Origin of the sequence: Rhodococcoides fascians NBRC 12155 = LMG 3623 (genome assembly GCF_001894785.1) — a bacterium.
Classification (GTDB): Bacteria; Actinomycetota; Actinomycetes; order Mycobacteriales; family Mycobacteriaceae; genus Rhodococcoides; species Rhodococcoides fascians.
Window position 1 is genome coordinate 115,343 of record NZ_BCWW01000010.1, and the last position, 57,671, is coordinate 173,013.

Here is a 57,671-nt window from a genome sequence, read left to right on the forward strand (position 1 = left end):
AAGGCCTTTGCCCGTGAGACCGTCGTCAGCGTCATCGAAATCGTCAAAGCGCCGACCAACCCGATCTTCGCGACGCAGAAGGCGGAGCTCGTGTACGCGATGAAGGCCGCGTCACTGGAGGGATTTCAGCTGGCGTCGTTCGTCACCGTCGGGGCCGCCATGGCCTGCGCGATCGCTGTGGCGCTCTTCCTGCCATGGCGGCGACCCGAAGGAGACGGGGTGCTGTTGGCGTGGCGGGCGTCGAAGTCCGAAGACTCCGAGATCAGTTGAACGGGGTGCCCCCGGTGACCGCAATGGTCTCGCCTGTGATGTAGCTGGACTCGTTCGAGGCCAGGAAGACGTAGGCCGGAGCCAACTCCGCGGGCTGGCCCGGGCGGCCCAACGGAACCGTCTCGCCGAACTCGCCGTACTTCTCGGCAGGCATGGTCGCGGGAATCAAGGGTGTCCAAATAGGTCCGGGCGCAACGGCGTTGACTCGAATGCCACGGCCGGCGAGGTGGCCGGCCAGGCCCTTGGTGAATGCGACGATGCCTGCCTTGGTGGTGGCGTAGTCCATCAACTCCGGTGACGGATTCGATGCCTGAATCGAGGTGGTGTTGATAATGGTGGAGCCCGCACCCATGACGGCGGCGGCGTGCTTCGAAATCCAGAACAAGGCATACAAGTTGGTCTTGAGCACACGGTCGAACTGGTCGGTGGTGATATCGGCGATGCCGCCCATCTGGGCCATCTGGAACGCGGCGTTGTTGACGACGATGTCGAGGCCTCCGAGAACCTCCACGGCAGTGTCGACCAACTTGGTGCACTGCGTTTCGTCGGTGAGGTCGCAGGCGATCGCTCGGCCCGACCGTCCAGCGGCTTCGATCAGGTCGACGGTCGCTTGGGCATCGGGGCCCTCGGATTCGAGATGAGCAATGACGACATCGGCACCTTCTCGCGCGAATGCCAGCGCCACAGCTCGGCCGATCCCGGAATCACCACCGGTGATCAACGCTTTTCGGCCGTGCAACCGATCCGAACCCCGGTACGACTTCTCGCCGTGATCCGGTGCGGTGACCATGTCGCGAGTCAATCCCGGATGCTCGAGCTCGGGCTGGTCGTCCCGATCGGGCATGGAGAAAGCAGTGGTGGGGTCGCTCTTGGTGAACTGGTCGGACATTGTCGATCCTTGCCTCGTGTGAAAAGGACCCATTGCGGCAGAACGAAAGCCGCCCCACTTCTCGAGACGAGTCACGGTCGTTACCGACTGGAGTCGCTGTCCAGACGAGGTTTGCCGGTTGAACCGGCACGCAAACCTTGCGAATCAGCGCGCGGAGGGATCTTCCCCGATGAAGCTCGCACCTACCGCATCGAGCACCCGGCGCGCCGGCCGGGTAGGAGCGAAGACCTCGACGCGTCCGTCGGAACGTTCGACAGCATCGACGATCACGCTCGCGGCACCCGAGTACATGAAGTCCACCGCCGACAAGTCCAGCAGCACAACTGCATTGTCCCGTAGGGCACCGTCGAGGGCGTTCACCAAATCTGCTCGTGCACTCATGTCCAGCTCGCCGACGGCGCGAACAACGGTCAGATCGGGGGAGTAGGACTCGATACCGATCGAGTGGCGTCGAGCGGGGGCGGTGGAGCGAACATCGGTGAAATCGGAAACAGTCACGGTGCGAACCTCTCAGTTCGGGTGGCCTATCGAACCGGCGTGCTCGGTGTGGAACCCGAGGGCTGCAGGTTCCGGTGCACGCTGTCCCGTAATCCTGACAGCGCAACATCACCGAACCGAGCCTGCAACATCACGGATTCGTCGCTACTTGGTAACGGCAAGGTAACGCAGTTCGATGCCCGGCATCAGGGCAGTGTGTGACCCGCTGCGCGGAACAGGCCGTACCATTCCGCCCTGGTCAGGCGGATGTCCGACCCCGTAGCGGCCTCTACTATCCGATCCGGCGTGGTGGTCCCCAGGACCACCTGAATGTCGGCCGGGTGGCGTGTTATCCACGCGACCGCTATCGCGGACGGTGTCGTGTCGTATCGGCCGGCAATGTCGTCGAGCGCATCGTTGAGGGCAGGGTAATTCTCGCGATCTCCGACGAACACACCCGACGAGGTCCCGCTCTGCAGTGGCGACCACGCTTGCACGGTGATGCCGCGTGCCCTCGCGTAGTCGAGCAACCCGTTGTCACGATCCACCGACTGGTCCAGCGCGCCGATGTTGGCGGTCAGGCCCGCAGCGATCAGCGGTGAATGGACGACGCTCAACTGCACTTGGTCGAACAGAAGTGGTTGTGTGACTGCTGTTTCGAGCAATTCGATCTGACCGGGAGTGTGATTGGAAACGCCGAAACCGAGCACTTTGCCCGACGTGTGCAGTGTGTCGAATGCCGCCGCGACCTCGTCGGGCTCGACCAGGCTGTCCGGTCGATGCAGCAGCAGGGTGTCGAGATGATCGACGCCGAGTGCCGAGAGCGAACCCTCGACGGCCGACACGATGTGGTCTTCCGAGAAGTCGAAATAGCCGTCGCGAATGCCGACCTTGCTCTGAATGCTGACGCGCTCACGCTGCGACGGAGTGAGTGTCACCGCTTGTCCGAAGCGCTCCTCGCACCCGTGGGGTCTGCCGCCGTAGATGTCGGCGTGATCGAAGACGGTCACACCCACGTCCAGGGCGGTGTCGACCAACCTGCGAATCCTGTCGTCGTCCAGGTCGAGGATGCGCATGAACCCGAGGACGATGCTCGACACGGTTGTGCCGGTCTGGGGGTGCGTAAAGGTGCGCAAGGTGAGTCTCCCTCTGTGCGGACGTGGTCGCAGTCGAGTGTGTCAAACCGCGGACCCGGTACGCCCGGGCCTCTGTTGCGCAAACCGTTGACAATATTGCGCAACTTCTGTCATCGTTGTGCTCGGCATCACAAAGAACTCAGGAGGTGAACCGTGGCACCCACGCTCACGCAGGTCGCACAACGAGCAGGTGTGTCGCTGTCGACGGCATCGCGCGCCTTCAGCAACCCGGATCGAATCGGGGCGGACACGTTGGCTCGGATCATCGCCGTCGCCGACCAGATCGGCTATGTCGCGGCTTCGGGGCGCTCCTCCGACACCCGCGTCTCGGCGACGACGGTCGCAGTCGTGGTACCCGACATCGGCCACACCGTCTTCGCCAGCTTCGTCAAGTCCGCGCAAGCACAGGGCTGGCATCGCAGACAGACCATCGTCCTCACCGACACCGACGGAAGCGCAGACCGTGAGCGTGAAGTGATCGGTGACCTGCAGGGCCGAGTCGACGCTCTGATCGTCTGTGCTCCACGACTACCGGCCGAGGACATCGTGCAGCTGGCGGGCGACACACCGCTGGTGCTGGTCAACCGATCCTCCAGCGAATGCGATTGTGTCGTGGCCGATTCCGAGGACGGTATCCGGCAGGCCGTCGATTACCTGGCAGCTCTCGGTCACACACATCTCGCGTACGTCCAGGGATCACCGCAATCGTGGTCCAACGAGCGACGCGTCGACGCCGTCGAACAGTTCTGTGCAGCACGAGGAATAGTGCTCGATGTACTGGGGTGGCAGCAGGAAACCTTGGCCGGCGGCCATGCTGCGGCTGCCAGCGTCGTCGCCACGGGTGCGACCGCCGTCATGACCCACAACGACCCCATGGCCATCGGCGTCATGAACGGGGTCCGGTCGATGGGCCTGGCAGTACCGGAAGACCTCAGCGTCATCGGCATCGACGATTCGCCCCTGGCCGAACTCGCGCATCCCGCTCTGACGAGTATCAACGTTCCGATGGGCCGTGCAGGTCTGGTGTCCTCCGATCTGGTGTTCCAGCGGGCAGCCGAACCGGAGTCGTCGGCCAGAACCATCCACCTCCCTACCCAACTCGTGGTCCGCGGCTCATCGGGCCCCGCTCGGATTCGCACTCTCGCACCAGGAAAGGACGACTCGAAATGAAGGTCGTCATCGCAGATTCCAACCTCCTACCGCATCGTGGCCGCTTCGAGAGCCGAGTCGCCTCCGATATCGAGCTGTCGTGGCACGAGAAGTTCGACGTCGATGCACTCGTCGCGGACATCGCCGATGCGACCGTGTATGTCGGCGGAAAGTTCCCGGCCGTTCTGGCGGAGGCGGCACCCGATCTGCAGCTGGTGCACGTTGCGGGGGCAGGCACGGACGGCGTTTCCTTCGACGACCTGAGCGCTCGGACATTGGTGGCCAACACTTTTCACCACGAACGCTCGATCGCCGAATACGTCGTAGCCACCGCCGTCGTGCTCCGGCGCGGGTTTCTCGGCCAGGACCGCCTCATGCGGGAGAATCGGTGGGCGTCACCGGTGTACGACCGCACGCTTCGGCAGTCGACTTCGCTGGGTTCGGCAACGGTGGGATTCGTGGGCTTCGGTCATATCGGTGCGCAGTCGTGGCAGTTGCTGCGGGCCTTCGGTTGCCGGGGCATCGCGGTCACAGGAAGCGGATCGGTGAACGCAGCCGAGAACGGATTGGCCTGGGCCGCATCGACCGATCGTCTGTCCGACCTGATGACCGAAGCAGACGTCGTCGTGGTGTCCGCACCACTGAACGAGCGCACCACCGGCATGATCGGCGACACCGAACTCGCAGCTCTCGGACCGGACGGCGTGCTGATCAACGTGGGGCGTGGCCCCCTGGTGCAGCAGGATGCACTGTTCGACGCGCTGTCCGCCGGATCGCTCGGGAGCGCCGCCATCGACGTCTGGTACGACTACCCGTCGGCCGACGGCATCGGTGCCCCCTCGCGTCATCCGTTCCACACGCTGCACAACGTCCTGATGACACCTCATTCTTCCGGCATCACACGCGAAACCTTCGAGGGCCGGGTCGACGACATCACCGCCAACATCGGTCGACTCGCCGCGCGCGAACCGTTGACCGATGTCGTTGCCGGAGAGAACTTCACGGAGAAAGCAGAGCGCTCGTGACCGACAAGATCGTCGCCGCGGACGTCATCGTCTGCAGCCCCACGCGTAATTACGTCACACTCAAAGTGACCACCGCAGACGGCGTCGTCGGCTACGGCGACGCGACCTTGAACGGCAGGGAACTCGCGGTGGCGTCGTACCTGCAAGATCATGTCGCGCCGCTTCTCATCGGCCGAGATCCCGCACGCATCGAGGACACCTGGCAATACCTCTACCGCGGTGTCTACTGGCGCCGTGGGCCGGTGACGATGGCCGCGATCGGTGCCGTCGACCTCGCCTTGTGGGACATCAAGGGCAAATCCCTCGGGCAACCCGTCTACCAGCTGCTCGGTGGAGCCGTCCGCGACCGCATTCTCTCGTACACCCACGCCACCGGCTGGGACACGTCGGAATTGATCGATTCCGTCGATCGACGTCGAGCACAGGGTTTTCGCGCCGTGCGGGCCCAATCGGGTGTTCCCGGCCTGGAGTCCGTGTACGGAGTGCACCGAGGCGCGCAGGGATACGAACCCGCAGGGCGTGGTGCCGTTCCCGTCGAGGAGGTCTGGGATGCCGATGCCTATCTCAATCACGTTCCCGGGGTGCTCGCAGAGGTGCGCGAACACGTGGGATCCGAGCTCAAGTTGCTGCACGACGCGCACCACCGACTGACACCGCAACAGGCAGCGCGACTGGGCAAGTCGCTCGAGGACGTCGATCTGTTCTGGCTCGAGGACGTCACCACCGCCGAGGATCAAAGCGCCCTGCGGCTGGTGCGTCACCACACCACGACCCCGCTCGCGATCGGTGAAGTGTTCAACACCATCTGGGACTGCCAGCAATTGATCTCCGAGAAGCTGATCGATTTCATTCGTGTGGCCATCGCCCATGCCGGCGGTATCAGTCATGTCCGAAAGATCTTCTCGCTGGCCGAGGTACACCAGGTTCGTTGCGGACCGCACGGGCCCTCCGACGTCTCGCCGATCACGCTCGCCGCGAGCGTGCACCTCGGAATGGCCACTCCGAACTTCGGCATTCAGGAATTCATGGGTTACGACCCACTGGTGGACGAGGTGTTCCCACACGCATGGTCGTTCGCCGACGGCTACCTGACCCCCGGTGACGCCCCCGGCCTCGGCGTCGACATGGACGAGTCGTTGTCGGCGCGGTACCCGTACGAGCCCGCGTATCTCCCGGTCGCTCGCCGCCTCGACGGCTCGATGACGGACTGGTGACGAGATGAGCGAATCCAGACTGACTCGTTCGGCACTCGCTCGCTCGGGCGTCGTCCCGGCACGACCGGACGGCACCGGGATCGTCCATCTGGGGCTGGGCAACTTCCATCGCGCGCATCAGGCCGTGTACACCGCTGCGGCACTGGCGCAGGACGGCGGTTCGTGGGGGATTCTGGGCGTAGCGAACAGATCTCGCACGATTGTCGACGCCATGCTCGCTCAGGAACTGCTCTACGGCGTCGTCGAGATCTCGCCGTCGGGATCGAAGGTGAGCGTCCCCGGAGCACACACGGGAGCCATGGTCGCCGCCGACGACCCCGCCGCCGTCGTACGGGCCATTGCGGACGAGGACGTCCGAATCGTGACGATCACCGTCACCGAGTTGGGCTACACGCTGTCGTCCCGGACGGGCTCTCTCGACCTCGAATCGACTGCAGTGCAACAGGACTTGCAGCGGCCGGAAACGCCGACGACCACAGTGGGGCAGCTCGCGAGGGCTCTGGCGATGCGGGCACGAACGCACGGGGCTCCCATCACCGTGGCCAGCTGTGACAACCTGCTGGGGAACGGTGATCGCACCGCTGCACTCGTGCGTCAGTTCTTGGACCGTTGCGGTGCGGACGATGTGCTCGAGTGGCTGGCCGCGGCAGTGACGTTCCCCAACTCCATGGTCGATCGCATCGTTCCGTCCAGCAGTGCGTTGTACGACGCCGAGTCCACCGCCGAGCTGGGCGCTGTGGACACCATTGCGGTGCCGGCGGAGCCGTTCACGATGTGGGTGATGGAGGACGAGTTCGCCGCAGGACGTCCCCGCTGGGAAGCCGGTGGTGCCGTGTTCACCGAGGATGTCGAACCGTACGAACTGATGAAGGTTCGACTGCTCAACGGAACCCACTCTCTCATTGCCTATCTCGGCGCACTCGACGGTCGCGCGACAATTCCGGACTCGATCGGTCGCCCGTTCGTGGAGGCTGCAGCTCGAGCGGTGTTGGTCGACGAATACCTCCCGACCGTGCCCGTTCCGGGCGGGGTGGATATCGACGACTACATCGCCCAGCTGTTCGTGCGGTGGTCCAACTCCGCTCTGGGGCACAAGACCGCGCAGGTCGGTTCGGACGGCTCGGCGAAGCTCGCGCAGAGGATCCCGGACCCAGCGCTCCACCACCTACGAAAAGGTGTTGTACCGCAACAGCTTTCCTTGACCATCGCCGCCTATCTCTGCTGCGTGTGCCCGCCCGACGGTTTCGACCCGGGCCCGCATGCGCATGCGATGGCCGACCCTGCACGTGCGCGTTTGGCAGGACTTGCCGCTTCGGCAGCGTCCAGTGAGGATTTCGTCCGCTCGGTTCTCGAACGCGGCGACATACTCCCCATCGAGTTGGCGCAGTTTCCTGAATTCATCACACGCACAGCGGAATTCATGGATACTGTTGTTCGTCACGGTCCGATGGCCGCAGCCGTCGAAGCGGCGAGTTCTTCGCTCCGCCCCGTCGTCACGGCATCTCCGACCGCACTCGACTGACCCATTCTCCTTCCTTCGTTCGGCCGAAGCCGAAACTCACCCGAGGACAACCATGGACACGACCACAGAACCGTCAGATTCTCCCAGAATCGCTCCGGCCCAACATGATCCTTCCGCCGTACGACGCGCAGCGTGGGCCGGCCTCATCGGAACCACACTCGAACAGTACGACTTCGTCATCTACGGCACAGCGTCCGCGCTGATCTTCAACAAGTTGTTCTTTCCCAACATCTCCCCGGCGGCCGGCATCATTGCCAGCTTCAGCGCGTACGCCGTCGGCTTCCTCGCCCGGCCACTGGGTGGACTGTTCTTCTCACGCTACGGTGACCGGCTCGGGCGCAAGTGGGTTCTGGTCGCCACGCTGATGCTGATGGGCGGCGCTACCATGGCGATCGGTCTGCTGCCGACGTTCGAGCAGGTGGGACTACTGGCCCCGGTCTTGCTGGTCCTGTGTCGATTCTTTCAGGGCTTCGGCGCTGGTGCCGAACAATCAGGTGGCGCAACGCTTCTGACGGAAACGGCCGCGATCGGAAAGCGTGGCAGATTGGCCGCTCTTGTGATGACCGGCGCGGCGCTCGGCACCGCTCTCGGAGCCATCGCCTGGATCCTCGCCCAGTTGCTCCCCGACGATCAGCTCATGTCCTGGGGCTGGCGGATGGTGTTTCTGAGCAGCATCCTGGTCACGGTGGCCGCGTTCATCATCAGGCGCAAGCTCAACGAGTCACCGGTGTTCCAGGAGCTGAAGGCGGCCCAGGAGCGACCCAAGGCACCGGTGAAGGAAGTGTTCACCAACGGCAAGCGACCGCTGTTCATCGTCATGTTCATGACCGTCGGCATCAGCGCTCAGTCCTACACGTACCAGGTGTTCATGGCCTCCTATATGAAGAACGACATCGGCGTCGATCCCACGTTCATACCCAAGGTTCTGCTCATCGGCGCAATCTGCGGCGGCATCGCGGCCTGGGGCTTCGGATGGCTATCGGACAAGGTGGGCCGTAAGCCCGTGTACATCGGTATCGTCAGCCTGCTCGTCGTTCTTCCGGTTCCCACGTTCATGGCTCTCAGCACCGGTTCGCACGTACTGATCACCCTGGTGATGATCATCGGATTCATCCTGGCGTGCCAGGGGGCCGTCGGTGTCACGATGAGTTACTTCCCGGAGATCTTCGGGGCTCGATACCGGTACGCCGGAGTCACTCTCGGCCGCGAGTTCGCGTCCGTCTTCGGCGGCGGAATCGCTCCTCTGCTGTGCGCGGCACTGATCACCGCGTTCTCCGGATCCTGGGTGCCGGTCGCGGTCTACATGATGATCATGGCCGTCTCGGTGCTCGTCGCCGCATCCTTCGCACCGGAAACTCGGGATCGCGATCTGACCGATCCGGCCAACGCAACCGATCCGGTGCTCGACCGGGTCTGACCTGCCCACCTCGAACGGAACGGACTACACGATGACCACCGAACCGAACCCTGTGCCCGACAGAACGGTCGCCCTGATCGCGTACGGCACCGATGACATCCGCGTCGAAACAGTGGCGGTGGCCGACCCCTCGCCGGACGAGGCCATCGTCGCAATTGCTTACGGCGGAATCTGCGGCTCCGACTTGCATTACTGGAAGCACGGGGCGGCAGGACAATCGGTACTGAAAGCGCCGATGCGATTGGGACACGAGGCTTCGGGCACCGTGGTTCGGCGCGCAGGAGACGGCAGTGGCCCCGGTGAAGGCACCCCGGTCACCGTCCATCCGGCGACTCCCGCCGCCACCGGCGCGAAGTATCCGGCCGATCGTCCGAACCTGTCTCCCGGATGCCGCTACATGGGAAGCGCCGCGCAGGTACCGCACGACGACGGTTTGTTCATCGGTCATGTCGCCGTCCCGACACGAATGCTCAGAGCGTTGCCGGACGGTCTGGATCTGAGAATTGCCGCGTTGGCCGAGCCGGCGAGTGTCGCGTGGCATGCCGTCGAGCGTGCCGGGGCGGTGTCCGACAAGACGGTTCTCGTCGTCGGGACCGGTCCGATCGGTGCCCTCATCGTGGCGGTCGCTCGCCGAGCCGGTGCAGCTCGAATCGTCGCGGTCGACCTCGAGGACTATGCGCTCGATGTGACGCGTCGACTCGGAGCACATCGAACAGTCGACGCCCGAGACGGGGCGGCAGTCGCGGCGGTCGAGGCCGATGTGACGTTCGAGTGCTCGGGCAACCACCGCGGTCTGGCGTCTGCAATCGACGGCACGGCTCGCGGCGGTCGTGTCGTCATGGTGGGGTTGCCTGCGGCCGGGCCTCAGCCGGTGCCGCTGTCATTGGCGATCACCCGGGAGATCGACCTGATCGGCTCGTTCCGGTTCAACACCGAGATGGACGACGTGATCCAAGCCCTGGCCGACGGTTCACTCGATGTGGCACCCGTCATCACCGCGGAGTATCCGGTGGCAGACGCCCTCGACGCGTTCGCGCTCGCCGCCGATGCATCCCGATCGAGCAAAGTCCTGTTGACGTTCTGACGGGCTACTACTCGAATTCGGTTCGTATCGACTGTGTCGTGAGCTGCAGCATCAGCACGAAGCCGGTCAGCGTCACGACGATCGGGGCCCACAGCACCACCGCCACGAATGTGTCCACATCGCGTTCCAGCACTATGTACACCGCGACGATCGATGTTCCCAACAGGCACAGGGCGATGTGCGCAGCGAGGCGCCATTTGTCGAAGAAGAACCCGGCCAACATTCCCATCGGGATGAGGAAGGTGCATTTGCCGAGGGTGACTTCCGGCGCGAAATTCGCGGTGATGGTGGCTCCGAAGATCGACAGATCGGCTATGACGACGAAGGCGAAGGCTTGCCCGAGCGTCGGCCACGGTCCGAACCACCAGAACGCGCCCATGATGTATGCGGCGATCATGCACGTCCATTGCACGATCGAGGGGATGGGGGTGGTCGCGCCGTACCCGAACGCCAGCTCGAGGGTGACCACGACGGCCATGGCCAGGGCGGCGGCGGACACGATCCGCTTGACGAGCGTCGTGACAGCGAGCGACGTCATCACGCCCATGCCCCATTGGTAATGCTCGTTGGACCTCGTCAGTGCGCGAGTCACAGTGCCCCCTCGTTCCAATCGGGAGTCGATTGAAACACAGTCGCACCGCTCGACGTTCGGCTTTCACCGTGTTCTGGCCGACGGTGCGGCACGATCAGCTGGTCAATTGGTGTAACAGCTCCGGCAGTGTCTCGCTGATGTCGTGCCGGCTGGCCACCCGATAGCGGGCGGCCTCACCGAGCAGCCGCCGTCGATCGGCGTCGTCGACCACCGCCGAGACGGCGGCAGCGAGAGCATCGGAGTTGCCGGGCTCGACCAGAATTCCAGCACCGTCGGCGAGGAATTCGTGCGTGCCACCGTGATCGGTTCCGATCACCGGCAATCCGTGCGACATCGCTTCCAAGACCGACAACGGACCTGCCTCGGGAGAAGTACTGGCCGACACAACGACATCCCACCTGCGAAGAGCGGACTCGGCATCGGTGTGTCCGAGGAACTCGACACGTCCGGCAAGATCCGGTTCCGCGGCGCGCGCGCGGAGTTCGTCGACGTATTCGCGATCACCGGGGAAGCTTCCCCCGGCCAATTCGACTCGGACGTCAGGGAGCATGGCGACGGCGTCGAGCAGCACGCGGTGCCCCTTCCATGGCGTCAACAACGCCAGCATCCCGACGACCGGCGGAGAGTGCAGCGCACCGCCGAACCGCGGAACCGGCCACGGCACGCCGTTGTGTGACACCACCACGGGGAGGCCGGCCTTTCGGAGCGGTTCTGCGGTGGCCTCGGACACCGATACCGCAACGCGAACGGCCGGCCGGGCGAACCGGACCACCACACGCTGCTTGAGAGAGGTCATCGTGTCGTGGACGAGCCACGACGCCCCGCGAGCGGGCCGCGCAAACCGCGCCACCGGAAGCGCGAACAGCGAGTTGACGACCGTGGCGGTGCCCGGTGCGCGGGCGATCGTGCGCACGGCGCGCGCCGCCCCCACCCATCGTGCGACCATCCTGATCGCCGCGATACCGCGCGCGGCACCACGTTGCCCACCCAGTCCGAGCTCGTCGATGCGGACGTGTCGCGTCGTGTCGGGCAGGCGATCTGCCAATGGGCCTGCAGGGCAGGCGATCACGGTGGCATGGCCGCGACGCGTGGCCTCGTCGATCAAATCCAGCAGCACCTTCTCGGCACCGGACACCTGGCCGGTGTGCGCGAGGAAGAGAACTGTCGATTCGTCGGTCATGTATCGGCCCGTCTGTGCGGCAAAGGTGGTTCTGGCGGATCAGTACGCATCGCGGAGCAGTGCCACTGGGTCTTCACACATTCTGCGTAGCGCTGCATCCATGACGGCCACATCGACCATCTTGCTGCAGAACGAGGCCGTATAGGTTCGCCCACCGGCGATTTCGGCGATGAGCATCGTGCAGCCGTCCGGACCGTCCGGTTCGAGCGACGCGGCCATCTGCGGGGGCCTGCCGTCGTCGGCCCAGTCGAGGTGGTCGAACACCCGCACTTTCCCGAGGTCGCTCACGGCCAGCCGCAAGGTCTCGGGTACCTCGACGACCGAATTCTTGTCCTGCGACGGTGCAGACGGCCGAATGCGTGACGCCACATCGCGAAGATGTGACATGCCCAGTACCGCGATGGGCCAGCCGGATTCGATCACCTCACGCATCGATGCGGTGATTCGGACGGGTGTCGTGTCGGCAGGAAGATGCAGTGGGATGCCGACGGCAAAGTTCCCGTGCGCGCCCTGCTGGGCCGGATCGAGATAGCGGCGGCTGTTGAACAACACCATGATGTGCTCGTCGATGTCGACGGATTCCGCTCGTAGCGCCGCGCTCCACAGGGCAATCGAGATCGACGCAGCGGTCGCTCCGGGCAGGTTCTCCGCAGTCCAGTTCTTCAGCTCGTCCACGTCGGCTTTGCTCATGTACCCGGCCCGGCTGACCTTTCCGGCTTCCCAGTTCTCGATCCGACGACGGGGACCGGACCCGCCGTCCGCTGCGCGCCGGTGTCGAGCACGCAGGGACCAGAAGTCCGCCAGCGTCTTCGGATGCCGAGAGTAGTGCCGCCACAGAGCTTTCCAGGTCGTGCTCGGTGGCAAGCCTGCGGCGAGGCCGGGAACCAGTGAGCCGTCGGCATCGTCGCAGAATGCCGCCAACATCAGGACGCCGATCTGGCCGTCCCCGATTCCGTGCGAATAGTCGATGGCGAGGTGATCGTCGAACACGACCACCTCGAGTGGACCGCGAGCACCTTGTCGCGACCGAATGTCGGTGAGCATCTGCCCCAGGTCTTCGGTGCCGCCACTGCTCGTGGTGACATTGTCGCCGGCGATGTTGCTGCGGTAGCGCCACCGTCGAGCATCGGAGCGTGGTTCCAGCGCGATGTGCGGCTCGGCGTCGACGTGTTCGGCGGCGGTGAGCGTTCGACGCGTCCGCTCGATGTCGAGACCGCGGACGGGCCCGACCGCGGTGACTATCCGGGTGTCGGCAAAGACGCGATCCAGTGCAGTCGAGCGATAACTACGCTCAGCGGACGGCATCGACGACCTCCTGCATTCGACTGCGGAAGTTGGCCCGTGAGAAGCCTTCCGCCCATCTACGAATGGCGGCGCGATCATAGTCGGCCGGGTCGAACGAGCGCATGGCCTCGGCGAACCCGGCGATGACGGCCTCGTCGGAGCCCGGCTGTACATGCAAGCCGGTCTCACCGGGAATCACCGAGTCCACGGCACCACCGTCTCCCAGTGCGATGACCGGTGTTCCGGTGGCCATGGACTCGACCGGGACTATGCCGAAATCCTCCACTCCGGGCATCAGCAGGGCGCGCGTCGTGCGGTGCAGTTCGAGAAGCTTCTCGTGCGAAACCCGTCCCAGGAAGATCGTTTTGGGTCCGGCCAGTTCCCGGCAGGCGTTCATTGCACGGCCGTCTCCCGCCACGACGAGGGGAACGTCGGCCTCGGCGGCCGCGCGCACCGCGATGTCAGGACGCTTGTAGGGGACCAGGCGGCCGGCAAGCAGGAAGAAGTCCTCACGCTCGATCGACGGATCCGGCGTGAAACCCTCGGTGTCGACCGGAGGGTGAACCACCACGGCGTCGTCTCGGCCCCACCAGTCATCGATGCGCCGAGCGACCGCTGTCGAATTGGCCACCACGGTCGTCAGTTTCGGTGCGGCGGCGATCTCGCATCGACGGGCAACGGCCGACAGTGCCGTCAGTATCGCAGCTCCGGCTCTGCCGCCGCCTTCACCTGCGCGAAGTTCGGGATCCCAGGCCCATCGTGCGGGACTGTGCACGTAGGCGATCACGGGGGAGTCGGTGGCGAACACGGCCTGAGTCGCGAAGGCATGATGGCTCACCACGACGGCGTCGTAACCGCGCAATGGCATCCGACGAAAGGCCAACGGCATCATCGGAAGAACGGGTGCGTACGACCGTTGGCCCAATGCGTTGTACACCCGATTGAGGGCGGACGTGTGCGGCGCGCGGCTGATTCCGGACGGAACCCCGGACGGGCGGGAGATCGGTGCGAACACTTCCGCAGCGGGCCAGTGCAAGGCCAGCTGTTCGATGACGTGCTCGGATCCTGCGATCTCCGTGAATCTTTCGTGTACGACGGCAATTCTGTCAGCTGGCATGGCGTTGGCCTTCCGGCGCGATCGTCTGCGCGGTCTGTTCTGCTCGTCGGGTCGAGTTCTTGTTCTGCAATACCAGGTGTACGGGAATGTCGAAGTCGTCGAGCCGTCGCAGCGCCGCAGTTGCTGCCTTCTTGTCCCGTCCACGCTTCGACACCAGCACGACGACGGTCTCGACGTCACCGACGTCGGTGTACTGCCACCACTGCTCTGACAGGCCGAATTCGGCGGTGGCTCGATGGTGGCCGGTGGTCGGTCCGTCGCCGTGCGTCGACTCGAAGACTGCACCGTCGCCGACCAGGACGAGAATCACGCTGTCGCCCTTCGGGGCTGCGTGTCGCGCACTTCTCGATGCCGGTCGGTCGCCACGCTCGAGGGCAGCGATCCGGGAAGCCACGACGGGCGGTACCGTGTCGCCGGTTGCCGGGTCGAAGTGTGCACCGTATTTTCGGGACACCCGACGAGCCCAGGAGCGAGAGGGCTTGCGGCCGAGCCTTCCTCGAAGCAACACGATCAGTTCGGCCGCGACGATGAGTGCAGCCAGAGCTGCGACAAGTGCCTCCGAGACCGGTTTCGGTGAGACCGGAGTTGTGCTCTGCTCTGGTTTCGACAACACGACCAGTCGATCTCCGCTGGCAGCTGCTTCGAGTTCGCTCTGCTGGGTGCGTAGTTGGGCCAGTTCGGACAGTGCCGCAGGCCGACTCGGATCGTCGGCAGGCAGGGCGTCCACCCGAGCCTGTTGCGCGTCGACGGTGGACTGTCCCTCGGCCGTTCGTTCCTGCGAGTCGCGGATCGCGTTGGCGGAGGACGTACTTGCCATCGTCGACACCATCGCCTCGGCCAGTTCCGCGGCGAGTTCGGGAGATCGGGTCGTCACGGTCACTGTCAGCAGCGCGGGTGAGGTGCCAGGAGACAGTTCGACGCTCGAGGCCAGTTGCGACGCGTCCATATCGGCGTCGACCTGTTCCAGGACCTGATCGAGAACGCCGCGATCGGTGGCCAATTCGATGAACGGTGCGCGCATCTGCTCGATGAACGCGTCACCGGGAACGAGCGTTTGGGCAGGTTCGATCTCCGCGACGATCGACGCGGCGTACTGCTTGTCGGTGAGTTCGCTCCTGAGGTAGAACATGCCTGCACCGACCAACACGGCAATGATCACGGCGGGCAGCAATGCCCGGCCGAGTTCGCGCATGTGTCCTGCGAGGTCGATCGGTGGGGGCACGTCGCCCCGGTGTACGGCATCGTGGACGGACATCAACCGCGTACCCTTCCGTCGTCGATGCGAGCGGATGGACCGCTTCGGTGGTTCGTGGAGCCGACAGGCTCGATGATAGCTGGGTGTGGATACAGTCCGCGTAGCCGTGCCGACTGCGAATGGATCTGCATCTCAACGACATTGGAATAGCAGGGGCGGTGGTCGGAAAAGATCGTGAAACCGAACTTCGGCTCCGAAGGCTGCCGCCGGAATCGGGTGATTCGTCTGTTGTGTGTCCGCTTCTCACTGCACGTGCGCACGGTGTCGTCCTTTCTCGGCTGATCCCGGCATCGGTGACTCGACGACTCCGATGGCAACGAACGCGGCGAGCGAGGTCGCGACCAGTAATGCCGCCCCGACGGATACGAGCAGCCACAGGCCGGGGTAGTGCTGTACCAGGAGCCAGCCGCCGACGGTGGCGGCCGCGGTGATCACGACGACGACCGAAAGGGACTGCACCGGAAGTAGTCTGGGGATGGGCATGCTTCGCGCTATCACGATCCACAGCAGGACGAGGGTGGTTCCGATCGTCGCGACCGTGGAGATGGCAGCTCCGTCGTACGACATCCGTGGGATCAGCACGAGGTTCAACCCGATGTTCAGGGCCAGGCCGACCAACGCAACCACGGGGTAGTGACGCTGCATCCCGGCCGAGGCCAGCAGAAAGATGCCCAGCATCACCAACGACATCAGTGCCGCGCCGATGACGAGCAGCCGGGCCGCGTGTGCTCCGTCCACGAATCTGTCGCCATACAAAAGGCCGATCAACGGCTCGGCCGACGGTACGAATGCTGCCACGGCCATTGCACCGAAGACTGCGAACAGCAGTGCGGCCGAACGGGTGCGCGCTCGAAATGCAGTGGTGTCGTGAGGCCACGACGCCACGAGCAGGGTGCTGATCGGTGCCACTGCCGCCAATACGAAGGTGTCGATCATGTCGGAAAATTTGTAGCCGATCGAGTACAGACCGACGGCCTCGAACGTGTCGAGGAGGCTGAGCATCAGCATGTCGATCTTGAGCATGGCAATGGTGAGGGCGAAGCCGATGGCGAGGGGCACGGCCTCCCTCAGGTACGGACCCCAGCGGCGCACCTCGATGTGCCTCGACGGTCGCAACCCCATGGAACGGTTGCCTATGCCGAACCCCTTGGTGATCAGTTTGAACACTTCGTTGACCACAGCCGGCAGCACGAAGATCAGCAGGGTGGGAGCGAGCACGGCCGCCAACACGGTCAAGGCCAACTGGATTGCCTGACCGGCACTTTCGGCCACCGCCACCAGGATCAGCCGGTGACGACTCTGGAAGAGGACGCTCAAGGCGTGGCCCGGTGTGGCGAACACGACCACCAGTCCACCCAGCACCGTCGCGAGGACCACCTCGCTCGGATACTGCAGCAGGAGAACGTATGCCACGGCGAGTACGTAACCCACGAGTCCGAGGGCAGTACGCAGGGCCAGAAACGACGACGCGGTTCGACCGATTTCCTCGGGATCGTCGTCCATCAATTTCGCCAGCACGACGCGTCCGACTCCCAGGTCGGTGACGACGGACATCAGGCCCAGCAGTGCGAAGACGAAGCTGAACTGGCCCCACTCGTCCGCGCCGAGGGACCTCGCGACGACGACACTGCCGACCCAGCCCAGCGCCGCGATGATCACTCTGCTGATCAGAACGGCGATTGTCGCCTTGGCTGCGGCCTTCGGATCCGCTGCGATCGCGCGGTAGTCCGGGGGCTGCTCGGTGCCGTCGAGCGCGAGCTCGTCCGACATCAGACCACGCCCGCGGCTCGATACGCGTCGGCAGTGAGCTCAGCCGTTCGACGCCAACTGATCTCGCGAGAGGCGTCGGCTGCCGCGCCGACGAGGGCTGCGCGTGCATCCGCGTCGAAAGCGATGGGTTTCATCGCGTGCACCCAGTCGTCCACGTTCTCCGATGCGACGAGCACGGCACCGTCGCCGACGACGTCGGGGAGGGCACCGACTGCACTGGCGACGACCGCGCCGCCCGAGGCCATGGCCTCGACGGGTGGGAGCCCGTAGCCCTCGTAGCGAGAGGCGTACGCGGTGACGGTCGCAGCTGCATAGAGGGCAGGCAGGTCCTCGACATCGACGTACCCGAGCCCGCGGGAATTGCGGGGAGCGTGGGGACCGGTCGAGCCGGCTCCGGCCAGCAAACACGGGATACCCAGACTCTCCGCTGCGTCGGCCACCAGCTGAACGTTCTTGCGAGGCTCCACCGTTCCGACCTGCATGACGAAACGGTCCGGTAGGTCGTACTTGGACCGAACAGCGTCCACTCGGCTGTCGGTGGGGACTTCTGCCCACGCTGCGGGGGCCAGGCCGACGACGGTGGCGTCGCGGCCGCTGACGGCCTTGATCCGGTCGGCGGTGAATTGCGAGACAGCGATGAGCAGATCGGCACGGCGCAGAGCTCGCCGCACCAGTCTCTGTTCACCGAGCGCGCGAAATCTACTGGAGGCCGACGGCATGTCGATGACCGAAAGATCGTGCACCGTGGCGACTGTGAAGGCCTTGGTGACAAACGGAAGGTCGACGTCCAGGCCGTGTACGACATCGCACCGGCCGACGGGGAGTGCGCCGAGCACCGCCCGAGCCGCACCGCTGGTGACAGGCCGTTCCATCGCCCGAACCGAGGGTGGCAGCTCGCCGACGGCGTCGCGCTGCACCACCGCGGTGAGATCGGCGTCGGGCAGACGATGCGGTAGCTCGTTCAGGAGCTCGCGAATGTAGGTCTGTACTCCACTTCCGCCGGGCCTGAGGGCGAGCGCCCCGAAGACGATTCGTGTTGCGCTGCTGCGCATCCCACCACTCCTAACAAGAGCCAGAAATAGACATCGATCGGAAAGATCTCGAAATACGTGGAGACCAGACTGGCGAACACGGCAGCGACGATCGATGCGCCGACGCCGAGAGCGAGCGACCCGTCGTCGCCCCGTAGTGCCCGGGACAGGCGTGTGCACCACAGCAACGACGTCACCAACAGTGCCACCACCGCCCAGAGGCCGATCGGCCCCAGTTCGAGCAGGGCCTTCACGTAGTAATTGTCGGGTTGGTAATTGGTCGAGAGTCCAGATTGAGTGAACGCTCGGCCCTCGGCGGTGGAAATGCGGTCTGCGGCAGACCCACTCGATCCCAGACCCGTGCCGAAGGGATGAATCAGGATGCTGGCGATGATATTGGCCCAACCGTCACCGCGTTGACCCAGACTGCTGGACGAGAAGAAGACCGACGTGATCTTGGGTACGAAGGGGACCGTGACGGCGACGGCCAGTGCTGCCAGAGCAAACGGCGCGGCAAGGTATCGAAAACGCACGGCGATCAAGTAGATGACCCCGACCGCGAGTCCGAGAATCGCTCCACGCACGATCGAACTGGACATCGCGACCACCATCATCGGAGACGCGCACAGAAACAACAGGTTTCGCCGACGGCGCGGATCGGCCAAAGCGACCGCACCACCGACGAGCAGCGCCAACATCACGTACAGCCCGAATGGGAACGGCAGGTTGAACGTGCTGAACGTGCGCAGTAGCCCGCCCGATGTTCGGACCTGCGTGCCGTATTCGTAACCCAGCGATACCAGTGCGGCGGGCCCGGCCACCAGTTGAGCGATGCCAACGACAGACGTGAACACACCCATGCCCATCAGAACCGAGACGAGGTGGTCACGGTCCCTGGCGTCGAACGGCGCGAGCCACATGACCACAACCAGCAGAACGTAGAAGAAGGTGACCTTGATACCGAACAGACCGACTATTCCGAACGTGGCGAATGCAGACAGGCTGCCGAACACGACGAACACCGCAGCGGCCGGCCACCACGGCACGAACACCCGAGCAGGCGAGCCGGGAACTTGTCGTGGTCGGCGTAGCCACGCACACAGAACGGTGAAGACGACAAGGCCTTCCTTCCAGCCCGACACGACCCCGGGAAGGGGAACGAGAACCAGAAGTCCGTGCAGTGGAACCAATCCCGCCAACAGCAACACTCCACGTTGTGGGCGGCGGTAGATCGCCGATGCCACCGCGCAGCCGAGCGCGAGGACCAGCGCTGCGCCGAAAGCAAGCGCAACGTACGTGGTCACGGGGTCACCCGAACGTGGCGGTGTTCGGCGTAGACCACGATCAGTCCTCGGCGCGTTTCAGAACGGCGAGCAAGGTGAGAAACAGGATCTTGACATCGAGCCAGATGGACCAGTTCTCGATGTAGTAGTTGTCCCACTCCGCGCGGTCGGCAATGGACGTCTGGCCCCGAAGGCCGTGCACCTGAGCCCATCCCGTCACACCGGCCTTGACCCGGTGCCGTTCACCGTACCGACGGATCTGCATCTCGAACAGGTCCACGTACTCGGGCCGCTCCGGCCGGGGGCCGACCAAGCTCATGTCGCCACGAAGGACATTGAGCAGCTGTGGCAGCTCGTCCAACGAGGTCTGTCGCATGATTTTGCCGATACGCGTTCTCCGGTCGACACCCTCGACGCCACCTGGTGCGTCCCCGGCCTTCCGCTCGAACGCCGCGTCGGATGCCCGTGGAGGCCGCATGGACCGAAACTTCAGGCAGTCGAACGGCAGCCCATCGCGGCCGATTCGTTCCTGCGCGAAAAAGATCGGGCCGGGGGAGCTCAGGCGCACGAGCAGCATCAGCGTCAGGAAGACGGGGGAGAGCAGCAGGAGTCCGATTGCCGTCAGAACTCGATCGAGTACACCCTTCAGGGCGAACTGCCAACCCTTGGGGTTCACGTGCGGCAGCACCATCAGCGGCAGGCCGCCGATGTGCTCGACACGAGTGTTGACGCCGACGGCGTCGTACAGCCTGGGTACCACCCACACTCGCATTCCGAGCCGGTGCGCAGTCCTGATCGCACCGACCAACACTTGGTCTTCGGTCGGAGCGAATGCCACTATCAGCTCCTCCGCACCGGTCCTGCGCGCAACTGCCTCCAAATCGCTGGGCAGTCCCAGGTGCGGCAGATCGGGCAGCTCGCCTCCCGATGAGACGTCGGCGACGGGGATTTCTCCTACGTAACCGACCGGAACAAGACCGTACTCAGGAAATTGTCTTGTGCGAGAGACGAGTTGATGCGCGATCGGGTCGTTGCCGAGCACGATGGTCGGTGCTGCCGATCCGAATTTGGTGCGAATCACGCGCTGGACGACGATGCGTACGAGCCGGACGATCGCAATCGTGAATGCGCTGAGCAGCCACAGTCGCAACACGACCGCGCTGGGCCGGTACTCGGTGTCGGCCAGGAACATCACGACCATCAACGCGAGCGCAGCGAATGCAACAGCCGTTTCGGCAGGCCCGATCTCGTCGAGAAAGTTGCGACGAAGGCTGCGCCTGTACATCGACTTGCCCGCCATGATTCCGATGAGCAGCGGGAGGAAGAGCCATGGCAGCCAGCCGGTGTCGACGAGACTGCCCGAATACCACAGCAGCGCTCCGGTAACTGCGACCGCGGCACCGAACACGTCGACCGCAACATTGACGGCGGTGTTCAGCGGATCGACCCGTAGTCGGTCCGCGAGTGTGCGACGGGCTACGACGACGTCGGGCTCGGCAGCCCGCGGGCGAGCGTGGGGTGATTCCAGTGTTTCGGGCACGGCTTCTTCCGGTGGTTAGTTTCGAATGAGGTCGGTCCTGAATATCCCAATTAATGTATACCGCCACGAAAGTGGACACCCGGTCGACTTCACGAAAAAAACTCAAAGTCGGTTGTAGGTCGAAAATGCTAATACTTGTCGGGGAAAGCGCCCCTTATTCGAAAACTCGCTCGCGAATAATCCAGGCCAAGTCCTGCAGTATCTGAACGTGGCCGGTGGTCCACTGCCGCGGCTGTCGATCCCACACGCACAGGGTTCCGACGGAATGGCCGTCATCGTCGGTGAGCGGAACTCCGAGGTAGGAAACAAACAGGTTGCTCTGGACCGACGGATGATCCTTGAGGGCGTCGTTGAGTCTCGCGTCTTCCACCACCAGCGGCTGGCCTAGATCGATCGCATAACGGCAGATGGACGCTTCGAGAGGAACCTCTTGCGCGCCACCGAGTTCCGACGGCAGTCCGAGTGCACTCTTGAAGTACTGACGCTTGTCGTCGAGAAGCGAGAATGCGGCAGACGGAGCGCTCAATGCATCGGCGACCATCGCGACGATCCGGTCGTAGCCGGAGTCGGATCCGGTGTCCATCAACCCTGTCCGAGTCACTGCTGCCAGCCTCTCGGGGTCGTCGATCGGCGTACCGAATGCCCGCGTCACCTCGGCCGGTTCGACGCCCTTCTCCGAAGCGGCCTGCAAAGCCCGCAGCAACGCACCCACGTCGGAATCCTGATCGTCGGACAGTTCGCGAACGAGGCGATCGACGACAGCTCGTCGAATGAATTCATCGGTCCCGAGGCCGGATTTCTCCGCCTGCCGGGCGAGTAACTCGTTGAGACGCTCGTCGAAACCGGGAAATCCTGTTGTCATTGGGCATATGGTAGTACAGGCAATGTCTTCCTACCGATGACTGCGGGGTCGAATTCTGCTCGATCGCGAATCGCTGCCGTAATTGCCACAAAGCGTATGACAATCCGTTTCGGCGAAGATCGCCTACCGGTGTTGCTATCATCCCGCGGATGAAAGCAAATGCTCCTCTGCGGGTGATGGCCGTTCTTGCGGCTCTGGTGTTGCCGTTCGCTGCGACGCCGGCAGTGGGTGCAGCTCCCGTCGTGCGGGCTCAGGCCGGTCCGGTGAACTGTGGCGGGCAGTCCGACGCCATCCGGATCGGAGTCTCGCCGGGCGCGTCGATAGGTAGCCTCTCCCCAGCAGATCTGGATCGCGAACTGACGCTTGCCAAAGCCGCGGGAGCCTTCGCGGTTCGTCTCGACATCGATTGGTCCGCAATCGAATCGACACGGGGCGCTTTCGATTGGAGTCGAACGGACCGAGTGATCGATGCCGTCGTGGCCCACGGGATGTGCCCGCACGGGATCATCGCCTACACCCCCAGATGGGCGCGAGTAGCTGCCGCGGTCAACGATTCTCACTCCCGTCCTGCAAACCCGTCCACTTACGCGGCTTTCGCCAAGACGGTGGTTCAGCGGTACCAGAACCGCATCAAGATCTGGGAAGTATGGAACGAGCCGAACATCGTGACGTTCTTCAAGCCCGTTCCCGACGTCACGGCGTACTCGGCGCTGCTTCGAGCGGCCTACACGGCGATCAAACAGGTGCAGCCCGGTTCGACCGTGCTCGTCGGTGGGATGGCACCGTCCGAGGACACGAACGGCAACATCGCGGGCACGTCGTTCCTGTCGAAGATGTACGCGCAAGGATCCAACAAGTACTTCGACGCCTTCAACGTGCATCCCTACACGTGGCCGTACCTACCCAACGACCCCAGCACAGCGTCATGGAACACCGCCATGAAGATGTGGTCGATGCGAGACACCATGGTTGCCGGCGGTGACAGTGGCAAACAGATCTGGATCACCGAATTCGGCGCACCGACCGGGACCAACCCCAACAGCGTCAGCGAGCAGGTGCAATCGGACAGCATCGGGATCGTTCTCGACGCCGTCCTCGGCAACGATTGGCTCGGACCGGCTTACGTCTACAGTCTCCGAGACGCCGGGTCCGACACGGCCGACACCGAACAGAACTTCGGCTTGGTTCGCAGAGACTGGACCCCCAAGAACGCCTACGGTCGCGTCGATGCCTACGCCGCGGAACATTCGGCACCGTAGAACGATCGATTCCGCTGCCGGTGTTCGTGGGCTATGGTTCGCCCATGAATTCGCAGCCGGGGGGCGCGGTCCCTGATCGTAAGGACATCACGTTCGACTCGAACGGCGTCGACTGTGCGGCGTGGCTGTACCTGCCCGACAGCACCGAGCCGGCCCCGGTGATCGTGGTGGCGCACGGTCTCGGCGGAACCCGGGGAATGCGACTCGACGCCTACGCAGAACGATTTCGCGCCGAGGGCTACGCGTGCCTGGTGTTCGACTATCGGTACTTCGGAGACAGTGGCGGGCGACCGCGACAATTGCTCGATATCGAGTCCCAGTTGCAGGACTGGGCGGCAGCGATCGCGTGCGCCCGGGGTCGGCAGGACGTGGACGGTTCGCGAATCGTGTTGTGGGGCTCGTCGTTCGGCGGTGGCCACGTCATCGTCGCGGCAGCACGGGATCAGCGTGTCGCCGCGGTGGTCGCGCAGTGTCCGTTCACCGACGGCATTGCCTCCGGGCTCGCTTCGAACACATGGACCTCGGTCAAACTGTCCGTGCGGGCTGTGTGCGATCTGCTGGGATCGGTGATCGGGCGGCCGCCGGTGATGGTGGCGACCGCCGGACGACCGGGGACTACCGCATTGATGACGTCACCCGACAGTTACGACGGGTACCTCGCGCTCGCTCCGGACTCCGACGAGTCGTTCCACAATCGGGTTGCCGCCCGCTTCGCGCTGCAGATCGTGCGCCATCGGCCCGGACGTCGAGCGAAGGACGTCCGCTGCCCGATACTCTTCGTCGTCTGCAACACGGATTCTGTGGCACCGGCGAAGGCCACCCTGCGATACGCCCGGACAGCCCCGCTCGGCGAGATCGAAACCTACGACGCAGGCCATTTCGACATCTATCTCGGTGCTGACTTCGAGCAGGTGGTCGCAGACCAAATCGCCTTCCTCCTGCGCACTGTCCCGCCGCTGGTGGCTGCGGATCAGTAGACGTCGCGCACGTACCGCTTCTCCGCAGCGAGAGCCTTGACGTACGCCTCGGCGCTGCTCGGGGCCAGTTTCCCGTGCTGTGCGACCACGCCTTTCAGGGCCGCATCCACGTCTTTGGCCATTCTCGACGCGTCGCCACAGACATAGAAGTGGGCACCTCGGTGAATCCAGTTCCACAGCTCGCTGCCGTGTTCACGCATGCGATCCTGCACGTAGACCTTGTCCTTCTGATCCCGGGAAAAGGCGACGTCGAGACGGTCGAGCGACCCGTCGCTCAGCATCGCGGTGAGTTCGTCGCGGTAGTAGAAGTCGGTGTCCGCGTGCTGTTCGCCGAAGAAGAGCCAGTTCGGGCCGGTGTGCCCGAGCGCGCGCCGCTCGTGCAGGAACGCCCGGAACGGTGCAATGCCGGTGCCGGGACCGACCATGATCATCGGCGTGGCGGGATCCTCGGGCGGTTTGAAATGGGTCGATTTCTGTACGAATATCCCGATGTCATGGTTGGCGGCATGGTCGGCCAGATACGTCGAGCACACCCCGCGTCGAGCGACACCGTGCACGTTGTATCGCACAGCCGAGACGGTCACCTGCACCTCCTCGGGATTCTCCTTCGGGCTCGACGAGATGGAATACAGACGCGGCTGCAACGGCTTGAGAACGCCGAGCCAATCGTCCACCGACGCGCGAACCGGATGTGCGGCAAGTACATCGATCGATTGCCGTCCCCACATCCAGTCGGCGAGCGTGTGTCTGTTGTCCGGATGCAACATGGCCTCGAGGTCGTCGTCCGCGGTACGCCGGTGTACGAACTTCAACAGATCCGGTGTGGCACGGGCGATCTCGAGGTGCCGACCCAACGCCGTACGGAGCGGCATTTCACCGTGCTCGGCCAGTTCGACGACGGCGTCACCGTCGAGTCCGGTGGCACTGAGCCACTCCTGCACGTACTGGTCACTGTTGCGAGGCCAGACCCCGAGTGCGTCACCCACCTCGTATTCGAGGGTGCCCGCGGGAAGGTGGAATCCGAGTTGACGGACGTCCTTGAGCGATCCGCGTGCGGTGAGCACTCGATTCCGAACGAGAGTGGTCACGAGGGGCGACTTCTTGCTGTACCGCGGTTCTACGTCAGCGGCCGCAGGCCGACGTGCGGGTGCCGCAGGCGCGGTCGCGGGGTCGGACGTTGGCGAGTCACCTGCCAGCAGCGCGCTCACCGAGTCGAGCCACTCGGCGGCCTCGTTCTCGTAGTCGGGCTCGAGGTCGACCCTGCCGAGTAGTCGCCGCGCACCGAGTTGCTCGAGGCGTTCGTCGATCTTGCGGCCGTGCCCGCAGAAGTCTGCGTAACTCGAGTCGCCGAACGCCAGCACGGCGTAACGGATTCCGTCCAGTGCAGGTACCGAATCGGTTGTCAGGCTCTCCCAGAAGGTTGCGCCGTTGTCGGGTGCTTCGCCGTCCCCGGTGGTACTGCTGACGATCAACACGTCGGCCTCGGCCGGTAGTCGGTCTGCGGTGAAGGAGTCCATGGAGTGTTCGGTGACGGCAGACCCAGCAGCTCGCAGATGAGAAACACTGGTCTGGGCGAACTCCTCGGCAGTTCCCGTCTGCGAGGCCCACAGCAGGAGCAGTGGTCTGCCCGCTGCCGACGAGGTGTCCCCGGCGGTTCCTTCGGTGCCCGGCGAGGGAGTGCGCGAGAACAGGCCTGCGAGAACACCGTCGAGCCACGCGTGCGTCTCGGGAGTCAGCGGGGTCCGTTCGGGCAACGTGGGGATTCCCGGCGCGGAGCGACCTGCGTCGGTCCGAAGCCCCTCAAGCAGGCCTGCCATGTAACTTTGCTCGATGACGGTGAAAGGTTCTGCGGGTCGGCTCGGGCGGCCGACCAACACGGCGAGAGCGTCGACCGGATCGTGCACGTCCTCGGACGTATCGGGCGAATCCAATTGAGCAGCAGATACTTTAGTCAGCGACACGGCGCAGGCCTTGAATTCGGGTTGCTGCGAGTAGGGATCGACGGCGTCATTGGTCACCGCGTTGATCGCCAGGGATTCACCGAACTCGTCGTTCCAGTGGAACGGTGCGAAGCAGCCGCCGGGCAAGACGCGATCGGTGACCACGGCGGGCAGTACCGCACGGCCTCGACGCGACGACAGTTCGACGGTATCGCCGTCGGACAGATCGAGCCGGCCCGCATCGTTCGGGTGTATTTCCACGAACGGGCCGGGGTTCAGTTTGTTCAGCTTCGCGACTTTGCCGGTCTTGGTCATGGTGTGCCACTGATGGGGGAGTCGCCCTGTGTTGAGCAGGAACGGATAGTCGTCGTCCGGCATTTCGGCCGGTGCCATGGCGGGTCGGGCGAGAAACTGCGCTCGACCGCTCGCGGTGGGGAACGACAGGGCAGGAATCGAGCCGTCCTCCGACACCCGCAGGGTTTGGCTCACTCCGTCGTTGAGGTACCGGATGGGGTGTCTGGTGGTAGTCGACCCGGGCGGGCACGGCCACTGCATCGAACCATCGCGGAGCCCGTCGTAGGTGACGCCGCGAATGTCGTAACCGGTGGCGGGGTTCGAGAACTGCTTGATCTCCTCGAAGATCTCTTCGGCACTGGAGTACGTGAACGACTCGGAATAGCCGAGAGCGCAGGCCATGTCGGCGATGATCTTCCAGTCGGGGAGTGCTCCGCCGGGTGCTTCGACAGCCGGCTGGAACAGCGTGAGGTTCCGCTCGGAGTTGACCATGACGCCATGGGCCTCGGTCCACAGCGCAGCGGGCAGCATGACATCGGCGTATCGGTTGGTCTCGGTGTCGGCGAAGGCGTCTTGGGTGATCACCAGTTCGGCACGTTCGAGACCGTCGATCACGGTTGTTCGATTGGCGACGGACGCAACAGGATTGGTGCAGATTATCCAGCAAGCTTTGATGTCGCCCGCAGCCAACTTCGAGAACATCTCGATGGTTCCACCGCCGACGTCGGTGCGCAGTGATCCGGGCGGGATTTTCCAGGCCTGCTCGACGAACGCGCGGTCGGTGTCGTTGGTGACCGCCCGTTGGCCCGGCAGTCCGGGGCCCATGTATCCCATTTCCCGGCCACCCATCGCGTTCGGCTGACCGGTCAACGAGAAGGGGCCGCTTCCGGTCCGGCAGATAGCACCCGTGGCCAGGTGGAGATTGCACAGTGCGTTGGTGTTCCAGGTGCCGTGGGTGGACTGATTGAGTCCCATCGTCCAACAGCTCATCCAGTTCTCTGCAGTCCCGATCATCTCCGCTGCGGCACGCAGATCTTCCTCGGCGAGACCAGTTGCAGCGCAGACCTTCTCGGGGGTGTAGTCGCGAAGAAACTCCGGCATCGCGTCCCAGCCGTCGGTGAACTGGGCGATGAAGTCAGGGTCTGTGTTTCCGCTGTCGACGATCAGAGCCAGCAGGCCGTTGAGCAGCGCCAGATCGGATCCCGGTTCGAGCATGAGGTGCAGGTGCGCCTTGTCGGCGGTGGCGGTGCGCCGCGGATCGACCACGATCAGTTTCGCACCGGCCTTGACCCGGTCCATCATTCGCAGAAACAGGATGGGGTGGCAGTCGGCCATATTGGAGCCGATGACGAGGAACACGTCGGCGTTGTCGAAGTCTTCGTACGACCCCGGCGGACCGTCGGCTCCGAGTGACTGCTTGTAGCCGGTCCCCGCGCTGGCCATGCACAATCGTGAGTTGGATTCGATCTGATTGGTACCGATGAACCCTTTGGCCAGTTTGTTCGACAGGTACTGAGCCTCGATCGACATCTGCCCTGATACGTACAGCGCAACGGAATCGGGTCCGTGTTCGTCGAGGATCGTGCGGAGCCTGCGGGCAGTATCGGTGATGGCCACCGAGGTGTCCGTACTCTCCGGCCGGTCACCGCGCCGGTGGCGAATCCGAGCCTTGTCGAGGCGGCCCGGCGCGGCAAGCATGTCTGCGGTGGTGCTTCCCTTGGTGCACAGTCGGCCGAAGTTCGCCGGGTGGGTCTTGTCGCCGACCGACTTGGTGACCGTGGGCCCGATCGGCAGCGTCGACCGGGAGCTCGACTGGGACTTCGCCGCCGACGGCCCACCGACCTCGAGCACCATGCCGCATCCCACGCCGCAGTATGCGCAGAGCGTCTTCACCGTGGTGACCATGGCTTCCACAGTGCCCGGTGCAGTGTGCGCGGCCATTACACATCGGTTAGCCGGATATGACGTTGTCCTCACCGGGCGTCGGACGAGGCGGTGATGTGCGTTCGCGGCACCGCTCTGTGTGGCAGGGAGGTAACACCAACTTTCTGCAGTGCGATTGGTACTCGAACGTTATTCGTCGAACGGGCTGTCGAGTGGAATGTGTGGATTCTGCGCTGGCAGAATCGTCCGGGTCGGGCTCGAAGTGGGAAGTGGTGTGTTCATGAGGGTGTCTCGAGGATTCGTTCTCGCCGCGGTGGGAGTTGTCGCTTCGGTGGCGGTGCTGTCCGGGTGCAGCTCGCAGACGGACATCTCCGAACCCTCCGTTCCGATCGATTCCAATCCGATGACCGAACTGATGAAACCGAAGCTGACCGCGAGCGTGCTCGACGGAGCAGTCGGATTCTCACCGGCGGACCCGGTGACCGTCTCGGTTGCCGACGGCAAGTTGTCCTCGGTCACCATGCTCAACCCCGATGGCGAGCCGGTATCGGGAGCCATTGCTCCGGACGGGCTGTCGTGGACCAACACCGAACCCCTCGGCTACAACCGCGAGTATCGAGTGCAGGCCGATGCGTACGGACTCGGAGGATCATCGAGCACGGTGTCGAGCTTCACCACCAGCCAGCCGGGCAATTTCACCAAGCCCTACGTTCTGCCGAACCCGGGCGACGTGGTGGGTATCGGGCAGCCCGTCGCGGTCCAGTTCGACGAGGCGATCACCGACAAGCTTGCTGCCCAGAATGCGATCACGGTCACCACGACGCCGGCCGTGGAAGGTGCGTTCTACTGGGTGAACAACAAAGAGGTTCGCTGGCGACCGCAGAACTACTGGGCACCGGGCACCAAGGTCGACGTGGCCGTCAACGTGTACGGGCGTGATCTCGGTGACGACATCTACGGCCAGGAGAATGCGACGACGTCGTTCACGATCGGCGACGCGGTCATTGCCACTGCGGACGACAACACCAAGCAGGTGACGTTCAACGTCAACGGCCAGGACGTCATCACGATGCCGACGTCGATGGGCAAGGACTCCACCCCGACGGACAACGGCGTCTACATCATCGGTGATCGATTCGAGCATCTCGTCATGGATTCGTCGACCTACGGTGTGCCGGTCAACTCGTCCACCGGGTACCGAACCCCGGTCGACTGGGCGACGCGTATGTCGTACAGCGGCATCTTCTTCCATTCCGCACCGTGGTCGGTTGGGCAGCAGGGCTACTCCAACGCCTCGCACGGGTGTCTGAACCTCAGTCCGACCAACGCCAAGTGGGTCTACGACAACACCAAGCGCGGTGACATCGTCGTGGTCAAGAACACCGTCGGTGGAACGTTGTCGGGCACCGATGGTCTCGGCGACTGGAACATTCCGTGGGACGAGTGGAAAGCGGGCAACGCCACCACTGTCTGATCGGTGTCGATCAGCTTCGATCGCGGGTTTGGTAGAGCGAAGGATCTATCCCGAGTGTCTTCAGGTACGCGACCGGTTCGATGCTCGAGCCGTTGTTGCGGACCTCGAAGTGCAGATGCGGTCCCGTCGAATTGCCGGTGCTGCCGACCGCCCCGAGGACATCTCCCGGTGCCACCTCGTCACCGACGGACACAGCGAGGCTGGACTGATGGCCGTAGTAGGTCTCGGTGTTTCCGCTCTTGACCCGAACGAGCTTGCCGTAGCCGTCGCCCGCGTCTCCGGCCTGAACTACGGTTCCGCCGGTCACCGCATGGATCGGGGTTCCGCTGTCGGCAGCCAGGTCCACACCCTGGTGGTACTGCGCGCCGTTGCCAGTCGGGTTGTTGCGTCCGCCGTAACCCGAAGTGATGCGATATTTGCCTGCGTCGATCGGGAGCACGGCACCGCCGAGCCCCACCGTGGGCGGCGCACTCGGAAGTTCGATCTCGGGTACATCCGCGGGAGTTGCGGTATCCGGCACCGACAGCACGTCGCCGTCGAGAACGATCGCCGCGACCTGGTTGATGAGCACACCGGTGGCGTCGAGCACCGCGGCGAGTATTGCGGCCCGCTGCTGCGCATCGGGCTGGGGGATCGGGATCTGAGGCAATTCGATCGTGGGTTGAGCGGTGGCCACCGCTGGGCTGAGCAAGCCGGTTGTGCCGATGCACAGTGCTGCCGACAAGATCGAACCCGCTATGACTCTGTGCATTCTGCGACCCACGAAAAAGCCTCCTCGTCTCTGCCCGCCGTGCACCCGTCGGATGGGTGCGAGCTGGGCGTCGAGCATGTTCGGTGACGCTTCGGGGCACGCTGAACTCACGTAGCAGAAAACACATGAATCACGTTGGTACTTTTCTTCCCCAAAAGTGCCATTGGTAACCGTACGTCACAGAAACCCCATAAGAAACTCGAAAAGTGAATTACAACAACGTAATTCGAGGTCAGGGTGGGTACGCACCGTCCGCTCGAACACCCTGGCGAAGGGTGGAGTGAATGCACGAAAAAGGCCGGTCTCGCGAGGAGACCGGCCTTCTTCGTTTGGGGTGAGCGACGGGACTCGAACCCGCGACATCCAGGATCACAACCTGGTGCTCTACCAGCTGAACTACGCCCACCATTGCACGCGTCCGCAGAACCGTTTCGGGCTCTCCATCAGCAGCGTCGACAATACTAGCGGGTTGAATCCGAGGTTGCTAATCCGCCCCCGATTGCGTGTCGAGTTCGGCAACAACTGCTGCGATGTCGCTGGTAGAGGGCCCCGGCGGAGCCACGAAGGCCGTCCGGCGGTAGTACTGCAACTCTTTGATCGACTCCTTGATGTCCGCGAGGGCGCGGTGCGCAAGGCCCTTGGCCGGCTGCCCGTAGTAGATCCGTGGGTACCACCGTCGAGAAAGTTCCTTGATCGAGCTGACGTCGATCATTCGGTAGTGGAGGTAGGTGTCGAGCGCGGTCATGTCGCGAGAGATGAATCCACGATCGGTCCCGATCGAGTTTCCCGCGAGCGGAACCGTTCCGGCCACCGGGACGTGCTCCTTGATGTACGCGAGCACGCGCTGCTCGGCTTCCTCCAGGCTCACCGTCGACGCGCGCACCTCGTCGGTCAAGCCCGACTTGGCATGCATGTCGGTGACGACGGCCGGCATGTTCGCCAACGCATCGTCGTCGGCGTGGATGACGATGTCGACACCCTCTCCGAGGATGTTGAGCTCACTGTCGGTCACCAACGCCGCGATTTCGATCAGCTTGTCCTTGCTCAGGTCCAAGCCGGTCATTTCACAGTCGATCCACACGAGTTTGTCCTGCACACGCTCCACCCTAGTGCGAGCTGTGATGCCACTAGGGTTTGCGGTGGCGATCGAGCCAATTCAGCATCAGCACAGTTCATGGAGGACGCGGACATGACAGTCGACCCGACGCAGCCGACGCCATCGCTCAGCCCGGCAGAGAAGGCGAAGGCTGCCAAGGCTGCCGCAGTGGAAGCCGCGCGGGTGGCTGCCGAATCCATGGCTGCAGCCGACGCGGCCGAAGCCGAGGCTCTCGCGGCGGAACGAGGGCAGGTATCGCCGGCGACCGGTAAGGCCGCGGAGATCGCTTCCGGATACACCTCTGCGGGTGCCGCTTTGGAGCTGGGAACCGTAGTACTCGACGGCGTCACCGAGCCTTCTGCCCGCATTCGAATCCCGTTGGCGACCTTGAACAGACACGGTCTCGTGGCCGGAGCCACCGGAACCGGTAAGACGAAGACGCTGCAGGGTATTGCCGAACAGCTTTCTGCAGCAGGCGTTCCCGTCGTCATGGCCGACGTCAAAGGCGACCTGTCGGGCCTGTCGAAGCCGGGCGAGGACAACGAGAAGATCCGCAGCCGAGCAACCGATACCGGGATTCCGGACTGGGCTCCGGCCGGACATCCGGTGGAGTTTCTCTCCCTCGGCACCGAGGGGATCGGGGTACCGGTCCGTGCCACCATCACTGCCTTCGGGCCGATTCTGCTCAGTAAAGTGTTGGGGCTGAACAATACTCAGGAATCCACCCTCGGCTTGATCTTTCACTGGGCCGACTCCCAGGGGCTCGCCCTGCTCGATCTCAAGGACCTGCGGTCGGTGATCATGCACCTGACGAGTGACGAGGGGAAGCCAGATCTCAAAGGCATCGGCGGGGTCTCGTCGGCGACCGCAGGGGTGATTCTGCGCGCACTGGTCAACCTCGAAGCAGACGGCGGCGACACCTTCTTCGGTGAGCCGGAACTCGAGACCGAGGACTTGCTGCGCGTCGGACCGGACGGCAGAGGGGTCATCACACTGTTCGAGCTCGGGGCGCAGGCGTCCCGCCCGGTGATGTTCTCCACCTTCCTGATGTGGGTGCTCGCGGACCTGTTCCAGACGCTTCCCGAAGTCGGTGATGTCGACAAGCCCAAACTGGTCTTCATCTTCGACGAGGCACACCTGCTGTTCGCCGATGCATCCAAGGCTTTTCTGCAGCAGGTGGAACAGACCGTCAAGCTCATTCGCTCGAAGGGCGTCGGCGTCTTCTTCTGCACGCAGCTGCCCACCGATGTTCCCAACGACGTGCTCTCACAGCTGGGTGCACGTATTCAGCATGCCCTGCGCGCCTTCACCCCCGACGACCAGAAGGCGTTGAACAAGACGGTGCGCACGTACCCCAAGACCGACGCGTACGACCTCGAAAAGGCGCTGACGTCGCTGGGGACCGGCGAAGCGATCGTGACGGTGCTCTCGGAGAAAGGTGCGCCGACACCTGTGGCGTGGACGAAGATTCGCCCGCCTCGCTCACTGATGGACACCATCGGCAACGACGCCATCGCGGCGGCCGCCTCGTCGAGCACTCTGTCTGCGAAGTACCGGGAGACCATCGACCGCGAGTCCGCCTACGAGCGGATGAACGCGCGGGTGGCGGATGTGCCCGCCCCGGCCGAGAAGTTCGACATCCCGCCCCTGCCTGCGGACCTGCCGGACCTACCTCCGAACGAGCCCGACGGGCCGTCCGCCGCGGAACGCATCATGGGCAACCCAGCGGTCAAGAGTTTCCTACGATCGGCTGCGTCAGCGGCCGGCCGCGAGATCTCGCGCAGCATCTTCGGAACCGGTCGACGTCGGCGGCGCTGAGCCTGCTCAGTCGGGAGTGGAGCCCGCAGAACGACCAGGATTCGGGTACTAGTTGCCCAGCTTCTTGTAGAAGCTGCCGATGATCGGTGCCGAAATGCTGCGCGGGCTGTACTGCCCGGCGACCGACATGCCCTTGCTCAGCAGACCCGGCACAACGCGCATCTTGTTCTTCGCCAGGCCGTCCAGTGACAGCTTCGCGGTGTAGGCGCTGTCGATCCACAGGAAGTCCGGGACCATCTTGTCGACGATCGACGCATCGGCCGGGTCGGGTGTCTCGGTGCGGACCGGGCCTGGAGCGAGCAGGGTGACGTTGACGCCGGTGCCCGCGAGCTCACCGCGCAGCGACTCCGAGAACGTGTTGACGAAGGCCTTCGTCGCGGCGTAGGTCGCGTTGTTGGGGATGGCCATGTTGCCCGCCGCAGAACCGGTGATGAGGATGCCGCCTGCTCCGCGACCGATCATGCCGGGCATGACCGCCAACGTGAGGTCGTGTACGGCAACGGCGTTGAGCTCCACCTGATCACGCTCGTACGCGGGATCGAGCCCGGCCACCGGTCCGAACGTCGCGATGCCTGCGTTGTTGCACAGGATCGAGATCTCACGCTCGGAGAGCTCGGTGACCAGCTCCTGGCGCTGCTCGCGGTTGGACAGATCCGACGCCCGCACCTCGACGGTGACGCCGTGCTCGGCGGTGAGCTTCGCGGCCAGCGCCTCGAGCAGTTCGCCGCGTCGGGCCACGACGATCAGCGAGTGACCACGGGTGGCGAGTTCGGTGGCCAGGGCTTCACCGATACCGGAGGAGGCTCCGGTGACGACGGCGCGGGCATCGGGGCTGGGCTTGGGCAGGCTCACGGTGAGACAGGCTAGCGGACAGATCAGATCGTGGCCGCGAGCCGGGTGCCCTGCTCTATCGCCCGTTTGGCGTCCAACTCTGCCGCCACGTCCGCACCGCCGATGATGTGCGTGGTGGTACCCGCTGCCTTCAGCTCGTCGACCAGATCCCGGACCGACTCCTGGCCCGCGCAGATCACGATGGTGTCGACCTCGAGCAAGCGTGGGCGTTCGTGCTTTTCGCCGAACGAGATGTGCAGGCCCGCATCGTCGATCTTCTCGTAGTTCACCCCCGAAAGCTGATGCACGCCTTTGGCTTTCAATGCTGCGCGGTGGACCCACCCGGTGGTCTTCGCGAGACCGGCCCCGATACGTCCCGGCTTGCGTTGCAGAAGGTAGACCTCCCGAGGAGATGCGGCCGGCACCGGGGTGGTCAACGCGCCCGGCGCGGCCTCGGGCTCGGTGACTCCCCACTCCTGCTTCCATTCCTTCAGGTCCAGCGTGGGGGAGGCGTCGGTGGTGAGGAACTCGGAGATGTCGATGCCGATACCGCCGGCACCGATGACCGCGACCCGATCGCCGACGGCCCTACCGTCGCGTACCAGTTCCGCGTACGAGAGCACGGACGGGTGATCGATACCTGGGATCTGCGGCATCCGGGGAGTGACACCGGTGGCCAGGACCACCTCGTCGAATTCGCCCGCGGCGAGTTCTGCGGCGATGACCCGAGTATCGAGGTGTACCGCAACATCCGCGTCGCGCAGAGCGGTGGAGAAGTAGCGAATGGTCTCGGCGAACTCTTCCTTGCCGGGAATCAGACGGGCGATACCGAATTGGCCGCCGATCTCGCTCCTGGCCTCGAACAGGCTGACGGCGTGTCCGCGTTGCGCAAGGGTGAGCGCCGCAGACAGTCCGGCGGGCCCGGCCCCGACGACTGCCACCTTCTTGGTCTTCTTCGTCGGCAACAACTGCAGGTCGATTTCACGGCCCGCACGGGGATTGACCAGGCACGAGACCTTCTTGTGTACGAAGGCGTGGTCGAGGCAGGCCTGGTTGCAGGCGATGCAGGTATTGATTCGATCCGCGGAATCGGTGGCAGCTTTCTCGACCCAGAACGGATCGGCGAGCATCGGCCTGGCCATGGCGATCAGCTGCGCGTCGCCGCGGGCGAGGATGTTCTCGGCGATCTCGGGCATGTTGATGCGGTTGGACGCGGCGACGGGGATGCTCACGTATTTTTCGAGCTTGCCGGTGATGTCGGCGAACGCCGCCCTGGGGACGGAGGTGACGATGGTCGGCACCCGCGATTCGTGCCAGCCGATGTCGGTGTTGATGATGTTCGCGCCTGCGGCCTCGACGTCCTCGGCGAGCGCGACGATGTCGTTCCAGCTCTGGCCCTCCTCGACGAGGTCGGCCATCGACAGCCGGAACACGATGAGAAAGTCGGATCCTACGGCGGCACGGATCTGCCGCACGATCTCGACTGCCATTCGGCGACGGTTCTCCGCGGAACCACCCCATTCGTCGCGTCGCTTGTTGGTGCGCTCGGAGAGGAACTGGTTGATGAAGTAGCCTTCGCCGCCCATGATTTCGACGCCGTCGTAGCCGGCGCTCTGTGCGAGTCGGGCGCACCGCACGAAGTTTCTGATCTGCCAGCGAACACCCCTCGAGGTCAATCGCCTGGGCCGAAAAGGATTGATGGGAGCCTTGATCGACGATGCCGACACACTCAGCGGCTGGTAGGAATAGCGTCCGGCATGGAGGATCTGGAGCGCGATCTTGCCGCCTTCGCGGTGCACGGCAGTGGTGATCCGGCGGTGCCGACGGGCCTCGATGCGGTTGGTCAGCTTGGCCCCGAACGGCAACAGCCACCCGGTGCGATTGGGGGCGTAACCCCCGGTGATGATGAGTGCGACTCCGCCGCGGGCCCGCTCGGCGAAGTAGGCCGCCAGGCGGCCGGTGTCGCGGGCGCGATCTTCGAGGCCGGTGTGAATCGATCCCATGATCACGCGGTTCTTCAGCGTGGTTGCGCCGACGTCCAACGGCGACAACAGAATCGGGTACGGACCAGTGGTCTGCTCGGTCTTCACAGCTTCTCCAATACCTCGGTGCACCATTCGGTGAATCCTTCTTCGACACGAATCCCGCCGCGGAGCACCAGGTATTGATGCAGCGCGGTACCGGTCAGGGCAGCGGGGGTCGGAAAGTCCTGCTTCTCGATCAGTCGATACACGTCGAGACGGGTGGCATGTACGTCGCGGTGGCGGGCGACTTCGACTTTCAACGCTTCGATGTCACCGTTGGCCGCTCCGCGAATCTTGACTGCGAGTTCTTCGCGAAGCTGCGAGGGATCGGTCGGCGCAGCAATCCACCGATCGAGTTCGGCTCGGCCCGCAGCGCTGACCGAATAGACCTTCTTGTCGGGTCGGCCGTCCTGCGCGACTGCCTCGCCGGTGATCCAGCCCGCTCCATCCATCCGCGTCAGAGTGCGGTAGATCTGCTGGTGAGTTGCACTCCAGAAGAAGCCGATGGACTTGTCGAACCGTCGGGCGAGCTCGTACCCCGAGCCGCTCAGCTCGGCGAGGGAGACCAGAATCGCGTGTTCCAAAGCCACATCCGAGAGTATATATGCAACGAGGTGACTATGCAACTAGGTGCACCCTAACGTGGGCCCGTCGCGGGCTAGTGTTGGCAACCATGGGAACCCAGCCGGAGGCCGCTGTCGTCGGAGTCGCAACCACGCGCAAGCAGGTCACCGCCTGGGGGTTCTGGGACTGGGGATCGGCCGCGTTCAATGCCGTCATTCTCACGTTCGTGTTCTCGGTGTATCTCACCGATGCCGTAGGTGACGACCTACCCGGATCCATCTCGGCGACCACGTGGTTCAGCTGGTCGATCGCCGCGTCCAGCGTCGTCATCGCACTGCTCGCGCCGGTGTGTGGACAGTACTTCGACGCCCGCGGCAAGAGAAAATGGCTGCTGGGGCTGTTGACCGCGTTGACGGTCGTGGCCATGGCCGGCTTGTTCTTCGTACAGGACGACTACCACTATCTGTGGCTCGGGCTGCTGCTGCTCGGTCTCGGATCCATCATGTTCGAGCTGGCCAGTATTCCGTACAACTCGATGCTGCGGCAGGTCTCCACCCCGGCCAATATCGGACGCGTGTCCGGATTCGGTTGGGCGATGGGCTATTTCGGTGGAATCGTCCTACTGCTTCTGTGCTACCTCGGTTTCATCGTCGGGGACGGCGACACTCGGGGCCTGCTGGGGCTGAGCACCGACGGAGGGCTCAACATCAGGCTCGTCGCCGTGCTGGCGGCCGTCTGGTTCGCGGTCTCGGCCATCCCGGTGATGTTCGCAGTTCCCGAAGTACCCAGGGCCATCGCCGATCCCGAGGCGGCACAGGCCGGCTTCGCGGAGTCCTATCGCGTTCTCTTTCGCGATGCGCGCGAGTTGTGGAGCGCAGACCGGCGTGCCGTCTACTACTTGATCGCCAGCGCACTGTTCCGGGACGGGCTGGCGGGCGTGTTCACTTTCGGAGCCGTTCTCGCCGTCAGCGTCTACGGCATCGGCGCGGCGGACGTACTTCTGTTCGGCGTCGCCGCCAATGTCATCGCGGGCCTCGGTGCCATCGTCGCCGGGCGGTTCGACGACAGAATCGGACCCAAGAAGGTCATCGTCTTCTCGCTCACGTCCATGATCGCGGCCGGAACTATTCTGCTGTTCGTGTCGGGACCGACGATGTTCTGGATCTTCGGGCTGATCCTGTGCCTGTTCGTGGGGCCCGCGCAATCGTCTGCGCGTACCTTCCTGGCCCGACTGGCACCGCCCGGGCGCGAGGGTCAGTTCTTCGGACTGTTCGCGACGACGGGTCGGGCCGCGTCGTTCCTCGCGCCCTCGCTGTTCGGGCTGTTCGTGTGGATGTTCGACGCCGACCGCGCGGGTATCGCCGGGCTGATCATCGTTCTCGCCGCCGGGCTGCTGGCACTGCTCAAAGTTCGCGCCCCGGAACAGGTTTAGGCCGACCCGATACGATCCAAGATCTCGGCTGCGAGTCTGTCGGGGGCTTCCTCGGGGATCCAATGGGAGATGCCGTCGAGTTCGACGAATCGGTACGGCGCATCGACGAACTCGCCACAGCGCTCCGCGCCGGCTCGACCGATGGCGGTGTCGCCGTTGCTCCACACGTAGGTGGTCGGCACCGTCACCGCAGGTAGGTTCGCGAACTCCCTCGTCATCGCGGCATACCAACTCGACGCAGCCGTCAGTGCTCCCGGCACCGTCAGATGGCGAACGTATTCGTCGTCGAGGCTCTCGGCTCCGAACATCGCGCGGAGCCGTTGCGCGTCGTTCTCGGTCAGTACTCGTTCGGCCTTCTCGGGTTCGCGAAGCAATCCGAAGTACTGCGACCGCTGTTGCTGGTCCGGGTCCTCGCGAATGGCCCAGTTGAACGCCGCGGAATGCGGAACGGATGCGGCAGTGAGGCTTCGGACGCGGTCGGGATGTTCGGCAGCGACATGCCAGGCAACCACAGCGCCCCAGTCGTGCCCCACCAGGTGCGCCGAGTTCAGGTCGAAGGCGTCGAGCAGACCGAGGACGTCCTCGGTGAGACGCTCGATGCGGTAGTGCTCGACGCCGATCGGGCGGGCACCGGGGGAGTAGCCCCGCTGGTTGGGGGCCAGGACGCGGCAGCCCGCGGCCGTCAATTCGGGGGTCACCCGCGACCACGACGCGTTGGTCTGTGGAAAGCCGTGCAGCGCAACGACGGGTACGCCGTTGACAGGGCCTGCCTGCGCCAGCTCGAACGTGTACTCGCCGATGTGTACCTCGGTGGTCATGATGCTCCTTCGCGGCTCGCGCTCGTGCCCGACGGTCAGGCCCGTCGCGGTTCCCATTTGCTCATCCCCAGCATGATCATCCGGATCTGCTTCTCGGTGCGTTCGATGAGGTCTTTCTCGTTCTGACTACCCGGCCGGTCGATCTCCAACAGACCGACCACCGCCGTCAGCATCGTCGAGACCAGGAGGTCGGCCGTCATCTCGAGATCGGAGACGTCCCATCGTTCGAGACCGGGCATGCGAGAGAGGTCGATGGTCAGCTCGCTGACGAACAGCCGGAGCTCGGTGGCGAACGCGCGACGTACCTCGGTGACTCCGCCGTAGCGCTCGCGACTGAGGAAGCGGAACTGATCCTCGTGGCTGCGGACCTGACGAACCAGGATGCCGAAGGATTCGGTGGCCGTCTTGGTACTCGGGTTGCGTCTGGCGTCGCGCAGCATCTGGCGCAGCATGCGCATGCTGTCCTCGACCAACGCGACCCCGAGGTCTTCCATGGACGCGAAGTGTCGATAGAACGCGGTGGGGACGATGCCGGCGGACCGCGCGACCTCACGCAGGCTCACGCTCGCGAACGACCGTTCGCGAAGCAGATCGAGTGTGCCGTCGATCAAGGCCTGCCGCGTGCGCTCCTTGCGCTCCGCGCGGGTACCCGGTTCTGTCACGGCGTCCAGTTTATGGGCGGGCACTCTGTGATCTCCCCTCCGGTTGCTTCCGCGGTCCCCGTGAACTTCACATGAGGTCTGTAATGGCGGTCACATAAACGTTGACAGGTACCGGTGTCGCTCTGTCACACTCATGTTAGTGCACAATCGTTCACTGAATGGGTCGTAGGGTTCGATCCGGTTAGGGAGGATGGAATGACGCTTCAAGAACGTCCGACGCGACCCACGGGTTCGCGCAAGTTCTCGCTTCTTTCCCTGTTCGAGGCCATGGCCACGCCCCACGCGCTCGATCGGTACCTGGAGCTGGTCGACCCCATGACGACCGTTCGTGATCTGCGCGGTGAAGTGACCGAGATACACCGGTCCACCGAAGATTCGCTGACGCTGACCATCCGCCCCACCCGACAGTGGAAAGGCTTTCAGGCCGGCCAGTTCGTTCAGGTCGGGGTGGTCATCGACGGCGTACGTCAGACTCGCTGCTACTCGCCGGCCTGTTCGCAGTACCGCAAGGACGGCCGAATCGAGCTGACGATCAAGGCGCACCCCGAGGGGCTGGTCTCGCAGTATCTGCACAAGAACGCACACGTCGGCCTCGTCGTCAGCCTGTCGCAGGCGGACGGCACGTTCAAGCTTCCCCAGCCACGCCCGGCGCGCACGCTGCTGATCAGCGGCGGCAGCGGCATCACGCCCGTGCTGTCCATGCTCAGGTCGCTGCTGGACGAGGGGTACAGCAGCGACCTGACCTTCCTGCACTACGCGTACACCGAGAACGACGTCGCGTACAAGCAGGAGCTCGAGAAGATCGCCGCCGAGCACGACAATGTGAACCTCGTCTTCGCATACACCGAGCAGACGACCGGCGGGGACCTGCACGGGTTCTTCGGCAAAGAGCATCTCGACGCCGTGGCGCCGTGGTTCGCAGACGCGGACACCTTCCTGTGCGGTCCACCCGGGCTGATGAAGGGCGTGACGTCGTTCTTCGACGACGCAGGGCTCGGCGACCGACTGCACCTCGAGGAATTCACACCGTCCTTCGCCACCGTGAGCGACGACGTCACGGGAACCACCACGTTCTCCGGAAGTGACGTCGCCGCCGAGAACGACGGTGCAACGTTGCTCGAACAAGCCGAGGGAGCCGGTCTGTCGCCGGCCAACGGGTGCCGAATGGGCATCTGCTTCACCTGCACCTCGGTGAAGAAGTCCGGCTGCACCAAGAACATCAAGACCGGTGAGACCGACACCGAATCCGACAAGAAGATCCAGCTCTGTGTGTCCGTTGCCGTCGGCGACGTCGACATCGACATCTAGTCCCGGAGCTCCCGCCCACCACCCGATCGAATTGGAGATCAGCAGATGCTCGGAACGATTTTCTCGATCCTGCCCACCGCCGTCATTCCCTTCCGACGCAACGAAACGCTGCCCGACGAGCCGACCGTACTGACGTACGAACAGGTCGAAGAGCTCGGCCGCGAACTCGACGACCTGCGGGCCCGCACCGTCGCCAAACTGGGCGACGAGGACCGCGAATACATCTACAAGATCATCAAGGCGCAGCGCGGGCTCGAGATCACCGGACGCGCACTGATGTACCTGCCTTTCGTCCCGCCGGCATGGCTCGCCGGTGTCGGCGCACTCGGCGTCGCGAAGATCCTCGACAACATGGAGATCGGCCACAACGTCATGCACGGCCAGTACGACTGGATGCGTGAGCCGGGTCTGAACTCCGAGGTGTTCGAGTGGGACACCGTCTGCCCGGCAGACCAGTGGAAGCACTCGCACAACTACATGCACCACACGTTCACCAACATCGTCGGCATGGACCGCGACATCGGGTACGGAATCCTGCGCATGGATCAGGACCAGAAGTGGAACCCGTACTACCTGGGCAACCCCGTCTACGCATTCCTGCTCATGACGTTCTTCGAGTGGGGCGTCATGCTGCACGACCTCGAGACCGAGAACATCGTCGCCGGCAAGAGGAAGTGGCACGACGTCAAGCCGTTGCTGCAGGGAATGTGGCGCAAGGCGGGCAAGCAGGCTCTCAAGGATTACGTCATCTTTCCCGCTCTGACCGGGCCGTTCTTCGCCTCGACCGTGGTCGGCAACGTTGCTGCGAACCTGATCCGCAACGTGTGGACGTACTCGATAATCTTCTGCGGCCACTTCCCGACGGGGGTGCAGACCTTCAGTCAGGAAGAGACCGCCGACGAGAGCCGGGGCGAATGGTACGTCCGTCAGATGCTCGGATCGGCCAACATCGAGGGTTCGCCGCTGTTCCACATCATGTCCGGCAACCTCTCGCACCAGATCGAGCACCACCTCTTCCCGGATCTTCCCGCGCACCGCTACCCGCAGATCGCACCCGAGGTCAAGGCTCTGTGCCAGAAGTACGACCTGCCGTACAACACCGGCGGCTTCTTCCACCAGATCGGCACCGTGTGGGGCAAGATCTTCAAGCTCGCTCTGCCCAACTCGCTCACCGGATCGGCTGCCCCGGCCAGTGTTATCGTCGAGCGTAAGAAGACCGACGCAGCGTGACGACTTCGAAGGGGGCGGTCCTGGTGGTGGGAAGGTTCGAGCGCAACAAGGACACCGTGCAGGATTTCACCGAGTCTGCGGCGACACACGTCGGCAGAATCGTGGTGATCATCGCCGGAGCGGTCCGTGACGTCACTCGCGAGATCGGTGATCTGATCACCGATGGAATCGAAATGCGTGAGGCCGCGAAGAAGGCCGAGCGTGATGCGCCGCTGGGCACCGTGATCAACGGGGAGTTCGAGACCCGCGACCGGCACTGACTCACCGCACGATCGACGAAGCCGCCCGAGCATTGCTCGGGCGGCTTTCTCGTGTCGGGCGTGGATGGCTAGCGGCGGCGCAGTCTCCACAGTGACGTGGTCTCGCGCGACCGAGCTTCGTGCAGAACATCGGAGGCGTCGGTCGCTCGAGAATGCGATGGCACGGTGTCCATCCGGTCGACGACGGTCAGGCCGGCCTTGTCGATCGACGCGAGAAGGTCTGTGCGCGTGACCAATCCGAGCAACTCGGCGAGGTCGGACAACACCAACCAGGCCTCGCCGTCGGGCGTCAGATGCCCGCCGAGGCGGCTGAGGAACGATTTGAGCATGCGAGAACCGGGATCGTAGACGGCATGCTCGATCCCCGACGTCGGCTTGGTGGGTATCCACGGCGGGTTGCAGACGATCAATCCCGCGCGGCCGCTCGGGAAGATGTCGGTCTGCACCACCTCGACCCGATCGCTGTACCCGAGTGCGTCGAGATTGGCGCGGGCGCACGCGACCGATCGGGGGTCCTTGTCGGTCGCCACCACTGCAGGTACGCCCCGGCGCGCGAGTACCGCAGCCAGCACACCCGAGCCCGTCCCGATGTCGAAAGCCCGGTCCGTGGCAGGTAGCGGTGCGTCGGCGACGAGCTGGATGTACTCACCGCGGACAGGCGAGAACACTCCGTAGTGGGGATGAACGGACGCGTCCAGCGCCGGCACGAACACTCCCTTGCGGCGCCACTCGTGTGCGCCGATGATCCCGAGCAGTTCCCGTAGTGACAGGACGCAGGCCGAGGCATCGGGACCCAGTGCTTCCGCTACGGCCGATCGCACCTCCGGCGCTCGGCCGAGATCGAGCCGTAGATCCGAATCGAGTTGCACCAGAAGCATTCCCAATACCCGTGCGCGCCGCGCCTGGTACTGACGATGCAGGTGGAACCGCTCGGCGGGCGACGCGTTCTCGGGCTGTGTGGCCGGTGGTACCCGCCGCGTCATGGCCGACAGGAGCTGGCGAGCGTTGTTGTAATCGCCACGCCACAGCAGAGACTCGCCGATCGTCGCCAGCTTGTAGGCCACGTCCGCCGTCGTCGCGTCGTCGACGATCCGCACCACCCGCGGTGGCGGCGCACCGTTCTCCGACTGCCATCGCGCGGATCGTTCGATGCCGTCCTCGACCCACGTGACGCTCATGCTGCAGTGTGCGGGTACTCCGCACTGCGATGTTGGAAGGCAAGGATATTGGGGTTCACGATGACGCCCTCCCTGATTTCGATGGAACGCTCGATGGTGGCGTCCTCACTCCACGCCGCGGGCCCGTCGAGAACCACGCGAAGGTAGGGCAGCAACGATTCGCTGATCTCCCACGTCGCCGAATTCCACAGATAGGACGGACTGTGGTCGACGGCGTAGTAGTGCACATTGTCACCGACGGTGAACATCGGGTCGGCGAACGACGTGGGCCGAGCCCATTCGAATCCCATTCCCTCGTCACACGAGACGTCCACGACCAGGGTGCCCGGAGTCAATGTGGGCAGGTCCTCGTTCGCCAAGAACGTCAGTGGTGAGTTCGTATCCTGCAGTACGCAATTGACGATCACATCGTGGTCGGACAGAAACTGCGAGAGTGGGATTCGACCGTCGGGAGTCAGAGCTCGGCTCTGGCGGGGATCGGCGTCGTCGAGATCGAAATTGACGATGTTGGCCGAGTGGATCGGCGAACCCACCGCCGTGACCCCACGCTGAGTGAGGACATCGACGTCGTGGATCCCGTGTGCACTGAGCGCGGTGACCGCGCCGCGCGCCGTGGCTCCGAAACCGATGACAGCGGCCCGCAACCTGCGGCCGTAGTCCCCGGTGGAACCGATCAGCTGCAATGCGTGCAGCACCGAGCAGTACCCGGCCAATTCGTTGTTCTTGTGGAACACATGAAGATTGAACCAGCCGTCCTGCGTCCAGTGGTTCATGGCCTCGAAGGCGATCAGCGTGAGCTTGCGATCGACGGCGATCTGGGTGAGCCTTTCGTCCTGCACACAGTGCGGCCAACCCCAGAGCGTCTGGCCGGGTCGAAGAGACTCGAGATCTTCGGCCTGAGGCTTCGGCAGCAGAATCACGTCGCACCGAGCAATGAGTTCGGCGCGGGTGCCGATACCCGCGACCTGCGTGGCCAGGTGCTCGTCGGAGATTCCGAACGGTTCGCCGTAGCCGGATTCGAGGAACATTCGGCTTCGAATGTCGGCGTCGATGCGATCGAAATGAAGAGGATGAATCGGTAGTCGACGCTCATCGGGCTTGCGCGAACGTGAGAGGACTCCGAGAGTGAGCTGATGCACGTGTAACCCTTCGTTACGCGAAGTCAACCACAGTAACGCGAGTCGGCCAGCGTTCGCGCTGGTCAGAGGGTGCCCCCGGCAGGATTCGAACCTGCGACCAAGGGATTAGAAGGCCCTTGCTCTATCCCCTGAGCTACGGAGGCTGGCACGCGCGGACAGGCCCGCTCGAGCACGGTTGACGAGTGTACCTTTCCGCCTACGGCGATCACACCGGCATGGGTTGAGGGAGCAGTGCAGGGGGAAGCCTGTGATGTCGTAGACGTTCCGGCCGGCACCCGAAGGAGGTTCGATGCACGACATTCTGGACGAGCTGCTGCACGCCTGGCAGACCGGCGACGCGGCCGCGGTGGCAACGGTTGTGCAGACATTCGACTCCGCGCCGCGTCCTGTGGGTGCGTCGATGATGGTCGGCCAGGACGGTGCGGTCGCCGGTTCGGTGTCCGGCGGCTGCGTCGAGGGTGCCGTGTACGAGTCGGCGCACGACGTGATGCAGTCCGGTACCCCGATACTCACTCGATACGGGGTGTCGGACGACGACGCATTCGCAGTCGGGCTCACGTGTGGGGGAACGCTGGATGTGTTCGTGCAGGCGGTGTCGAAGCACACCTTTCCCGAGTTCGGTGACGTCGTGGCGAACGTGCGCCGTAACGTCCCGGTTGCAGTGGCCACCGTGATCGCTCATGCCGACGCAACACGGGTCGGTCGGAGAGCAGTTCTGACGGAGTCGGGTATTCGCGGTTCCCTCGGCAGCTCGCGGGCGGACGCCGCCATTGCCGACGACGCGAAAGGGCTACTTGCAGCGGGACGTTCGACTGTTCTGACGTACGGAACCGACGGCCAGCGCCGCGGTCGGGGAATGCAGGTGTTCGTGTCCAGTCATGCGCCGTCGCCGAGAATGCTCGTGTTCGGTGCCATCGACTTCGCTGCGGCGGTTGCGCAGCAGGGTGCCTTTCTGGGCTACCGCGTCACCGTCTGCGACGCCCGATCCGTGTTTGCGACCCCGCAGCGCTTTCCCGCTGCCGAGCAGGTGGTGGTCGCGTGGCCGCACGACTACCTGAACCAACAGTGGGCGGCGGGGGAGTTGGACGAGAGGACCGTGGTCTGTGTGTTGACTCACGACCCGAAGTTCGATGTGCCACTGCTCGAAGTGGCGTTGCGGATTCCGGCCCTGGCGTTCGTCGGAGCGATGGGGTCGCGGCGAACCCATGACGACCGCATCGCCCGGTTACGGGCGGCAGGAGTGACCGAGACCGAACTCGCGCGATTGTCGAGCCCGATCGGACTCGACCTGGGTGCACGCACGCCGCAGGAGACCGCGGTGTCCATTGCGGCGGAGATCATCGCCCAGAGATGGGGCGGGAGCGGCACGCCTCTCCGGCAGCAGCACGGACGCATCCACCACGACTCGCTGGACGCCGAGGACGGGGCAAAGTACGACGCTGTGTAGGACTCTCGTTTCGAGTACTGCCGAACACCTCTTACTCTGGTGGTATGGCCACACCGGATCTCGACAAGACCGACCCGTCGCACGCCGGGGACTCCACCGGCGATGTGCGGTCGGACGAGGGTGCGGGCAGTGCAGATCCCCGCTCGACAACGACGTCGGTGTTCGTCACTGCCGGCGTCATCGCCGGTGTCGTCGCTGCCCTGATCGTCATGCTGTCCGCGTCGGACGCGTTGGTCCTGCTCGGTATCCCTGATCCCGGCCCGGCCACCACCTACGGACTGCCCGCCCTGCGTGCGATCGGTGAGATCGCAGCGGTCATCGCGGTCGGCTCGTTCCTGCTGGCGGCGTTCCTGGTTCCGCCGCAGAAGAACGGCGTGCTCGACGTGGACGGCTACCGGGCGGTTCGCACCGGCTCGGTCGCATCCATCGTCTGGGCCGTATGTGCGCTTCTCCTCGTGCCGTTGACGCTGTCCGACACCTCCGGCCAGCCGTTCGCCGAGGCCGTGAAGCCGGCGAATCTGTGGATCGCGCTGGATCAGGTGGAGATCGCCAGTGCATGGCGGTGGACGGCCATCATGGCCGTCGTGGTCGCCATTGCCTCGCGGACGGTACTGCGGTGGTCCTGGACGCCTGCGCTGCTCGGATTCTCGCTGGCCACCCTGCTGCCCATTGCGCTCAGTGGTCATTCCTCGGCGGGCGGATCGCACGACATCGCGACCAACTCGCTGATCCTGCACCTCGGTGCCGCGTCGTTGTGGGCGGGCGGGCTGTTCGCACTGCTTGCACATGTTCGCAGACGCGGCGCGCACACCGACGTCGCTGCTCGGCGGTTCTCCACGATCGCCGGCGTCTGCTTCGTCGTCATGGGCATCAGTGGAGTCATCAACGCCCTGGTTCGGGTGTCCCTCGCCGACCTGTTCACCACGACGTACGGCCTGCTGATCGTGGGCAAGATTCTCGCGTTGATCGTGCTCGGCGGATTCGGCTGGATGCAGCGGCGTCGCGCTCTGCCCGCACTGATCGCCGATCCCACCGCCCGTGGACCGCTGCTCCGGTTCGCCGGGGCCGAGGTGCTCGTTCTCGCCGCGACGGTCGGTCTGGCCGTCGGCCTCGGGCGAACACCTCCGCCCGCCGAGATCGACCCCAACCTGACGCCGACCGAGGCCGCGCTCGGATACGACCTCAGCGGCCCGCCGACGTTCGCCCGTATGGCTTTCGATTGGCGCTTCGACCTGATCTTCGGCACCGCCGCGATCGTGATGGCCGTGGTGTACCTGATCGGGGTCCGTAGGCTGCGACTGCGCGGCGACGCGTGGCCCGTCGGTCGCACCGTCGCCTGGGTCCTGGGCTGCCTCACACTGCTGATCAGTACGTCGTCGGGCATCGGACGGTATTCCACGGCAGTGTTCAGCGTGCACATGACCGGACACATGATGCTGTCGATGCTCGCGCCGGTTCTGCTCGCGCTCGGCGGTGCACTGACATTGGCGTTGCGTGTCCTGCCCGCAGCGGGCAAGGACGGCGTCCCGGGGATGCGCGAGTGGTTGCTGATGGGCCTGCACAGTCGACTGTCGCAGTTCGTCACCCACCCGCTCGTCGCGGCGCTGATCTTCGTGGGCGGCTTCTACGTGCTCTATCTCGGCGGAATCTTCGGGGCCGTACTGGACAGTCACGGAGCTCATCTGTTGATGAACCTGCACTTCGTGCTCAGCGGATACCTGTTCTACTGGACGGTCATCGGCGTCGATCCGTCTCCGCGCAAGATTGCTCCGGTGACCAAACTCGCCGTGGTGTTCGGCTCACTGCCGTTCCATGCGTTCTTCGGTGTGGCGCTGATGAGCATGAACACCGTCATGGGTGCCTGGTTCTACCGCACGCTCGGCCTCGACTGGAACTCCGACCTACTGGGGGACCAGAAGCTCGGTGGCGGCATCGCGTGGGCAACCGGCGAGGTGCCTCTCGTGCTGGTCATGCTCGCACTGCTGGTCCAGTGGTCCCGCAGCGACGATCGCGACGCCAGGCGCGGCGACAGAGCCGCCGAGCGTGACCACGACGCGGACTTGGCCGCGCACAACGCGATGTTCGCCGAGCTGGCCCGTCGTGATCGGGACGGCAGGCAGTAGCTTCTCGTCAGTCGCTGTCGGCGATCTTGTGCAGAAGACGGTCGAGTTCGGTGCGTTCGGCCGGCTCGAGGCCGTCGAACATGTCCGCGGACACCTGACGTCGTGCCTCGTCGACGCGGTCGAGCAGGGCGCGGCCGGCGTCGGTCAGCTCGACCAGAACAGCGCGTCGATCACTCGGGTCCGGCGCTCGCGTCACCAGTTCTGCCGCTTCGAGTGAGTCGACGATGTCGGTGGCCGATCGCGCGACGATGCGGAGGTGCTCGGCCAGATCACGCAATCGGACCGATTCTCGTTCGCGGGCCAAGACGTGCATGGCCCTGCTCTGCGACGGGTTGAGTCCGAACGGTTCCAGCGCAGTCATGTGGCTTCGCCGAATTCTTCGGGCAACGGCCATGAACGAATCGCTCAGGTTGGGCGAGTGTCCGGTGTCCATACGACGGATCATAGCGAGGCTTGCTCGCAACCTCATAGTGAGGTAACCTCTGCATATTACTTCAGCTACCACGGAGGTCTACTTGGAAAGCAGTCCCGAACGCGTACCACTCGCTTCCGATCCAGCGCCCGTCCGACGAGTCCTGGCTCTGTTCACGCCCTACCGGCGCAAGATCGCTGTCGTCAGCGCGATCATCGTGGCCAGCGCCATCATTGCGCTCGCCTCTCCTCTACTTCTTCGCGAACTCCTCGATCATGCAATTCCCGACCGCGACGTCACGCTCGTCAGCCTCATCGCGGTCGGCATGATCGCTGTTGCAGTCGCCACCAACACTCTCGGCGTGGTGCAGACCTGGATGTCCAACGGCGTCGGTCAGCAACTCATGCACGATCTGCGCGTGCAGGTCTATTCGCACCTGCAGAGACAGTCCCTCGGATTCTTCGCGCGAACGCGCACCGGTGAGGTGCAATCGCGTATCGCGAACGACATCGGCGGCATGCAATCCGTCGTCACCAACACCGCGACGTCCATCGCGCAGAACGCCACGACGGTCGCTGCGACCGTGGTCGCGCTCTTCCTGCTCGATTGGAAGCTCGCCACGTTCTCGCTGATCATCCTGCCGATCTTCGTGCGAGTCGCTCGACGTATCGGCGACGAGCGTCGCAGGATCTCGACCAAGCGGCAGAAATTGCTCAGCGATCTGTCCGTCCAGATCGAGGAATCACTGTCCGTCAGTGGAATTCTTCTGGGCAAGACCACCGGTTCCGCCCAGGCGTTGACCGACAAATTCGCCGACCGATCGCACGAGGTGGCCGGTGTCGAACTGGCCGCGATGATGGCGGGCAAGTGGCGGATGGCGACAATTCAGATCAGCTTCGCCGTGATGCCCGCTCTGGTGTACTGGTTCGCCGGCATCACCATCGGTCAGGGGAGCGCATTGACGATCGGCACCCTGGTCGCGTTCACCGCATTGCAGACCCAATTGTTCCGGCCCACCATGCAATTGCTCAACACCGGCGTCGAAGTACAGGCATCCTTGGCGTTGTTCGGCAGAGTCTTCGAGTATCTCGACCTGCCCATCGATGTCGCCGAACCCGAGCACCCGGTCACACTCTCGCGAGAGAGCGTGCGCGGCGATGTCGCTTTCCGCGGCGTCGACTTCACCTATGCCGCCGCGACTGTCCCGACGTTGTGCAACATCGATCTCGACGTACCGGCCGGGAGCACGCTCGCGCTCGTCGGCGCAACCGGATCGGGCAAGACCACGCTGGGATACCTCGTTGCCCGCCTGCATGATCCGACAGCCGGCTCGGTGACCATCGACGGTGTCGACTTGCGGCACCTGGCGTCGGAGAACATTGCCGACCTGGTGGGCGTCGTCTCTCAGGAGACCTACCTGTTCCACGCCACCATCAGGGAGAACCTGCGGTTCGCCAAACCCGACGCCACCGACGACGAGATCGTGGCTGCCGCTCGGACGGCCCAGATCCACGACTTCATCGACGGCCTCGACGACGGTTACGACACGATGGTCGGCGAGCGCGGCTACCGATTCTCCGGTGGTGAGAAGCAGCGCATCGCAATCGCCCGGACTGTCCTGCGCAACCCGCCGATTCTGGTGCTCGACGAGGCGACGAGCGCCCTGGACAATCGCACCGAACGTGCAGTGCAGACAGCGCTCGACGGTTTGATGCACGGCCGTACCACCATTCTGATCGCCCATCGCCTGTCCACCGTGCGAGCAGCAGACGCCATCGCGGTACTCGATCACGGCATCGTGCGCGAGGTCGGAAGCCACGAGGCGCTGCTCGCCGAAGACGGTATGTACGCCCAATTGGTCCGTGCCGCAGACGATGTCGTGGACAGCGTTGCTGCATGATCAGGGTTGCTGCATGAGCAGGGTTGTTGCATGAGCTGGGCTGCCGCGTGATGGAGCTTCGAACGATCGCCGGCCGGGTTGTGTGCGAGACCGAGGTCAAGAGATCGCGGTTCGTCACCGTGGTGGACAGGGCGAGCACCGAGGCCGACGCTCGCGCGGTCATCGCAGCGGCGCGGAAAGCGGATCCGACTGCCGGACATCACTGTTCGGCATTCATCGTCGAATCCTCGGCTGCAGGCATCGTTGTCGTCCACGAAGACTTGACCCACCGCATCGAGCGATCCAACGACGACGGCGAACCCAGCGGCACGGCAGGAACGCCGATGCTCGAGGTGTTGCGCGGTCATGGGCTGACCAACGTGGTCGCGGTGGTCGGCAGATATTTCGGTGGCACCAAGCTCGGTACCGGCGGATTGGCCCGCGCCTACGGCGGTGCGGTCACCGAGGCACTTGCCCGGGCTCGGTTTCTCACCCGAGAGCGACGCGACGTGCTGACCCTCGAACTCGACCATGCCGAGGTGGGACGGGTCGAATCGGAGCTACGCGGACACGGGGCCTTGGTGCTCGATACCGCCTACGACACTCGAGCCGTGCTCACCGTCGCCGTCGCAGACGCCGATTCGACTGCAGCGCTGGTGGCGTCGCTCACCGCCGGACGGGTGGTGCCGGCTCTCGGTGGGCATGTCTACGTAGAGACAGCCGAGTAGCACACCGGTCCGACACGAGTGGCGTCATGACCAGCCGATCCTGGACGTTCATCCACAGGCTCAGCGGTTGTCCACATTTCGCGAACACGTCCGTCACGGGTGGCTCCGGCGTAGCAGTGTCGATCTCGATCGCAATCACGCGACATCCATCGAGAGGAAGACACCATGTACGAAGCTCAGTGCGCTGTTGTGGGCACCGTCATCACCAATCCCGTCAAGCGCTCCACGCCCACCGGCGACGAGGTCCTCAGCTTTCGGATGGCGAGCAATGCCCGACGGCAGGACCGCAACACCGGTGAATGGACCGACGGCGGCACCCTCTATCTCACGGTCACGTGCTGGCGTCGACTCGTGCGCGGCGTCGGCGCATCGTTGATGAAGGGCGATCCGATCATCGCCTACGGACAGCTGCGCACCAACGAATACACCAATCGCGACGGCGTCGAACGATCCGACCTCGAGATGCGGGCCAGCGCCGTCGGGCCGGACCTTGCGCGCTGCAACGTGGCAATCCAGCGGACCAGGACGGTCGCGCCCGAAGTACCTGCAGACGAGGCACTCACCGACGACGATCGGGGTGCCGCCGAACCACCGGAGGACGAGCCGGATCACGACCGAATCGGTGACGACGTCCGCGAGGCGGTACCCGCCTGACGGCCCGCCGACATCCGTCGTCCCCGGTGGATGCAACCCGCGCACGACCGCGGACGACGGATGTGGGCTCGGCGCGGACTCGGTCGATGGTGTTCCGACGCGGCCGCACCGATAAGCTGGGCGGCATGGCTGAATTCATTTACACCATGAAGAAGGTGCGCAAGGCGCACGGCGACAAAGTCATCCTCGACGACGTGACGATGAGCTTCTACCCGGGAGCGAAGATCGGCGTCGTCGGCCCGAACGGCGCCGGTAAGTCGAGCATCCTCAAGATCATGGCGGGAATCGATCAGCCCGGAAACGGTGAGGCGTTCCTCGCTCCCGGTGCCTCGGTCGGCATTCTCATGCAGGAGCCGATTCTCGACGACACCAAGACCGTTCGCGAGAACGTCGAGGACGGCCTCGGCGAGACGATGGTCCAGCTCAAGCGCTACAACGAGATCGCCGAGCTGATGGCAACCGATTACTCCGACGAGCTCATGGAAGAGATGGGCGAGTTGCAGGAAAAGCTCGACCACGCCGACGCCTGGGAGATCGACTCGCAGCTCGAACAGGCGATGGACGCGCTGCGCTGCCCGCCGCCCGAGTCCCCGGTCACCAACCTCTCCGGTGGTGAGAAGCGTCGCGTCGCCCTGTGCAAGCTGCTGCTCAGCAAGCCCGACCTGTTGCTGCTCGACGAGCCGACCAACCACCTCGACGCCGAGAGTGTGCTGTGGCTCGAGCAGCACTTGGCCGCCTACGCCGGTGCCATTCTCGCCGTGACTCACGACCGGTACTTCCTCGACCACGTCGCGCAGTGGATCGCCGAGGTCGACCGCGGACATCTGTACCCGTACGAGGGCAACTACTCGACGTACCTGGAGAAGAAGGCCGAGCGCCTCGAGGTCTCGGGAAAGAAGGACCAGAAGCTGCAGAAGCGGCTCAAGGACGAACTCGCCTGGGTTCGCTCCGGTGCCAAGGCTCGCCAGGCCAAGAGCAAGTCTCGTCTGGCTCGCTATGACGAGATGGTGGCCGAGGCCGAGAAGACCAGGAAGCTCGACTTCGACGAGATCCAGATCCCCAACCCGCCGCGCCTCGGCGACGTCGTGGTCGAGGTCAAGAGCCTGGACAAGGGCTTCGACGGCCGCGTGTTGATCAAGGATCTGTCGTTCACGTTGCCGCGCAACGGAATCGTCGGCGTCATCGGACCCAACGGTGTCGGCAAGACGACACTGTTCAAGACCATCGTCGGGCTCGAGGAGCCGGACGGCGGCGAGGTGAAGATCGGGCAGACCGTCAAGCTCAGCTACGTCGACCAGAACCGCTCGGGCATCGACTCGAAGAAGACGGTCTGGGAAACGGTCTCCGACGGCCTGGACTTCATCACCGTGGGCAACTCGGAATTCCCGTCGCGCGCGTACATCAGCTCGTTCGGATTCAAGGGCCACGATCAGCAGAAGCCCGCCGGAGTTCTCTCCGGCGGTGAGCGCAACCGTCTGAACCTGGCGATGACGCTCAAACAGGGTGGCAACCTGATCCTGCTCGACGAGCCGACCAACGACCTCGACGTCGAGACACTTGGATCGCTCGAGAACGCGCTCGAGGAATTCCCCGGTTGCGCCGTGGTCATCTCGCACGACCGGTGGTTCCTGGACCGCACCTGCACCCACATCCTGGCGTGGGAAGGCGGCTTCGGAGACAACGAGGCTGCCTGGTACTGGTACGAGGGCAACTTCGAGGGCTACGAGGCCAACAAGGTCGAGCGGCTCGGTCCCGACGCGGCGCGTCCCCACCGCGTCACGCACCGGAAGCTGACCCGAGACTGACATGTCGGCACAGACCTTCACCTGCACACTTCAGGTGCGGTGGGGTGATTCCGACCGCCTCGGGCACGTCAACAACACCCGGTTCGTCGAGTACCTCCAGGAAGGCCGCGTTCAGTTTCTGAACGCGGTCCTGGGGGGCTCGAAAGGTCGCGGCGCGGTGGTGGTTCGTACGTTGACCACCAACTTCTTGCACCCGATCCTGGACGACTCCGGCCCGCTGGTGATCGAGCTGTGGATCACTCGTATCGGAACCACCTCGTACGGCGTCCGGCACGTCGTCACCGATCGAAACGGAACGGTGTGTGCAGACGCGGAGGCACTGATGGTGGCCTTCGACCTCGACACCTCCTCGTCCAGGCCGCTGCGCGAACACGAACGAACTGCACTGAGCGAGTATCTCCACAGCGATTCGTCGTGACTGCCGGATCGACCTGACGCGCTGGTTCCCGAGATCTCTGCGGTTGCGGGGTCACCCGCACTAGGGTCGAGGGGTCATCGACGACCGGCGATCGGCGGGCGTCGGGAAATCCTCACGAGGGAGTACTCGAAAACAATGTCACGCTCGCTTGACCTGACCGACGACGACTGGGCCGACGGGCTCGACGACAGGCTTGTGGCCGAGTTGGCGACATTGCGTACGGAGTATTTCGAGCACACCGACGCCACTGCGGTCGCAGTGTCCGCGCATACCCCCGACATCACCTCTTTTCGGCGGCACGTTCGGCTCGCCGCAGAGCGGCTGCCGGGGACGGCGAATGTGGCGGTCCATCGACCGAACGAGTCTGCAGCACAGCAGGTAGCGGGAAGCTACCTACAAATCGTCACCGACGATATGCCGTTGCTGGTCGAATCGATCATGTCGCTGCTCTCGCGTCTCGGCATCGAATACACCGACGTGGTCCATCCCATTCTCTCCGTCGATCGGAACGCAGAAGGAGTGCTCGTCGGGCTGAGCTCGGCCGGCATCGCCGAATCCTGGATACACGTCCAGCTGCACCCGTCCACCTCCGACGATGCCGTCGCGCAGTTGGAAGAGGAGACGAGTCGAGTACTCGCCGATGTGCGTCAGGTCGTCGGCGACACCGACGAGATGCGTCGCGTGCAGGCTGCTGTGGCCGATCGGTTGGACGGTGTCGCCGCGGCGTCCGGCGACCTCGATTCCGAAGCAGCCGTCGCACACCGGGATGCGGCTGCCTTGCTGCGTTGGCTGGGCGACGGCCATTACACCTTGCTGGGTTACCGCAGATACACGATCGACGGTAGCGACGGCGACCGAACCGCAACCGGTGTGGAATCGAGCAGCCTGGGTGTGCTGCGCGATGCCGGTCAACATGGAGACGGACCCGAACCGGTCGGTGAGCGCGATCTGGTTGCTCTGACGCAGGGTCCGAACCCGGCCACGGTTCATCGTGCTGTCTATCCCTATTTCGTCAGTGTGATCGACGCCGACGACTCCGCCGAGCATCGATTCGTCGGCGTATTCACCGTCACCGCGCTGCACGAGAACGTCCTCGACATTCCGGTGATCGAGCGTCGAGTGCGGTCGGTGATCGCCAAGGCCGGCCATGATCTCGGGTCCTTCTCCGGCCAGGCCATGCTCGAGGTGCTGCAGTCGATGCCGCGGTCGGAACTGTTCGCGACCTCTGCCTCGTGGCTGTTCGAAACGGCGAGTGCTGTTCTGGCGCTGGGTCGTCGGCGCAAGGTCAAGCTGTTCGTGCGACCCGATGCGAGTGGGTCCTTCGTCAGTGCTCTGGTGTACCTGCCGCGAGATCGCTACACCACTCGCGTCCGACTCGCGATCCAGGACCGACTGCTCCGAGAGCTCGGTGGTACCTCGCTCGACTACACCGCACGCGTCACCGAATCGGATCTCGCGCTGCTGCACGTGACGGTGCGCCGCGCACCGGGCACCGTCTCTCCCCACCTGTCCGCCGACGACATCACCCGGATCGAAGCGGCGCTGACCGAGACCACCCGGACGTGGGAGGACTCGTTGGGTGACGCCGTGTCCCTCGACCGAGCCGTCGACCCGGCGCGCATTCAGCGCTACACCGAGGCTTTTCCCGAGGCGTACAAGCAGGACTTCAGTCCGGCCAGGGCCGTCACGGACATTGCCCGCCTCGAAGCACTCGGCGACGAAGCGATCGACATGCAGCTCTACCGAAACGAGCGCTCGGCCGTGGGGAGCTGGCGCTTCTCGCTGTACATCGGCGGTGCGGGCGTATCACTGTCCCAGGTGTTGCCCATTCTGCAGAGTCTCGGTGTGGAGGTCGACGACGAGCGGCCGTACCCGGTGGTGCGTCCGGACGGAATGTCCTGCTGGATATACGATTTCGGCCTCTCCGCCTCGCGTGAGATGTTGCGCTCGGCCATCGACGGGGACCTCGACGCCGAGCTGTCCGAGGCAGGCACGGCCGATCGCGAGAGCCGGGTCCAGCATCGATTCACCGACGCATTCGCGGCCGTGTGGAGCGGCGCGGCAGAAGCGGATCGTTTCAACGAACTGGTGATGCGTGCAGGTCTGCACTGGCGGCAGGCCGTGGTGTTGCGTGCCTACGCCAAGTACCTGCGGCAGGCGGGTTTTCCCTACAGTCAGTTCAACATCGAGGGCGTCCTCCTGGCGCATCCGCGTACCGCGCGGCTGCTCGTCGGACTGTTCGAGGCGCAGTTCGACCCCGAGACCAGTGCCGAGGCGGACGCGCAGGCCATCGGAACCCAGCTCGGCGAGCTGATCGACGAGGTCGTCAGTCTCGATGCCGACCGCATTCTGCGCAGCATGTTCGAGCTCATTCGAGCGACGTTGCGCACCAACCACTTCGTGGTGGGATCCGACGGTGCGCATCGCCCGTACCTCTCGCTCAAGTTCGACCCGCAGTCCATCGCGGAGCTGCCCAAACCGAAGCCCACGTTCGAGATCTTCGTGTACTCCCCGCGCGTCGAGGGGGTGCATCTGAGGTTCGGTGCGGTGGCCCGAGGTGGGTTGCGCTGGTCCGATCGACGGGAGGACTTCCGGACGGAAATTCTCGGTCTGGCAAAAGCTCAGATGGTCAAGAACGCAGTCATCGTGCCCGTCGGGGCCAAGGGAGGATTCGTCGTCAAGCGTCCTCCGGTGACCACCGGTGAAGCCGACCGAGATCGACAGGCGTACGCCGAGGAAGGCAAAGCCTGCTACCGACTGTTCATCGCCGGGTTGCTCGACATCACCGACAATCTCGACCGCGCCACCGGATCGGTATCGGTACCTACCGGGGTGGTGCGCCGCGATGGAGACGACACCTACCTCGTCGTCGCGGCGGACAAGGGCACCGCGACCTTCTCCGACATGGCCAACGGCATCGCCGCCGAGTACGGATTCTGGCTCGGTGACGCCTTCGCATCCGGTGGATCTGCCGGATACGACCACAAAGCCATGGGAATCACCGCGAAGGGTGCGTGGGAGAGCGTCAAGCGGCACTTCCGTGAGCTCGGAATCGACACGCAGAGTCAGGATTTCACGGTCGTCGGCGTCGGCGACATGAGCGGAGACGTATTCGGTAACGGCATGCTGCTGAGCCGACACATTCGCTTGCTCGCGGCGTTCGACCACC

The 57,671-nt window shown here is 64.3% G+C and carries 47 protein-coding genes and 2 tRNA genes (2 of these 49 running past the window's edge); 23 read left to right on the forward strand and 26 right to left on the reverse strand.

Features of this window, described 5'->3' with window-relative positions:
- A protein-coding gene (locus tag RFA01S_RS20525; RefSeq protein WP_052060570.1) for an MFS transporter crosses the window boundary here: on the forward strand, positions 1-270 show its 3' end. It extends 1,353 nt beyond the left edge of the window; the window shows 270 of its 1,623 coding nt (coding positions 1,354-1,623); the start codon falls outside the window, past its left edge; its stop codon occupies positions 268-270.
- Here the strand turns inward: RFA01S_RS20525 and RFA01S_RS20530 are convergent.
- From RFA01S_RS20530 to RFA01S_RS20540, 3 genes are all read right to left on the reverse strand, one after another.
- On the reverse strand, positions 263-1,159 hold the full coding sequence (locus tag RFA01S_RS20530) for a glucose 1-dehydrogenase (RefSeq protein ID WP_032406785.1): 897 nt from the start codon (positions 1,157-1,159) through the stop codon (positions 263-265). The genes RFA01S_RS20525 and RFA01S_RS20530 overlap by 8 nt on opposite strands.
- 144 nt (positions 1,160-1,303) lie before the next feature.
- Positions 1,304-1,657, reverse strand: a complete 354-nt coding sequence (locus RFA01S_RS20535) for an STAS domain-containing protein (protein WP_032406784.1) — start codon at positions 1,655-1,657, stop codon at positions 1,304-1,306.
- 185 nt (positions 1,658-1,842) lie between these two features.
- On the reverse strand, positions 1,843-2,772 hold the full coding sequence (locus RFA01S_RS20540) for an aldo/keto reductase (protein WP_032406783.1): 930 nt from the start codon (positions 2,770-2,772) through the stop codon (positions 1,843-1,845).
- 153 nt (positions 2,773-2,925) lie between these two features.
- Between RFA01S_RS20540 and RFA01S_RS20545 the strand changes: the two genes are divergently transcribed.
- The 6 genes from RFA01S_RS20545 to RFA01S_RS20570 are packed head-to-tail and all read left to right on the forward strand — an operon-like array spanning position 2,926 to position 10,183.
- Positions 2,926-3,942: a LacI family DNA-binding transcriptional regulator gene (locus RFA01S_RS20545; RefSeq protein WP_032406782.1), complete on the forward strand. Its 1,017-nt coding sequence runs from the start codon at positions 2,926-2,928 to the stop codon at positions 3,940-3,942.
- The gene (locus RFA01S_RS20550; protein ID WP_052060569.1) at positions 3,939-4,946 is read left to right on the forward strand and encodes a 2-hydroxyacid dehydrogenase; all 1,008 of its coding nucleotides are present in this window, start codon (positions 3,939-3,941) and stop codon (positions 4,944-4,946) included. The genes RFA01S_RS20545 and RFA01S_RS20550 overlap by 4 nt, the downstream gene beginning before the upstream one ends.
- Positions 4,943-6,160 (forward strand): D-mannonate dehydratase ManD, encoded by a 1,218-nt coding sequence (gene manD / locus RFA01S_RS20555; RefSeq protein ID WP_032406781.1) that lies wholly within the window; start codon positions 4,943-4,945, stop codon positions 6,158-6,160. Before RFA01S_RS20550 ends, manD begins: the two co-directional genes overlap by 4 nt.
- Positions 6,161-6,164: 4 nt before the next feature.
- On the forward strand, positions 6,165-7,682 hold the full coding sequence (locus RFA01S_RS20560) for a mannitol dehydrogenase family protein (RefSeq protein WP_032406780.1): 1,518 nt from the start codon (positions 6,165-6,167) through the stop codon (positions 7,680-7,682).
- A 52-nt stretch (positions 7,683-7,734) separates the two neighbouring features.
- Positions 7,735-9,099 (forward strand): MFS transporter, encoded by a 1,365-nt coding sequence (locus RFA01S_RS20565; protein ID WP_032406779.1) that lies wholly within the window; start codon positions 7,735-7,737, stop codon positions 9,097-9,099.
- Between the two features lie 31 nt (positions 9,100-9,130).
- Positions 9,131-10,183, forward strand: a complete 1,053-nt coding sequence (locus RFA01S_RS20570) for a zinc-binding dehydrogenase (protein ID WP_032406778.1) — start codon at positions 9,131-9,133, stop codon at positions 10,181-10,183.
- Positions 10,184-10,190: 7 nt separating this feature from the next.
- On the opposite strand, the gene RFA01S_RS20575 is transcribed toward RFA01S_RS20570, so the two are convergent.
- From RFA01S_RS20575 to RFA01S_RS20620, 10 genes are all read right to left on the reverse strand, one after another.
- Positions 10,191-10,775 (reverse strand): hypothetical protein, encoded by a 585-nt coding sequence (locus RFA01S_RS20575; protein WP_032390917.1) that lies wholly within the window; start codon positions 10,773-10,775, stop codon positions 10,191-10,193.
- Between the two features lie 94 nt (positions 10,776-10,869).
- Positions 10,870-11,955 (reverse strand): glycosyltransferase family 4 protein, encoded by a 1,086-nt coding sequence (locus tag RFA01S_RS20580; RefSeq protein WP_032368234.1) that lies wholly within the window; start codon positions 11,953-11,955, stop codon positions 10,870-10,872.
- Positions 11,956-11,994: 39 nt separating this feature from the next.
- Entirely contained in the window at positions 11,995-13,260 is a 1,266-nt protein-coding gene (locus RFA01S_RS20585; RefSeq protein WP_052053186.1) for a hypothetical protein, read from the reverse strand.
- The gene (locus tag RFA01S_RS20590) at positions 13,247-14,356 is read right to left on the reverse strand and encodes a glycosyltransferase (RefSeq protein ID WP_032406777.1); all 1,110 of its coding nucleotides are present in this window, start codon (positions 14,354-14,356) and stop codon (positions 13,247-13,249) included. Before RFA01S_RS20590 ends, RFA01S_RS20585 begins: the two co-directional genes overlap by 14 nt.
- Complete coding sequence (locus RFA01S_RS20595; protein WP_230592963.1) at positions 14,346-15,611, reverse strand: YveK family protein; 1,266 nt, start codon at positions 15,609-15,611, stop codon at positions 14,346-14,348. Before RFA01S_RS20595 ends, RFA01S_RS20590 begins: the two co-directional genes overlap by 11 nt.
- Positions 15,612-15,854: 243 nt before the next feature.
- Positions 15,855-17,381, reverse strand: coding sequence for a flippase (locus RFA01S_RS20600; RefSeq protein WP_032370192.1), 1,527 nt, complete (start codon positions 17,379-17,381; stop codon positions 15,855-15,857).
- The gene (locus tag RFA01S_RS20605) at positions 17,381-18,433 is read right to left on the reverse strand and encodes a glycosyltransferase family 4 protein (protein WP_032370193.1); all 1,053 of its coding nucleotides are present in this window, start codon (positions 18,431-18,433) and stop codon (positions 17,381-17,383) included. Before RFA01S_RS20605 ends, RFA01S_RS20600 begins: the two co-directional genes overlap by 1 nt.
- Complete coding sequence (locus RFA01S_RS20610; protein WP_032406776.1) at positions 18,343-19,716, reverse strand: O-antigen ligase family protein; 1,374 nt, start codon at positions 19,714-19,716, stop codon at positions 18,343-18,345. The genes RFA01S_RS20605 and RFA01S_RS20610 overlap by 91 nt, the downstream gene beginning before the upstream one ends.
- Before the next feature lie 40 nt (positions 19,717-19,756).
- Complete coding sequence (locus tag RFA01S_RS20615) at positions 19,757-21,235, reverse strand: sugar transferase (RefSeq protein WP_230592964.1); 1,479 nt, start codon at positions 21,233-21,235, stop codon at positions 19,757-19,759.
- A gap of 154 nt (positions 21,236-21,389) precedes the next feature.
- Positions 21,390-22,097, reverse strand: coding sequence for a GAF domain-containing protein (locus RFA01S_RS20620; RefSeq protein WP_032370195.1), 708 nt, complete (start codon positions 22,095-22,097; stop codon positions 21,390-21,392).
- Between the two features lie 149 nt (positions 22,098-22,246).
- Between RFA01S_RS20620 and RFA01S_RS20625 the strand changes: the two genes are divergently transcribed.
- The gene (locus tag RFA01S_RS20625) at positions 22,247-23,356 is read left to right on the forward strand and encodes an endo-1,4-beta-xylanase (protein ID WP_032390920.1); all 1,110 of its coding nucleotides are present in this window, start codon (positions 22,247-22,249) and stop codon (positions 23,354-23,356) included.
- 44 nt (positions 23,357-23,400) lie between these two features.
- The gene (locus RFA01S_RS20630) at positions 23,401-24,333 is read left to right on the forward strand and encodes an alpha/beta hydrolase (protein WP_032368227.1); all 933 of its coding nucleotides are present in this window, start codon (positions 23,401-23,403) and stop codon (positions 24,331-24,333) included.
- Here RFA01S_RS20630 and RFA01S_RS20635 read toward each other — a convergent pair.
- On the reverse strand, positions 24,327-28,508 hold the full coding sequence (locus tag RFA01S_RS20635) for a bifunctional nitrate reductase/sulfite reductase flavoprotein subunit alpha (protein ID WP_052060568.1): 4,182 nt from the start codon (positions 28,506-28,508) through the stop codon (positions 24,327-24,329). The genes RFA01S_RS20630 and RFA01S_RS20635 overlap by 7 nt on opposite strands.
- Before the next feature lie 223 nt (positions 28,509-28,731).
- On the opposite strand from RFA01S_RS20635, the gene RFA01S_RS20640 reads away from it, so the two are divergent.
- Positions 28,732-29,925: a L,D-transpeptidase gene (locus RFA01S_RS20640; protein WP_032370364.1), complete on the forward strand. Its 1,194-nt coding sequence runs from the start codon at positions 28,732-28,734 to the stop codon at positions 29,923-29,925.
- Positions 29,926-29,935: 10 nt separating this feature from the next.
- Here the strand turns inward: RFA01S_RS20640 and RFA01S_RS20645 are convergent, their stop codons facing one another.
- The 3 genes from RFA01S_RS20645 to orn form a co-directional block, all read right to left on the reverse strand.
- On the reverse strand, positions 29,936-30,676 hold the full coding sequence (locus RFA01S_RS20645; RefSeq protein ID WP_205912818.1) for a M23 family metallopeptidase: 741 nt from the start codon (positions 30,674-30,676) through the stop codon (positions 29,936-29,938).
- Positions 30,677-31,006: 330 nt separating this feature from the next.
- Positions 31,007-31,082: transfer RNA gene (locus RFA01S_RS20650), tRNA-His, on the reverse strand.
- 78 nt (positions 31,083-31,160) lie between these two features.
- A complete protein-coding gene (gene orn / locus RFA01S_RS20655; RefSeq protein WP_027497616.1) occupies positions 31,161-31,772 on the reverse strand; it encodes an oligoribonuclease in 612 nt (203 codons plus the stop codon).
- A 93-nt stretch (positions 31,773-31,865) separates the two neighbouring features.
- Between orn and RFA01S_RS20660 the strand changes: the two genes are divergently transcribed.
- Positions 31,866-33,590: a helicase HerA-like domain-containing protein gene (locus RFA01S_RS20660; RefSeq protein ID WP_032406856.1), complete on the forward strand. Its 1,725-nt coding sequence runs from the start codon at positions 31,866-31,868 to the stop codon at positions 33,588-33,590.
- 48 nt (positions 33,591-33,638) lie between these two features.
- Here the strand turns inward: RFA01S_RS20660 and cmrA are convergent, their stop codons facing one another.
- From cmrA to RFA01S_RS20675, 3 genes are read right to left on the reverse strand one after another with little or no spacing between them, the layout of a single operon-like run.
- Entirely contained in the window at positions 33,639-34,442 is an 804-nt protein-coding gene (cmrA, locus tag RFA01S_RS20665; protein ID WP_032382720.1) for a mycolate reductase, read from the reverse strand.
- 23 nt (positions 34,443-34,465) lie between these two features.
- Positions 34,466-36,511, reverse strand: coding sequence for an NADPH-dependent 2,4-dienoyl-CoA reductase (locus RFA01S_RS20670; RefSeq protein ID WP_032406775.1), 2,046 nt, complete (start codon positions 36,509-36,511; stop codon positions 34,466-34,468).
- Entirely contained in the window at positions 36,508-37,035 is a 528-nt protein-coding gene (locus tag RFA01S_RS20675) for a PadR family transcriptional regulator (RefSeq protein ID WP_032406774.1), read from the reverse strand. Before RFA01S_RS20675 ends, RFA01S_RS20670 begins: the two co-directional genes overlap by 4 nt.
- Positions 37,036-37,118: 83 nt before the next feature.
- Between RFA01S_RS20675 and RFA01S_RS20680 the strand changes: the two genes are divergently transcribed.
- Complete coding sequence (locus RFA01S_RS20680) at positions 37,119-38,441, forward strand: MFS transporter (protein WP_032406773.1); 1,323 nt, start codon at positions 37,119-37,121, stop codon at positions 38,439-38,441.
- Here the strand turns inward: RFA01S_RS20680 and RFA01S_RS20685 are convergent.
- Together RFA01S_RS20685 and RFA01S_RS20690 are read right to left on the reverse strand one after the other, a co-directional pair.
- A complete protein-coding gene (locus tag RFA01S_RS20685) occupies positions 38,438-39,259 on the reverse strand; it encodes an alpha/beta fold hydrolase (RefSeq protein WP_032406855.1) in 822 nt (273 codons plus the stop codon). The two genes, RFA01S_RS20680 and RFA01S_RS20685, sit on opposite strands and share 4 nt — an antisense overlap.
- Positions 39,260-39,294: 35 nt before the next feature.
- A complete protein-coding gene (locus RFA01S_RS20690; protein ID WP_027497609.1) occupies positions 39,295-39,921 on the reverse strand; it encodes a TetR family transcriptional regulator in 627 nt (208 codons plus the stop codon).
- 195 nt (positions 39,922-40,116) lie between these two features.
- Between RFA01S_RS20690 and RFA01S_RS20695 the strand changes: the two genes are divergently transcribed.
- The 3 genes from RFA01S_RS20695 to RFA01S_RS20705 are packed head-to-tail and all read left to right on the forward strand — an operon-like array spanning position 40,117 to position 42,719.
- A complete protein-coding gene (locus tag RFA01S_RS20695) occupies positions 40,117-41,229 on the forward strand; it encodes a ferredoxin reductase (protein ID WP_032368224.1) in 1,113 nt (370 codons plus the stop codon).
- Positions 41,230-41,274: 45 nt separating this feature from the next.
- Complete coding sequence (locus tag RFA01S_RS20700; protein WP_230073930.1) at positions 41,275-42,459, forward strand: fatty acid desaturase family protein; 1,185 nt, start codon at positions 41,275-41,277, stop codon at positions 42,457-42,459.
- Between the two features lie 23 nt (positions 42,460-42,482).
- Positions 42,483-42,719 (forward strand): hypothetical protein, encoded by a 237-nt coding sequence (locus tag RFA01S_RS20705; RefSeq protein WP_027497606.1) that lies wholly within the window; start codon positions 42,483-42,485, stop codon positions 42,717-42,719.
- A 68-nt stretch (positions 42,720-42,787) separates the two neighbouring features.
- Here RFA01S_RS20705 and RFA01S_RS20710 read toward each other — a convergent pair whose 3' ends face one another.
- The 3 genes from RFA01S_RS20710 to RFA01S_RS20720 form a co-directional block, all read right to left on the reverse strand.
- Positions 42,788-43,897: a methyltransferase gene (locus RFA01S_RS20710; RefSeq protein WP_027497605.1), complete on the reverse strand. Its 1,110-nt coding sequence runs from the start codon at positions 43,895-43,897 to the stop codon at positions 42,788-42,790.
- Positions 43,894-45,036: a N(5)-(carboxyethyl)ornithine synthase gene (locus tag RFA01S_RS20715; RefSeq protein WP_032406772.1), complete on the reverse strand. Its 1,143-nt coding sequence runs from the start codon at positions 45,034-45,036 to the stop codon at positions 43,894-43,896. Before RFA01S_RS20715 ends, RFA01S_RS20710 begins: the two co-directional genes overlap by 4 nt.
- Positions 45,037-45,106: 70 nt before the next feature.
- Positions 45,107-45,179, reverse strand: a tRNA-Arg gene (locus tag RFA01S_RS20720).
- Positions 45,180-45,325: 146 nt separating this feature from the next.
- On the opposite strand from RFA01S_RS20720, the gene RFA01S_RS20725 reads away from it, so the two are divergent.
- Positions 45,326-46,483: an XdhC family protein gene (locus RFA01S_RS20725; protein ID WP_032370203.1), complete on the forward strand. Its 1,158-nt coding sequence runs from the start codon at positions 45,326-45,328 to the stop codon at positions 46,481-46,483.
- Positions 46,484-46,527: 44 nt separating this feature from the next.
- Entirely contained in the window at positions 46,528-48,606 is a 2,079-nt protein-coding gene (locus RFA01S_RS20730; protein WP_052060566.1) for a bifunctional copper resistance protein CopD/cytochrome c oxidase assembly protein, read from the forward strand.
- A gap of 7 nt (positions 48,607-48,613) precedes the next feature.
- On the opposite strand, the gene RFA01S_RS20735 is transcribed toward RFA01S_RS20730, so the two are convergent.
- Entirely contained in the window at positions 48,614-49,039 is a 426-nt protein-coding gene (locus tag RFA01S_RS20735; RefSeq protein WP_027497601.1) for a MarR family winged helix-turn-helix transcriptional regulator, read from the reverse strand.
- An 82-nt stretch (positions 49,040-49,121) separates the two neighbouring features.
- Between RFA01S_RS20735 and RFA01S_RS20740 the strand changes: the two genes are divergently transcribed.
- The 6 genes from RFA01S_RS20740 to RFA01S_RS20765 form a co-directional block, all read left to right on the forward strand.
- Positions 49,122-50,918: an ABC transporter ATP-binding protein gene (locus tag RFA01S_RS20740; protein ID WP_052053189.1), complete on the forward strand. Its 1,797-nt coding sequence runs from the start codon at positions 49,122-49,124 to the stop codon at positions 50,916-50,918.
- Positions 50,919-50,968: 50 nt separating this feature from the next.
- Entirely contained in the window at positions 50,969-51,625 is a 657-nt protein-coding gene (locus RFA01S_RS20745) for an IMPACT family protein (protein ID WP_032370204.1), read from the forward strand.
- Between the two features lie 165 nt (positions 51,626-51,790).
- On the forward strand, positions 51,791-52,279 hold the full coding sequence (gene ssb, locus RFA01S_RS20750) for a single-stranded DNA-binding protein (RefSeq protein ID WP_027497598.1): 489 nt from the start codon (positions 51,791-51,793) through the stop codon (positions 52,277-52,279).
- A 125-nt stretch (positions 52,280-52,404) separates the two neighbouring features.
- On the forward strand, positions 52,405-54,084 hold the full coding sequence (ettA, locus tag RFA01S_RS20755) for an energy-dependent translational throttle protein EttA (protein ID WP_027497597.1): 1,680 nt from the start codon (positions 52,405-52,407) through the stop codon (positions 54,082-54,084).
- 1 nt (position 54,085) lies between these two features.
- A complete protein-coding gene (locus RFA01S_RS20760; protein WP_027497596.1) occupies positions 54,086-54,502 on the forward strand; it encodes an acyl-CoA thioesterase in 417 nt (138 codons plus the stop codon).
- 135 nt (positions 54,503-54,637) lie between these two features.
- Positions 54,638-57,671, forward strand: partial view of an NAD-glutamate dehydrogenase gene (locus tag RFA01S_RS20765; RefSeq protein WP_032370205.1) — the 5' portion only. Its footprint extends 1,799 nt past the window's final position; only the first 3,034 of its 4,833 coding nucleotides appear in the window; its start codon is at positions 54,638-54,640; the stop codon falls past the right edge of the window.

Excerpts from the sequence above, each read along its gene's own strand:
- RFA01S_RS20570 (WP_032406778.1), top strand. The coding sequence starts at position 9,131 with ATGACCACCGAACCGAACCCTGTGCCCGACAGAACGGTCGCCCTGATC.
- RFA01S_RS20730 (WP_052060566.1), top strand. The coding sequence starts at position 46,528 with ATGGCCACACCGGATCTCGACAAGACCGACCCGTCGCACGCCGGGGAC.
- RFA01S_RS20745 (WP_032370204.1), top strand. The coding sequence starts at position 50,969 with ATGGAGCTTCGAACGATCGCCGGCCGGGTTGTGTGCGAGACCGAGGTC.
- RFA01S_RS20710 (WP_027497605.1), bottom strand. The coding sequence starts at position 43,897 with ATGAGCGTCACGTGGGTCGAGGACGGCATCGAACGATCCGCGCGATGG.
- RFA01S_RS20645 (WP_205912818.1), bottom strand. The coding sequence starts at position 30,676 with ATGCACAGAGTCATAGCGGGTTCGATCTTGTCGGCAGCACTGTGCATC.
- RFA01S_RS20685 (WP_032406855.1), bottom strand. The coding sequence starts at position 39,259 with ATGACCACCGAGGTACACATCGGCGAGTACACGTTCGAGCTGGCGCAG.
- RFA01S_RS20625 (WP_032390920.1), top strand. The coding sequence starts at position 22,247 with ATGAAAGCAAATGCTCCTCTGCGGGTGATGGCCGTTCTTGCGGCTCTG.
- RFA01S_RS20700 (WP_230073930.1), top strand. The coding sequence starts at position 41,275 with ATGCTCGGAACGATTTTCTCGATCCTGCCCACCGCCGTCATTCCCTTC.
- RFA01S_RS20605 (WP_032370193.1), bottom strand. The coding sequence starts at position 18,433 with ATGCGCAGCAGCGCAACACGAATCGTCTTCGGGGCGCTCGCCCTCAGG.
- RFA01S_RS20630 (WP_032368227.1), top strand. The coding sequence starts at position 23,401 with ATGAATTCGCAGCCGGGGGGCGCGGTCCCTGATCGTAAGGACATCACG.
- RFA01S_RS20635 (WP_052060568.1), bottom strand. The coding sequence starts at position 28,508 with ATGGCCGCGCACACTGCACCGGGCACTGTGGAAGCCATGGTCACCACG.
- RFA01S_RS20640 (WP_032370364.1), top strand. The coding sequence starts at position 28,732 with ATGAGGGTGTCTCGAGGATTCGTTCTCGCCGCGGTGGGAGTTGTCGCT.
- RFA01S_RS20565 (WP_032406779.1), top strand. The coding sequence starts at position 7,735 with ATGGACACGACCACAGAACCGTCAGATTCTCCCAGAATCGCTCCGGCC.
- RFA01S_RS20725 (WP_032370203.1), top strand. The coding sequence starts at position 45,326 with ATGCACGACATTCTGGACGAGCTGCTGCACGCCTGGCAGACCGGCGAC.
- RFA01S_RS20735 (WP_027497601.1), bottom strand. The coding sequence starts at position 49,039 with ATGGACACCGGACACTCGCCCAACCTGAGCGATTCGTTCATGGCCGTT.
- RFA01S_RS20530 (WP_032406785.1), bottom strand. The coding sequence starts at position 1,159 with ATGTCCGACCAGTTCACCAAGAGCGACCCCACCACTGCTTTCTCCATG.
- RFA01S_RS20590 (WP_032406777.1), bottom strand. The coding sequence starts at position 14,356 with ATGCCAGCTGACAGAATTGCCGTCGTACACGAAAGATTCACGGAGATC.
- RFA01S_RS20595 (WP_230592963.1), bottom strand. The coding sequence starts at position 15,611 with ATGTCCGTCCACGATGCCGTACACCGGGGCGACGTGCCCCCACCGATC.
- RFA01S_RS20760 (WP_027497596.1), top strand. The coding sequence starts at position 54,086 with ATGTCGGCACAGACCTTCACCTGCACACTTCAGGTGCGGTGGGGTGAT.
- RFA01S_RS20560 (WP_032406780.1), top strand. The coding sequence starts at position 6,165 with ATGAGCGAATCCAGACTGACTCGTTCGGCACTCGCTCGCTCGGGCGTC.
- RFA01S_RS20660 (WP_032406856.1), top strand. The coding sequence starts at position 31,866 with ATGACAGTCGACCCGACGCAGCCGACGCCATCGCTCAGCCCGGCAGAG.
- RFA01S_RS20600 (WP_032370192.1), bottom strand. The coding sequence starts at position 17,381 with ATGTCGGACGAGCTCGCGCTCGACGGCACCGAGCAGCCCCCGGACTAC.
- RFA01S_RS20680 (WP_032406773.1), top strand. The coding sequence starts at position 37,119 with ATGGGAACCCAGCCGGAGGCCGCTGTCGTCGGAGTCGCAACCACGCGC.
- ssb (WP_027497598.1), top strand. The coding sequence starts at position 51,791 with ATGTACGAAGCTCAGTGCGCTGTTGTGGGCACCGTCATCACCAATCCC.
- RFA01S_RS20585 (WP_052053186.1), bottom strand. The coding sequence starts at position 13,260 with ATGCCGTCCGCTGAGCGTAGTTATCGCTCGACTGCACTGGATCGCGTC.
- ettA (WP_027497597.1), top strand. The coding sequence starts at position 52,405 with ATGGCTGAATTCATTTACACCATGAAGAAGGTGCGCAAGGCGCACGGC.
- RFA01S_RS20620 (WP_032370195.1), bottom strand. The coding sequence starts at position 22,097 with ATGACAACAGGATTTCCCGGTTTCGACGAGCGTCTCAACGAGTTACTC.
- RFA01S_RS20695 (WP_032368224.1), top strand. The coding sequence starts at position 40,117 with ATGACGCTTCAAGAACGTCCGACGCGACCCACGGGTTCGCGCAAGTTC.
- RFA01S_RS20580 (WP_032368234.1), bottom strand. The coding sequence starts at position 11,955 with ATGACCGACGAATCGACAGTTCTCTTCCTCGCGCACACCGGCCAGGTG.
- RFA01S_RS20550 (WP_052060569.1), top strand. The coding sequence starts at position 3,939 with ATGAAGGTCGTCATCGCAGATTCCAACCTCCTACCGCATCGTGGCCGC.